Source organism: Salmonella sp. FC25216 (assembly GCF_057751355.1).
Map to the genome: position 1 here is coordinate 56,787 of NZ_JBDGON010000003.1, position 57,503 is coordinate 114,289.

Annotated in this window: 57 protein-coding genes and 1 CRISPR repeat array (2 of these 58 cut by a window edge); of the genes, 10 read left to right on the forward strand and 47 right to left on the reverse strand. The window is 51.7% G+C overall.

All coding sequences use genetic code 11. The features are described 5' to 3' along the window. The 16 genes from AC3G3F_RS06540 to invF all read right to left on the reverse strand — a co-directional run. Window positions 1-1,043, reverse strand: the 5' portion of a protein-coding gene (locus AC3G3F_RS06540) for an IpaC/SipC family type III secretion system needle tip complex protein (protein WP_023249336.1). It extends 187 nt beyond the left edge of the window; 1,043 of the gene's 1,230 nt are visible here — the first part of the coding sequence; its start codon is at window positions 1,041-1,043; its stop codon lies off the left edge, out of view. 27 nt (window positions 1,044-1,070) lie between these two features. Further along, window positions 1,071-2,852 carry an SPI-1 type III secretion system needle tip complex protein SipB gene (sipB, locus tag AC3G3F_RS06545; protein ID WP_079813749.1) on the reverse strand — a complete coding sequence of 594 codons (1,782 nt, stop codon included), beginning with the start codon at window positions 2,850-2,852 and terminating at the stop codon, window positions 1,071-1,073. Between the two features lie 2 nt (window positions 2,853-2,854). Further along, window positions 2,855-3,352 (reverse strand): SycD/LcrH family type III secretion system chaperone SicA, encoded by a 498-nt coding sequence (gene sicA / locus AC3G3F_RS06550; protein WP_000386309.1) that lies wholly within the window; start codon window positions 3,350-3,352, stop codon window positions 2,855-2,857. A 137-nt stretch (window positions 3,353-3,489) separates the two neighbouring features. Then, window positions 3,490-4,560, reverse strand: a complete 1,071-nt coding sequence (gene spaS, locus AC3G3F_RS06555; protein WP_023249334.1) for an SPI-1 type III secretion system export apparatus protein SpaS — start codon at window positions 4,558-4,560, stop codon at window positions 3,490-3,492. Continuing rightward, window positions 4,547-5,338, reverse strand: a complete 792-nt coding sequence (gene spaR, locus AC3G3F_RS06560) for an SPI-1 type III secretion system export apparatus protein SpaR (protein ID WP_000498971.1) — start codon at window positions 5,336-5,338, stop codon at window positions 4,547-4,549. Before spaR ends, spaS begins: the two co-directional genes overlap by 14 nt. A gap of 3 nt (window positions 5,339-5,341) precedes the next feature. Beyond that, complete coding sequence (spaQ, locus tag AC3G3F_RS06565) at window positions 5,342-5,602, reverse strand: SPI-1 type III secretion system export apparatus protein SpaQ (protein ID WP_000342503.1); 261 nt, start codon at window positions 5,600-5,602, stop codon at window positions 5,342-5,344. Between the two features lie 25 nt (window positions 5,603-5,627). Beyond that, window positions 5,628-6,302: an SPI-1 type III secretion system export apparatus protein SpaP gene (gene spaP, locus AC3G3F_RS06570; protein WP_000526016.1), complete on the reverse strand. Its 675-nt coding sequence runs from the start codon at window positions 6,300-6,302 to the stop codon at window positions 5,628-5,630. After that, window positions 6,292-7,203: an SPI-1 type III secretion system protein SpaO gene (gene spaO, locus AC3G3F_RS06575; protein WP_053509084.1), complete on the reverse strand. Its 912-nt coding sequence runs from the start codon at window positions 7,201-7,203 to the stop codon at window positions 6,292-6,294. The genes spaP and spaO overlap by 11 nt, the downstream gene beginning before the upstream one ends. Then, a complete protein-coding gene (spaN, locus tag AC3G3F_RS06580) occupies window positions 7,203-8,213 on the reverse strand; it encodes an SPI-1 type III secretion system protein SpaN (protein ID WP_023249331.1) in 1,011 nt (336 codons plus the stop codon). The genes spaO and spaN overlap by 1 nt, the downstream gene beginning before the upstream one ends. After that, window positions 8,213-8,656, reverse strand: a complete 444-nt coding sequence (spaM, locus tag AC3G3F_RS06585) for an SPI-1 type III secretion system protein SpaM (RefSeq protein WP_023249330.1) — start codon at window positions 8,654-8,656, stop codon at window positions 8,213-8,215. Before spaM ends, spaN begins: the two co-directional genes overlap by 1 nt. After that, a complete protein-coding gene (gene invC, locus AC3G3F_RS06590) occupies window positions 8,634-9,929 on the reverse strand; it encodes a SctN family type III secretion system ATPase InvC (protein WP_053529376.1) in 1,296 nt (431 codons plus the stop codon). Before invC ends, spaM begins: the two co-directional genes overlap by 23 nt. After that, window positions 9,926-10,333: an SPI-1 type III secretion system chaperone SpaK gene (gene spaK / locus AC3G3F_RS06595; RefSeq protein ID WP_023249328.1), complete on the reverse strand. Its 408-nt coding sequence runs from the start codon at window positions 10,331-10,333 to the stop codon at window positions 9,926-9,928. The genes invC and spaK overlap by 4 nt, the downstream gene beginning before the upstream one ends. 23 nt (window positions 10,334-10,356) lie before the next feature. Continuing rightward, window positions 10,357-12,414, reverse strand: a complete 2,058-nt coding sequence (gene invA / locus AC3G3F_RS06600) for a type III secretion system export apparatus protein InvA (RefSeq protein ID WP_053509087.1) — start codon at window positions 12,412-12,414, stop codon at window positions 10,357-10,359. Between the two features lie 24 nt (window positions 12,415-12,438). Then, window positions 12,439-13,557, reverse strand: a complete 1,119-nt coding sequence (invE, locus tag AC3G3F_RS06605) for a type III secretion system gatekeeper InvE (protein ID WP_023249326.1) — start codon at window positions 13,555-13,557, stop codon at window positions 12,439-12,441. Further along, window positions 13,554-15,245, reverse strand: a complete 1,692-nt coding sequence (gene invG, locus AC3G3F_RS06610) for a type III secretion system outer membrane ring protein InvG (RefSeq protein WP_023249325.1) — start codon at window positions 15,243-15,245, stop codon at window positions 13,554-13,556. The genes invE and invG overlap by 4 nt, the downstream gene beginning before the upstream one ends. Next, a complete protein-coding gene (invF, locus tag AC3G3F_RS06615) occupies window positions 15,242-15,892 on the reverse strand; it encodes an AraC family transcriptional regulator InvF (RefSeq protein ID WP_023249324.1) in 651 nt (216 codons plus the stop codon). Before invF ends, invG begins: the two co-directional genes overlap by 4 nt. Window positions 15,893-16,348: 456 nt before the next feature. Here invF and AC3G3F_RS06620 point away from each other — a divergent pair, with 456 nt between their 5' ends. Continuing rightward, window positions 16,349-16,792 (forward strand): invasion lipoprotein InvH, encoded by a 444-nt coding sequence (locus AC3G3F_RS06620; protein ID WP_488394691.1) that lies wholly within the window; start codon window positions 16,349-16,351, stop codon window positions 16,790-16,792. 591 nt (window positions 16,793-17,383) lie between these two features. Then, window positions 17,384-19,945 (forward strand): DNA mismatch repair protein MutS, encoded by a 2,562-nt coding sequence (gene mutS / locus AC3G3F_RS06625; protein ID WP_053529379.1) that lies wholly within the window; start codon window positions 17,384-17,386, stop codon window positions 19,943-19,945. 55 nt (window positions 19,946-20,000) lie between these two features. On the opposite strand, the gene AC3G3F_RS06630 is transcribed toward mutS, so the two are convergent. Both AC3G3F_RS06630 and AC3G3F_RS06635 read right to left on the reverse strand, forming a co-directional pair. Beyond that, on the reverse strand, window positions 20,001-20,381 hold the full coding sequence (locus AC3G3F_RS06630) for a DUF4440 domain-containing protein (protein ID WP_070801750.1): 381 nt from the start codon (window positions 20,379-20,381) through the stop codon (window positions 20,001-20,003). After that, window positions 20,378-21,586 carry an MFS transporter gene (locus AC3G3F_RS06635; RefSeq protein ID WP_063390763.1) on the reverse strand — a complete coding sequence of 403 codons (1,209 nt, stop codon included), beginning with the start codon at window positions 21,584-21,586 and terminating at the stop codon, window positions 20,378-20,380. The genes AC3G3F_RS06630 and AC3G3F_RS06635 overlap by 4 nt, the downstream gene beginning before the upstream one ends. A gap of 87 nt (window positions 21,587-21,673) precedes the next feature. On the opposite strand from AC3G3F_RS06635, the gene AC3G3F_RS06640 reads away from it, so the two are divergent. Then, window positions 21,674-22,606: a LysR family transcriptional regulator gene (locus AC3G3F_RS06640; protein WP_074177911.1), complete on the forward strand. Its 933-nt coding sequence runs from the start codon at window positions 21,674-21,676 to the stop codon at window positions 22,604-22,606. 41 nt (window positions 22,607-22,647) lie between these two features. Here the strand turns inward: AC3G3F_RS06640 and AC3G3F_RS06645 are convergent, their stop codons facing one another. From AC3G3F_RS06645 to ltnD, 6 genes are read right to left on the reverse strand one after another with little or no spacing between them, the layout of a single operon-like run. Continuing rightward, window positions 22,648-24,144: a GntP family permease gene (locus tag AC3G3F_RS06645; protein ID WP_000202719.1), complete on the reverse strand. Its 1,497-nt coding sequence runs from the start codon at window positions 24,142-24,144 to the stop codon at window positions 22,648-22,650. Continuing rightward, complete coding sequence (gene denD / locus AC3G3F_RS06650) at window positions 24,141-25,091, reverse strand: D-erythronate dehydrogenase (RefSeq protein WP_053509116.1); 951 nt, start codon at window positions 25,089-25,091, stop codon at window positions 24,141-24,143. The genes AC3G3F_RS06645 and denD overlap by 4 nt, the downstream gene beginning before the upstream one ends. 39 nt (window positions 25,092-25,130) lie before the next feature. Continuing rightward, window positions 25,131-25,907 carry an HPr family phosphocarrier protein gene (locus AC3G3F_RS06655; RefSeq protein ID WP_053529382.1) on the reverse strand — a complete coding sequence of 259 codons (777 nt, stop codon included), beginning with the start codon at window positions 25,905-25,907 and terminating at the stop codon, window positions 25,131-25,133. Window positions 25,908-25,911: 4 nt separating this feature from the next. Continuing rightward, window positions 25,912-26,550 (reverse strand): 3-oxo-tetronate 4-phosphate decarboxylase, encoded by a 639-nt coding sequence (gene otnC / locus AC3G3F_RS06660; RefSeq protein WP_023249315.1) that lies wholly within the window; start codon window positions 26,548-26,550, stop codon window positions 25,912-25,914. Then, the gene (gene otnK / locus AC3G3F_RS06665; RefSeq protein WP_079796119.1) at window positions 26,547-27,809 is read right to left on the reverse strand and encodes a 3-oxo-tetronate kinase; all 1,263 of its coding nucleotides are present in this window, start codon (window positions 27,807-27,809) and stop codon (window positions 26,547-26,549) included. The genes otnC and otnK overlap by 4 nt, the downstream gene beginning before the upstream one ends. After that, window positions 27,803-28,726, reverse strand: coding sequence for an L-threonate dehydrogenase (gene ltnD, locus AC3G3F_RS06670; RefSeq protein ID WP_023249313.1), 924 nt, complete (start codon window positions 28,724-28,726; stop codon window positions 27,803-27,805). The genes otnK and ltnD overlap by 7 nt, the downstream gene beginning before the upstream one ends. Before the next feature lie 196 nt (window positions 28,727-28,922). Here ltnD and ygbI point away from each other — a divergent pair, with 196 nt between their 5' ends. Beyond that, entirely contained in the window at window positions 28,923-29,687 is a 765-nt protein-coding gene (gene ygbI, locus AC3G3F_RS06675; RefSeq protein WP_023249312.1) for a DNA-binding transcriptional repressor YgbI, read from the forward strand. A gap of 18 nt (window positions 29,688-29,705) precedes the next feature. On the opposite strand, the gene AC3G3F_RS06680 is transcribed toward ygbI, so the two are convergent. Next, window positions 29,706-30,110 carry a MarR family winged helix-turn-helix transcriptional regulator gene (locus AC3G3F_RS06680; protein WP_023249311.1) on the reverse strand — a complete coding sequence of 135 codons (405 nt, stop codon included), beginning with the start codon at window positions 30,108-30,110 and terminating at the stop codon, window positions 29,706-29,708. Between the two features lie 169 nt (window positions 30,111-30,279). On the opposite strand from AC3G3F_RS06680, the gene AC3G3F_RS06685 reads away from it, so the two are divergent. The 3 genes from AC3G3F_RS06685 to AC3G3F_RS06695 are packed head-to-tail and all read left to right on the forward strand — an operon-like array spanning window position 30,280 to window position 32,547. Beyond that, window positions 30,280-30,873 carry a non-oxidative hydroxyarylic acid decarboxylases subunit B gene (locus AC3G3F_RS06685; RefSeq protein ID WP_053509126.1) on the forward strand — a complete coding sequence of 198 codons (594 nt, stop codon included), beginning with the start codon at window positions 30,280-30,282 and terminating at the stop codon, window positions 30,871-30,873. Further along, window positions 30,873-32,300 (forward strand): non-oxidative hydroxyarylic acid decarboxylases subunit C, encoded by a 1,428-nt coding sequence (locus tag AC3G3F_RS06690; protein ID WP_053509128.1) that lies wholly within the window; start codon window positions 30,873-30,875, stop codon window positions 32,298-32,300. Before AC3G3F_RS06685 ends, AC3G3F_RS06690 begins: the two co-directional genes overlap by 1 nt. 10 nt (window positions 32,301-32,310) lie before the next feature. Continuing rightward, window positions 32,311-32,547, forward strand: a complete 237-nt coding sequence (locus AC3G3F_RS06695) for a non-oxidative hydroxyarylic acid decarboxylases subunit D (RefSeq protein WP_000562967.1) — start codon at window positions 32,311-32,313, stop codon at window positions 32,545-32,547. Between the two features lie 46 nt (window positions 32,548-32,593). On the opposite strand, the gene rpoS is transcribed toward AC3G3F_RS06695, so the two are convergent. Beyond that, window positions 32,594-33,586, reverse strand: coding sequence for an RNA polymerase sigma factor RpoS (rpoS, locus tag AC3G3F_RS06700; RefSeq protein WP_000081498.1), 993 nt, complete (start codon window positions 33,584-33,586; stop codon window positions 32,594-32,596). A gap of 62 nt (window positions 33,587-33,648) precedes the next feature. After that, complete coding sequence (nlpD, locus tag AC3G3F_RS06705) at window positions 33,649-34,719, reverse strand: murein hydrolase activator NlpD (protein WP_230389275.1); 1,071 nt, start codon at window positions 34,717-34,719, stop codon at window positions 33,649-33,651. Here nlpD and AC3G3F_RS06710 point away from each other — a divergent pair. Then, entirely contained in the window at window positions 34,610-34,834 is a 225-nt protein-coding gene (locus AC3G3F_RS06710) for a peptidase (RefSeq protein ID WP_226995555.1), read from the forward strand. The two genes, nlpD and AC3G3F_RS06710, sit on opposite strands and share 110 nt — an antisense overlap. Window positions 34,835-34,944: 110 nt before the next feature. Here the strand turns inward: AC3G3F_RS06710 and AC3G3F_RS06715 are convergent, their stop codons facing one another. The 10 genes from AC3G3F_RS06715 to cysD form a co-directional block, all read right to left on the reverse strand. After that, complete coding sequence (locus AC3G3F_RS06715) at window positions 34,945-35,571, reverse strand: protein-L-isoaspartate(D-aspartate) O-methyltransferase (protein ID WP_000253545.1); 627 nt, start codon at window positions 35,569-35,571, stop codon at window positions 34,945-34,947. After that, on the reverse strand, window positions 35,565-36,326 hold the full coding sequence (gene surE, locus AC3G3F_RS06720; protein ID WP_023249307.1) for a 5'/3'-nucleotidase SurE: 762 nt from the start codon (window positions 36,324-36,326) through the stop codon (window positions 35,565-35,567). The genes AC3G3F_RS06715 and surE overlap by 7 nt, the downstream gene beginning before the upstream one ends. Next, window positions 36,307-37,356 (reverse strand): tRNA pseudouridine(13) synthase TruD, encoded by a 1,050-nt coding sequence (gene truD, locus AC3G3F_RS06725; protein ID WP_023249306.1) that lies wholly within the window; start codon window positions 37,354-37,356, stop codon window positions 36,307-36,309. Before truD ends, surE begins: the two co-directional genes overlap by 20 nt. After that, window positions 37,353-37,832 carry a 2-C-methyl-D-erythritol 2,4-cyclodiphosphate synthase gene (ispF, locus tag AC3G3F_RS06730; RefSeq protein WP_023249305.1) on the reverse strand — a complete coding sequence of 160 codons (480 nt, stop codon included), beginning with the start codon at window positions 37,830-37,832 and terminating at the stop codon, window positions 37,353-37,355. The genes truD and ispF overlap by 4 nt, the downstream gene beginning before the upstream one ends. After that, window positions 37,832-38,542, reverse strand: a complete 711-nt coding sequence (gene ispD, locus AC3G3F_RS06735) for a 2-C-methyl-D-erythritol 4-phosphate cytidylyltransferase (RefSeq protein ID WP_023249304.1) — start codon at window positions 38,540-38,542, stop codon at window positions 37,832-37,834. Before ispD ends, ispF begins: the two co-directional genes overlap by 1 nt. An 18-nt stretch (window positions 38,543-38,560) precedes the next feature. Next, on the reverse strand, window positions 38,561-38,872 hold the full coding sequence (gene ftsB / locus AC3G3F_RS06740) for a cell division protein FtsB (RefSeq protein WP_000517481.1): 312 nt from the start codon (window positions 38,870-38,872) through the stop codon (window positions 38,561-38,563). 190 nt (window positions 38,873-39,062) lie between these two features. Beyond that, window positions 39,063-39,386, reverse strand: coding sequence for a DUF3561 family protein (locus AC3G3F_RS06745; RefSeq protein ID WP_023184140.1), 324 nt, complete (start codon window positions 39,384-39,386; stop codon window positions 39,063-39,065). A 50-nt stretch (window positions 39,387-39,436) separates the two neighbouring features. Further along, window positions 39,437-40,042, reverse strand: coding sequence for an adenylyl-sulfate kinase (gene cysC, locus AC3G3F_RS06750; RefSeq protein WP_023249303.1), 606 nt, complete (start codon window positions 40,040-40,042; stop codon window positions 39,437-39,439). After that, window positions 40,029-41,468 carry a sulfate adenylyltransferase subunit CysN gene (cysN, locus tag AC3G3F_RS06755; protein ID WP_023249302.1) on the reverse strand — a complete coding sequence of 480 codons (1,440 nt, stop codon included), beginning with the start codon at window positions 41,466-41,468 and terminating at the stop codon, window positions 40,029-40,031. Before cysN ends, cysC begins: the two co-directional genes overlap by 14 nt. Window positions 41,469-41,477: 9 nt before the next feature. After that, window positions 41,478-42,386 (reverse strand): sulfate adenylyltransferase subunit CysD, encoded by a 909-nt coding sequence (cysD, locus tag AC3G3F_RS06760; protein ID WP_000372384.1) that lies wholly within the window; start codon window positions 42,384-42,386, stop codon window positions 41,478-41,480. Between the two features lie 250 nt (window positions 42,387-42,636). Between cysD and AC3G3F_RS06765 the strand changes: the two genes are divergently transcribed. Next, window positions 42,637-43,683 carry an aminopeptidase gene (locus AC3G3F_RS06765; RefSeq protein WP_023249301.1) on the forward strand — a complete coding sequence of 349 codons (1,047 nt, stop codon included), beginning with the start codon at window positions 42,637-42,639 and terminating at the stop codon, window positions 43,681-43,683. A 14-nt stretch (window positions 43,684-43,697) separates the two neighbouring features. Continuing rightward, window positions 43,698-45,862: a CRISPR direct-repeat array (repeat unit 29 nt; unit sequence CGGTTTATCCCCGCTGGCGCGGGGAACAC). A gap of 96 nt (window positions 45,863-45,958) precedes the next feature. Here the strand turns inward: AC3G3F_RS06765 and cas2e are convergent. Genes cas2e through cas3 form a run of 8 tightly spaced genes read right to left on the reverse strand, consistent with a single transcriptional unit; the run spans window position 45,959 to window position 54,391 of the window. After that, window positions 45,959-46,252, reverse strand: coding sequence for a type I-E CRISPR-associated endoribonuclease Cas2e (gene cas2e / locus AC3G3F_RS06770; protein WP_023249299.1), 294 nt, complete (start codon window positions 46,250-46,252; stop codon window positions 45,959-45,961). Continuing rightward, window positions 46,252-47,172, reverse strand: coding sequence for a type I-E CRISPR-associated endonuclease Cas1e (gene cas1e, locus AC3G3F_RS06775; RefSeq protein ID WP_053509139.1), 921 nt, complete (start codon window positions 47,170-47,172; stop codon window positions 46,252-46,254). Before cas1e ends, cas2e begins: the two co-directional genes overlap by 1 nt. After that, complete coding sequence (gene cas6e, locus AC3G3F_RS06780) at window positions 47,169-47,819, reverse strand: type I-E CRISPR-associated protein Cas6/Cse3/CasE (RefSeq protein ID WP_053509141.1); 651 nt, start codon at window positions 47,817-47,819, stop codon at window positions 47,169-47,171. The genes cas1e and cas6e overlap by 4 nt, the downstream gene beginning before the upstream one ends. After that, window positions 47,801-48,547: a type I-E CRISPR-associated protein Cas5/CasD gene (gene cas5e, locus AC3G3F_RS06785; RefSeq protein WP_488394699.1), complete on the reverse strand. Its 747-nt coding sequence runs from the start codon at window positions 48,545-48,547 to the stop codon at window positions 47,801-47,803. Before cas5e ends, cas6e begins: the two co-directional genes overlap by 19 nt. 10 nt (window positions 48,548-48,557) lie before the next feature. Beyond that, window positions 48,558-49,613 (reverse strand): type I-E CRISPR-associated protein Cas7/Cse4/CasC, encoded by a 1,056-nt coding sequence (gene cas7e, locus AC3G3F_RS06790; protein WP_023249295.1) that lies wholly within the window; start codon window positions 49,611-49,613, stop codon window positions 48,558-48,560. A gap of 13 nt (window positions 49,614-49,626) precedes the next feature. Continuing rightward, window positions 49,627-50,163, reverse strand: a complete 537-nt coding sequence (casB, locus tag AC3G3F_RS06795; RefSeq protein ID WP_070804677.1) for a type I-E CRISPR-associated protein Cse2/CasB — start codon at window positions 50,161-50,163, stop codon at window positions 49,627-49,629. Next, window positions 50,160-51,716 carry a type I-E CRISPR-associated protein Cse1/CasA gene (casA, locus tag AC3G3F_RS06800; protein ID WP_111763961.1) on the reverse strand — a complete coding sequence of 519 codons (1,557 nt, stop codon included), beginning with the start codon at window positions 51,714-51,716 and terminating at the stop codon, window positions 50,160-50,162. Before casA ends, casB begins: the two co-directional genes overlap by 4 nt. Window positions 51,717-51,727: 11 nt before the next feature. Continuing rightward, on the reverse strand, window positions 51,728-54,391 hold the full coding sequence (cas3, locus tag AC3G3F_RS06805) for a CRISPR-associated helicase Cas3' (protein WP_409528907.1): 2,664 nt from the start codon (window positions 54,389-54,391) through the stop codon (window positions 51,728-51,730). 441 nt (window positions 54,392-54,832) lie between these two features. Between cas3 and sopD the strand changes: the two genes are divergently transcribed. Continuing rightward, a complete protein-coding gene (gene sopD, locus AC3G3F_RS06810; protein WP_023249291.1) occupies window positions 54,833-55,786 on the forward strand; it encodes an SPI-1 type III secretion system effector SopD in 954 nt (317 codons plus the stop codon). Window positions 55,787-55,873: 87 nt separating this feature from the next. Here the strand turns inward: sopD and cysH are convergent, their stop codons facing one another. Next, window positions 55,874-56,608, reverse strand: coding sequence for a phosphoadenosine phosphosulfate reductase (gene cysH / locus AC3G3F_RS06815; RefSeq protein WP_023249290.1), 735 nt, complete (start codon window positions 56,606-56,608; stop codon window positions 55,874-55,876). A 108-nt stretch (window positions 56,609-56,716) separates the two neighbouring features. Continuing rightward, on the reverse strand, window positions 56,717-57,503 hold the end of the coding sequence (gene cysI / locus AC3G3F_RS06820; RefSeq protein ID WP_079813661.1) for an assimilatory sulfite reductase (NADPH) hemoprotein subunit. 926 nt of this gene lie beyond the right edge of the window; 787 of the gene's 1,713 nt are visible here — the last part of the coding sequence; its start codon lies off the right edge, out of view; it ends in the stop codon at window positions 56,717-56,719.

Consider the following 57,503-nt stretch of genomic DNA (forward strand, 5'->3'; position numbering starts at 1 on the left):
ATAGCAGCGTACTGCCCCGCCGATCCTGCGATCCCGCCGACAGTGACCGAATTCTTCATAATCAAATCGCCGGTCATCTGCATCTTACGCGCGTCAATCCGGGTCATATCCATGGTATTCTGCTCAAGACGAATACTGGATTCGACAGACTCAAGACGTTTCGACAGAATGGCCTGATGTTCAGGGGAAATTTGTTTATTACTGTCTTTAATGCCCAGGCTTTCCGTGGCGCCTGTTCCGGCATTAGATTTAAGCGTCACGTCATTAAGGTTTTTCGTCGCATCAACGCCGGTTTTCTTCATATTTAACGATTTCAGAGAATCGACGCCTTCAGCACCGAGTTTGACGCTATTCTGCCCGTTCAGCACATTTTTAATACTGTGGCTTTCAGTGGTCAGTTTATCGATCTTCGCGGCATTATGTTTAAGCGCGCCTCTTTCATTCTGCAGCCCTTTATGTTCCAGTTTTGCGCCCACGGCAGTGATCCCCAACTGAAGCGCGCTTTGAGAAATACTACCGGACAGCGCATTCATCCCTTCACGCATCATGGAACTTGCCGTCGTTTTTGCAGCGTCAAAACTGACGAGTGACAATTTGCCGGACAGTTTGGTGTCAGCCTGGTTCAACGTCAGCATTAAAACATTCGCGGCAGCCAACAGCGCAACGGCATTGGAAGACATACCGCTAATATCAAAAAATTTTCCGACTTCAGCCTGTTGCTCCCGCAGATGGGTTTGAACCATGTCGTTCGCTTTGTTGCTAAAATTATTAGCCAGGGCGTTCAGATCCTGATTAATATCACTATTCTGAATGCTGGTTCTCAAAAAGGACGTTACCGTTCCTGTGGTTTGCGTTAATACACCAGGCGCAGGGGCTGTCAGCGTAGGACTCAACCCCAGTTCACTGACTTTGCTACCAGTAATGCCAATGCTGCTCAGAATATCTTTAACGCTAACGGATTGCGAACCAGGCTGTGGAGTATTCTCAACAGAATGATGATTTAAATAAGTAGCAGGATTAATCCCCGCATTATTAATTAACATATTTCTCTCCCTTTATTTTGGCGAGTTTTATGCGCGACTCTGGCGCAGAATAAAACGTGAAGCATCCGCATTTTGCTGTACCGCAGAGGACATGACTTTTTGTAATTCCGCAGTCACTTTCTGGTTTTCACCAAATATCTCTACAGACTGTTTAAGCCACTGCTGAATTTGGTCCATGGCAAAACGTGCGAGAGTAAAATCAGCAAGCGCTTCGCTGGCGTTTTTGATAAATACGCCTTCAGCAACGCCGCCGGCTGATTGGGCTGCGGTATTAGTGACTTCCATGCCCAACGCAACTTTATTTAGGGTATTACCTACCAGCTCTTTACTTAAGGCATTCGTTTGCAGGCCCATCTTGCTACCCACATTACCCAGGCCGCTAGTAATACGTTGCATCCCCTGGGTAAAGAGTTTGCTGCCATTTTGCGCCAACTGTTTCAGCACATTAGGTACCAGCTTCTTAATCGTTTCGCCCATCATTTTACTCAGCGCGTTACCCAGTTTCGCCGCGGCGCCTTTCCCGACTACCGCCACTACGACAATTACCACCACCATCGCAATGGCTGCGACAATCGCGCCAACAATACTACCGGCCATCTCTGCGGTTTTCTTATCGACGCCTAATCCTTCCAACGCTTTGGTAATCGCTTTGCCAATCAGTTCCATTAACGGCTTCAGAACGTGTTCCATAATCGGGTTCAGCGCCTGCTGAATAAACGACACCCCCGTCGTCGCCTTCACAATTTCATCGGCAACCATTACCGCAAGCCCCACCGCAGCCAGCGCCAGACTCGCCCCACCGGTAAAAATAGCGGCCACAACGCTGACGATTGTTAGCAGCGCGCCGAGGATTTTCCCGATACACCCCATAATGCGGTTGGTTTCTTCGGCTTTGCGCGTCTCTTCCTGAAATTCAGCCGATTTCTTTTCCATCTCCGCCTGACGGCCTTCCTGCAAAGCGCCGAACAGCGCAAGATCGTTTTGCAGGCTTTCTTCGGTATTTTTGCCTACAATCTCAATGAACATGGCCATCAACATGGTGAGACGAGCCACATTTGACAGGTTATCCTTTTCACCCTGGGCAACCTGACTCTGAGAGGCAGCATTCGTCGTGCCCTGGAATTTGGTCAGAATGTTATCTGCTTTCTCGGCTTTAGCTTTTGCGTCTGTGCCCGCTTTGGTCGCCACATCCGTGGCTTTATCTAACTTATCCTTCGCCTCCGTCGCTTCTTTTCCAGCCTGCTCTACCGCGGATTCAGCCTGCGCATAGCCTGGATCGGACGGGTCCAGCGATTGCAATTTGTTTTGCGCCTGCGTCAGTTTTTTGGCCGCCGCGTCATAGACGCCCTTGGCGGTATCCGTTTTTTTAATACTTTCTTCATAGAGATCCGTCGCGTCCTGCGCCTCTCCCAGCGCCGCCTGAAACTCCTTCGATACCTGGATTCCCATCGCTTTTTGTGACTCAATCATTGCCTGCCATACGGCCAGACGAGATTCCAGTTGAGACAGCGAAACATCCCCCAATAAGGTCATTAATTTGCCAAGCAGTAACGTCAGTTGCCCTTCGCTGGAGAGTTTTTCCCGGGCGGCGTCCGTAGGCGGCGTCAGACCCACCGTATTAATAGTGCTCTCACCGGACTTTGTTCCGGCTTTAAGGTCGCCCGCTTTCGTTGCCACTACATCTTTAAAAGCTTTATCCGCCGCTTTTAAAAAGTCCGTGTTCTTACGAACGCCTTCAAAAGCCGCCTCAGCGAGGCGCGGATTTTGGGTATATCCGCCACGGCTAATGCTACTTGCGTCATTTACCATAATTATTCCTTTTCTTGTTCACTGTGCTGCTCTGTCTCCGCCGTTTTTAGCGCTTCCAGATAGACCAACGCTTTTGCCCGCAGAGACTCATCTTCAGTACGTTCATTGACAAGTTCAAAACACTGCCTGGCTTTTGCCGCCTTACGCATTAATAATTGACACTGCCCGGTAAAAAAAACGGGGCGGTAATCATTTTTAAGTAACGTAAAGGCCACTGCATAAAGGTCACATGCTTTCTGAAATTGTTTTTTCAGTTGGCATACCGCCGCCAGTCCCATGGTGTAATCGGGATTGTAAAAATCATAAATGCATAAAAAACGAAAGAATGTCTCAGCTTCATCCAATCGCCCCTGGTTATAGAACTCATAAGCATGAGCATATAAACCATCCATCATATCTTGAGGGATCCCGTGAACGTCTTTTAGCGTGGCGCCTTCGCTAACGGCATCCCAAATCATTTCCGCAACACGTTCTTCGCTGACATTATTTTGATAATCCATTACTTACTCCTGTTATCTGTCACCGACTTTGTAGAACTTAACTACTGCGATTATCTGATGCAGTTATTAAACCCCGACGGTGGTTAGTGAACATTCAAAAAACGCCCAATGAATAAATCGCTACTGCTTCACGCGGATCAATGCCGTTCCTCGTTTTCTTGTGGCTGAATAACGTCTTTGCCCGCGTTTTCTACCTCTTCCAGCCAAACCAGAAGACGTAAAACCTCATCAATTTCTTCCAGACTCACCAAATCATAACGGCGATGGGTTTTGAAAAGACTGCGCGCCAGTTTGATATCGACGATAACCGGTACGCCAACCTTCTCCGCATAAGCGCGGACAGCCAGTGCGCGCTGATTAGTTTCATACACCGAGATCATCGGAATCGGCATCAGTTCAGGTTTAAAATAAATACCGATCGTAATATGCGTTGGGTTGGCAACAATCAGGCGTGAGTTTTCAATATCGGATTTCACCTGTTCAGACAGAATCTCCATATGAACTTCACGTCTTTTAGATTTAACCTCTGGATTCCCTTCCTGCTCCTTCATTTCACGCTTCACTTCTTCCTTATCCATTTTCATATCTTTCATGGTCAGGAAATATTCAGCGATAGCATCCAATAATAAGACAATCAATGCGCAGGCAAGGCAAGTTAATACCAACGCGAGAAGAAGCTCACGCCAAATAACGGCAATACCCACGACATTGCCATTTAACTGAGAAAAGATTTCAACCTTATATTTTTTCCAGCAAATGATAGCGGCCACCACAAAGGATGAGAGATATAATAAGGTTTTGACCGTATCTTTTACCGTTCGCATGCTGAAAAGTTTTTTTGCCCCTTCTACCGGGTTTAGCGCCGACAAATTAGGTTTTAATGCCTCTGTCGCCAGCACAAAACCAGCTTGTAATAACGCCGGTAATGCGGAGCATACTAAGCAGAGCAGCATAAATGGGATCAGATATTTTAACCCTAACCCCAAAACGGCCAGACTGTAGTCAGTCATGCTCTGCTCAAAATTATCCGCAATAATGATCTTAATAATCCCCATAAACTCATTAAATGAGCCATACGACACCAGATAAGCAATTCCTCCCAGCGTCAGGCAGGCGATAATAAGATCTTTACTTTTAAACGACTGGCCTTTTTTAGCGGAATCTTCCAGCCGTTTTTTAGTCGGTTTTTCTGTTTTATTCGAGGACATGCGTCGCCCCTCGTTCGTAAAACCAGCTACTTAATCCTGTGGCCTGGAAAGAGAGTCGCAACACATTGTCCGGTAGTACCGGCGAGAAATAAAGCAGCATAATTAAAACGGCAATGCCGCTTTTTACCGTCAGTGAAATCGCAAAGGCGTTCATTTGCGGAGCAAAGCGCGACAATAACCCCAGGAACACTTCTGACAGCAACAGCACTAATACCACAGGGCTGGCCAGAACCAACGCGTTTTGAGCCACCTGATTAATAAACGTTAATAGCGGCGGTAATGAAGGCGTGCACTCGTTCATCGGATCGCATAGCTGATAGCTTTTATTTAACACGTCAACCATCGTGACCAGACCGCCGTTTTGTAAATAAACGACAGCGGCAAACATATTCAGGAAGTTAGCCATTTCCGAGGTATCAATGCCATTTGCCGGATCGATACTGCTACTTAGCGTTGCCCCTCGCTGGTTATCGATAATACAACCCAGCGCATGCATAACCCAAAAAGGCCATGACAGCAGACAGCCCAGCATGACGCCTACCGCCGCTTCTTGCAGAACTAACGGGATCATCGCCACCGATAAAAATGGCGGTGCCTCACTCAATTCATGCGGCCATACTCCCAATGCCACCAGGACGATAATGGCATTTCTCGGCGCGCCGCTTAATACCCCGCTATTCAAAAACGGCAGGAAGAAAAAAATCGGCGCCACACGAGCAAACCCCATTGCCGCAGACGCAACCAGGTTATGAATTTCAAAGTACAACGCATAAAACATTTTTTACCCCTTAGCCAACGCCAGGAATATCACCTGGCGCCCGTAAGAGAGTAAAACTTCGCCATACCAGCCAGACAGTAAAAACAGGCACAAGCACACGCCAAGTAATTTAATACCAAAAGGTAGCGTCTGTTCCTGTAATTGCGTTACCGTCTGGAATAACCCTACCAGGAGGCCGATAATCGTTGCGACAATCGTCGGCCATCCTGAAAGGATTAGAACAAGATAGAGCGCTTTATTACCTGCAAACACTAAATCATCCATTTAACTATCCCGTCTCGTAATGATGTCATGTTGCAATATCCATATACTGTAATATCAAACCCTTAGACAATAAGGTCCAACCATCAAGCGCAACAAAAAGAACCAGCTTAATGGGAGTAGATATTGTTACCGGACTCATCATCATCATCCCCAGCGCCAGTAGCACGCTGGATACCACCAGGTCGACGACAACAAATGGCAAATAGAGATAAAAACCAATTTTAAACGCGCTTTTTATTTCACTCAGCGCATAGGCAGGTAATAACGCAAATATTGAAGGTTTTTCAATTTCATCTTTATCACGCTTTACCGTCTCGGTCTCCTCTCCATACTGACGCTTCAGTTGCGCATTTTCAAAAAACTGAACTAACTCTCGATCTGAATATTTGATCAGATAATCACGGTAGCCATCCAGACCTTCATCAACATGTTTACTTAATGACGAAATGTCATTAAACGTGACATCTTCGTCCTCAAAATAGACGTAGGCATCGTGCATTATTGGCCACATAACAAACATAGAAAGCAGCAATGCGACGCCGTTAAGCGTCATATTTGAAGGTATCTGCTGCAAACCCAGGGCGTTACGCACCATGACAAATACAATAGAAAATTTAACGAAACAGGTTCCTGATGCAATAATAAATGGCAACAGAGTGGAAAATGCCAGTAAGGCAATTAATGAGATATCATTCCCCATTACCAGACTCACTCAGCCATTCATGAATCTCAACGCCCAGGGTGTCATTCATCTGTACCAATTCACCATTACCAAGCAAAACGCCATTCGCCATAATCTCAACGTTAAGTTCAGCATTTGTCGGCAGAGATAATAGCTGTTGCTGCCCTATTGCTTCGAGTTCGGCGAGGGTAACATTCTTACGATACAAGACAAATTCCAGTTTGACGGGTAATTGGTTCAGGCCAGGCAGAATTTCTGCAGTTTCTGTTTCATTTTTTTCTTCTTCGATATGCTGAATATCTAATGTTTCCACAATAATTCCCCCTTCAACACGGTTGAAATGACCTAACTTTTTCGCATAGCAATAAACGTCCGCACTGGAAGTTCGAATCAGGAGTACATCTCCGATCCCGATACGGCCCAGCAACGCCCGCTGCGTGTCACTGCTACCGATCACAAAGTGCAACGGCCAACGCAGCATTTTCGGCCTGCCGCCCCCGGTCGCGGGCAGTTCAGGAAGATACTCAAACCACAGGCCGCCCCGATCGCTCATAATGTGCAACAATTTCCCTTCCGGCAGCGCGCTTCCTGGCACGGGGTCCTCTACACATAAATGCCGACAGGACAAATGCGGCACGGGCAATTCAAAGGGACGCTCTGTCGCCGCAAGCCAGGGAACGATCAGGTGCTCAGCGCCAGCAGAAACTGCCGCCCCCGCCAGAGCGGGAGAGACATGCTCAAGCCAGTCCCCGGGTTTAATCCAGGCTGACCAACGTTTTTCTGAATCACTCAGCCGAACCCACATTCCCTGTCGCGTCGGATATTCCAGCGTAGCTTCCTGGCCATTGCGCTGGCATTCTGCCGCGGTTTGCGCCAATAGCCATTCGCGGCGATCAATCTGTCTCACACGCAATGACATCAGGCGTCATCCTCCTCACCAGCTTGCTGTCTGTGCTGTTGCTGCTGCGGATTTTGCTGATCGTCTCGCGTCAGGTGCCAGCGCTGGGGGTTACCGTTTTGCCATTGATCATGCAAACGATGCTCAACCTGCGTATTTGACGGTATTAACGAAAACTCCCCTACCTGGCGCGCCTGAATATTGACTGAATAGTCATTTCCCCAGCGCTGAAAACGGTAAGTCAGCGAGCTATCCTCTCCTTTCACGCCATCGGTGGTCGGAAAAATAGTCATCATCGGCTTTGATTGCGCCGCTAAAGGCATTTTTTCATCGCCGCCGGATAATTGGCTAAGATCGGAGATAGTTGTTGGTTGCAGGGGAAGCTGAGAAGCTTCTTTGATCTTTTTATGTTCTTTATCATCAGACTTATTGGTATTGGTTGCAGCCATTCGGGAAGGTACGACATCTCGCGGCAGCGGCGCGCCCTCTTTACGAACGCCTTCGCCCGCGATGACTTTATTATCCCCAGGCAATACCTTGTTATTATCGTCAGAGATTCCCGTGGCGTTATCCGCTAATTCACTGACGGCTTCCACGCCTTTTAAATCAGCAGATAATTTTTTACCGCTTACGCCCTCTAACTGCCCATTTTTAGACGATAGCAGTACTGCCGATTTATCTACTTTGCTCTCCGCAGAGACCAAACCGACGGATTTTTCAGCAGTGACTTTCAACAGTTTTTCAGCAATCCTAAGCTCGCCTTTCACGTGATGATGCAGACCAGATACGCGGCTATTGTGATGTTCTGATTTCGCTGGTGCGCCATGTCGCATTGCCGCCAGTAAAACCGGTAATGCCGTTTCCTTATGCATCACGAAAGTATCGCCATACTCGCGATCTTTTTTATCATCGGAATATTCTGTCTTATGTTTTTCCACCGCTTTTCTTAATGCCTCTGATAAACCGCCGACCTCGTCTTGCTGCGGCAGTAAAATATTTCCAGATGAACTGACAACTGACACATCGCCCATTAAATTATCTCCTCTGACTCGGCCTCTTCCTGCTGTATCTCTCGCTGAATATAGAGTCTTTTCTGACGAATTATCCAGCGTTGATAGTTCCCTTCTTTGCGCAACCAATATTTACTTTTTTCCTGAAACTCTTCCCTTTTCTTTTCCAGTTCGTCCCGTTGTTCCTGAATTTGTGTAATCTGAAGTTCTAAATCTTTTATCTGTCGGCGAACAATAGACTGCTTACGTAATAACGCATAAATTTCCTCACGACTGAGCTGTCTGTTTTCTGCACGCAGCGTATCTAATAGCAATTTCAGACCCGCGATTTGTTCAACGATCGCCTCCTCCTCCGCCTGCAGCCTGCGATCTTCATCCTGATAGCGAAGTAATATCGACTCACACTGCGAATGAAATACCGTACAGCGCCGCTGTAGTACTTTAATCCTGGTCAGCGAATGCATTCATACCGCTCAACGTGTCATCAAAGGATGAATATTGCGCTACCGACTGGCATAACCAGGCTTTCAGGCTATCCCGCATCTGCATCGCCCGATCGTTATCGATATTTTCGCCAGGACGATATTCTCCTAAGTCAATGAAAAGCTGGAGCTCTTCCAGACGCGTCATTAATTTACGCACGGAAGACGCCTGCTCAGCATGTGTCGGCGTCGTGACTTGTCCAAAAACACGGCTTACGCTTTTCAGTACATCGATTGCCGGGTAATGCCCCTGCCCGGCCAGCTTTCTACTCAGATACAGGTGGCCGTCAAGAATAGAGCGAATTTCATCCGCCATCGGGTCAGCCTCTTCCTCACTTTCCAGCAACACCGTATAAAAGGCAGTGATGCTTCCATCTCTGGTCGCCCCAGGGCGCTCCAGCAAACGGGGCAAATTATCAAATACGGAGGCCGGATAACCGCGACGGGCCGGGCGCTCCCCTGACGCCAGAGCCACGTCTCGCAAAGCGCGCGCATAACGGGTCATAGAGTCGATAAAAAGCACGACCCGTTTTCCCTGGTCGCGAAAATATTCCGCTACGGTTGTTGCCAGTTGCGCCGCATTGCAGCGATCCACCGAGGGAAAATCGGAGGTAGCAAAAACCAGCACGCATTTTTCTTTCTTATGCGAGGCGCGCAACATATCCACGAATTCAGTGACCTCACGGCCTCGTTCACCGATAAGACCGATAACAAAGACATCCGCCTCCGTTTGCTCGATCAGCATATGCATCAGCATGGTCTTACCGCATCCTGCGGAGGCAAAAATGCCCATCCGCTGACCTACGCCACAGGTCAATAACCCGTCAATCGCGCGCACGCCGGTAATCAGCGGTTCATGGACGCCAACGCGCGAAGCGTAAGAAGGCGGTGCGACATCAATAACGCGTTCTTCACTAATCGGCGCCACTTCAGAGGTAAAACGCTCAACGATTTTCCCCGTCGGGTCCAACACCGCGCCTAATACCGAATATCCCACCCACGCCGATAACGCGCGTCCAGTGGGATAAAGCACGACATCACGGGTCAGTCCCTGCGCGTTGCCGATAAGGCTCAGCACGGTGCGTTCCCGCTGTAAGCCAACCACCTGCGCACGCGCGACGACCTGTTTTTGATGCCAGCCACGGCGTATTTCACACAGCTCGCCAATGGCCACATCGCGCAATTCCGCCTCAATGATTGGGCCCGTTATTTTTTGTGGGTAGGCCAGATATTGCAGTAAACGAGGTGTTTTCATCTCATTAGCGACCGACTAAAAACTTCCAGATGGTTGTAAAATCCATTCAAGGCATTAGAGAACTTTTCACCGTCAGATAAAAAATCCGGATGCACTAAGGCCTTAAGCGTTAGTTCCCCATTCTGTTCCCCTAATAGCAATTGCCCGCCGCGGACAAACTGGCATCCTTCCATTATGGTCATTAAGATTTCATAGGCCCGCTGTTGTAATACCACCATGCTATCAGCACCCAATTGCGCCCAGATCCATACATCTTCGTCCTTGACGCTGATACAGATACTGGGCAAGGCAAATAAATCCAGAACAATTGTCGAATGACTATCTATTCCTCCAATTAGCGAAGGATCGCAACCACTTACTTCCAGTGCAGAACGAACTAATTCAGCGATATCCAAATGTTGCATAGATCTTTTCCTTAATTAAACCCTTATATTGTTTTTATAACATTCACTGACTTGCTATCTGCTATCTCACCGAAAGATAAAACTTCCAGATCCGGAAAACGACCTTCAATCATTTTCTTAATAAATCGACGGACATCGACAGACGTAAGGAGGACAAGGTCTTTATGTGCAATCAATAAATCATCCAGCTTAAGTGTAATGAGATCCATCAAATTAGCGGAGGCTTCCGGGTCAAGGCTGAGGAAGGTACTGCCAGAGGTCTGACGGATCCCTTTGCGAATAACATCCTCAACTTCAGCAGATACCATTACTGCTCGTAATTCACCGCCATTGGCGAATTTATGGCAGATATAACGCGCCATTGCTCCACGAATATGTTCCACAAGGTTAATGACGTCTTTTTCTCTTGGTGCCCACAATGCGAGCGCTTCCATAATTAATTTCATATTACGCACGGAAACACGTTCGCTTAGCAAACGCTGCAAAACTTCAGATATACGTTGCACCGTGGCATGTCTGAGCACTTCTTTAAGTAAATCAGGAAATTTCGCCTCCAACTGATCCAGCATATATTTTGTTTCCTGAATACCGAAATATTCATTGACGTTGCGCGCCAGCATCACCGCCAGACAATGGTAAAGCTCGTCAAGCGCGTTCCGCAGCACATACCCAAGCTCCCGGAGTTTCTCCCCTTCCTCATGCGTTACCCAGAAGTACTGACTACTCCCTTGCTGATGGGTTGTTGGATTAATGCCAAAGGAAGCGACTTCATCGGAATAATTTACCACTCGCATCAAATCAAAATAGACCGTAAATTGTTCAACACGGATCTCATTAATCAACAATACGATGTTGTTATCGTCCAGGCCCTCACCATCGCGTAACAATACTTCCGGCAGGCGCACGCCATAATCAATAAAGAACTGACTACGTAGACGATCCGCAAGCTGAGCTTTTTCCAAATCTTCACGTCGGCTCTTCGGCACAAGTAATATCAACGGTACGGTCTCTGTAGAGACTTTATCGAGATCGCCAATCAGTCCTAACGACGTCCCTTCTTTTTCCTCAATACTGAGCGGCTGCTCGCCTTTGCTGGTTTTAGGCTTGACTGCGCTACGTTTTGCTTCACGGAATTTAAAATAGAAGAGTACGCTTAAAACTACCGACAAAATAACAAAAACCGGCAGCGGGAATCCCGGCAGAGTCCCCATTGAAATGGTCAGAATAGCCGTAACAACCAATACAAATGGGTTGTTCAACAGCTGCGTCATAATATTCCGCCCCATATTATCGCTATCGCCATTTACGCGAGTAACGATAAAACCGGCACTAATCGCAATTAACAGTGCAGGGATCTGGGCGACAAGACCATCACCGATGGTCAGCATAGTATAAGTAGACAGCGCGGAGGATAAATCCATACCATGGCGGGTCATCCCCACCGAAATACCGCCAATAAAGTTCACAAAGATGATAATGATGCCGGCAATGGCGTCACCTTTGATAAACTTCATCGCACCGTCAAAGGAACCGTAAAGCTGGCTTTCCCTTTCCAGTACGCTTCGCCGTTCGCGCGCGGCATCCGCATCAATAATACCGGCCTTCAAATCGGCATCGATACTCATCTGCTTACCGGGCATACCATCCAGAGAAAAACGAGCTGCGACTTCCGCAACGCGTTCTGAACCTTTGGTAATAACGATAAACTGGACCACGGTGACAATAGAGAAAACAACAAAACCCACTGCCAGGCTATCGCCAATAACGAATTGCCCGAACGTGGCAATAATTTCCCCAGCATCGGCTTCAATCAAGATAAGACGGCTGGTACTGATTGATAATGCCAGACGAAAGAGCGTGGTAATTAACAGTACCGCAGGGAACGTTGAAAAACTGAGGATTCTGTCAATGTAGAACGACCCCATAAACACCAATATCGCCAGTACGATATTCAGCGCGATCAGGAAATCAACCAGATAGGTAGGTAATGGAATGACGAACATAGAAATGATCATCACCATTAGTACCAGAATCAGTAATTCAGGTCGTAAACGAGCACTGTTAAGTAGAGAAAGCAGCACTATAGGTATCCTGTTAATATTAAATTAAGACGGCTTTTCAATAGTACGACGCTGCTCTGCCATTTCATGCTTGTAGGCAATATCAGTCATACTACGTAACGCCATTAACAATTCTTCCTGCCAATATTCTTCATAAAAGAGTGAAGAAGGTATGGCTTTACATACTTGATAAAATATCTGCAAAAAGGATGCATGTTCTTTATGACTAAGCAGTAACGCATTCAAACCTATAATATCGGCTAACAGCGAATCCACTTCATGTGGCTGTTGCAATAGCGAAAGCATCAGTAGTAACCACGACGACTCCTCTGCATTAAACGCTTTGGTAAACGAATACGACAACAATGTACTCACAAACAGTAGATCAGCGGAGCGCAACATTTTAAGTTGCGTCAGGCGTCGTAAAAGCTGGCCAAACTCCAGGCGTGAACAACTGGCGTCATTAGCGTCAATATCGGTTAATAGCGAACCCTCAATAAAATCCAGTACCACCAGTCGACGTTGGTAGCCATAACTGGCTATCCAGTCAGCGTAAATCTCCACTTCATGTGATTCACTCTGGATAAATTGCCGATAGCTGGCGCGTAATAAGCCTGGTTTTAGCGATAATGTTTTCCCAAAAAGCCGGGCTTTCAACGCACAATTAATCCCTGCCTTGAGGGTCTTCGGATCGGTTTGCTCTTCAACGTGCTTGAGTAACGACTCCAGTTTTTTCCGCACGATCTCTTCCAGGTCTTTACGACGAAGCAATTCGCGTAACACAAGGACTAAATCACTGGGATCAGGAAATAAGCTACGCGCCTGACGTAAAAAATCCTCTAACGCGCCGCCATGTACGCTAATTAGCTTTAATATTTGCTTCGCCTTCGGTAAAGCCTCATCCTCCAGCACGCGTTCAAAACTGTTAGATAAATTACTGGATTTTTTTTCATAATCGCGACGGTTACGAAATTGCGCCAGCGCCGCTGACATTTCATCCGTCGACTGGACAAATTTCTGTACTTCCGCCCCTGGAGACGATTCCTCTGCAGCCTGTTGTATTTCCGCCTGTTGCGCATCAGTATGTTGGGTCGCATCCTGATGAGATGTCTGCCTGGACAATATTCTGGAAAATGAAATACCGGAGGTTGAACCAGGAATCATTTAATTGCCTCCTGGCCTCTATCCAGATAAACACGAACCCATTTTTGTAACTTATCATCCCCACTCCAGATACCGCTTTGTTTCAGAATATTGTTTACCGATTCACTGGCGTCCGGCGTTAACGGGTCGACAATTTCTTTTGGTTCAATCATGAATACTCGAACAACATTACTTTTATTCTTACTGGAATAACGGAACAGACCACCAATAAACGGTATTTTTCCTAAGAACGGAATACTTTGGACAGTATCGGTATTCGCATCCCGTGTATAACCACCGACCAGCAAACTTTTTCCATGCGGAACTCTCGCAATAGTGCTAATTAACGTTCGTCCGACTTCGGGTAACGCATCTACAGAGGTGGTGGTATCGGTTTGCGGCGTCTTATCGTTACCATCTTCAATGTCCAGCGACATTTCTATCTGGCCATCTGCGGAAAAACGGGGTAGCACCCTAATCATTGTTCCGTATGTAACATGCTCAAGCGCAACATTACGCTCCCCAATCAGCTTGGTATAAAACGTTCTGTTGTTATCAAAAATAGCGGGAACATTTTCCTGAGTCAGTAATACCGGGCGCGAAACTACCGTCGCCTGCTTCTTCTCTTCTAACGCATTTACCGCAGCGATGAACCGACTGCCATCCAGAGTACTAATTGAAGACTGGTTTAATGACACGCCAAGTTTGTCCCCGATAGTAATACTACCGCTCCATGAAGTACCCAGACGCTCCAGATCGCTTTTATTAAGATCGACAATCCACAGGGATAATTCTACGTGACGCTTGGCGACATCCAGTGCTTTAACCAGCATTTCGATAAAATGCACCTGCTCAGCCGTTCCTTTTACTAACAAACTATTGGTATCCGGATAGGCCACGATTTTAATATCGCCCGCCGCGGCATTTTGCTTTAAAGCCTCCTGGAGACTCATGCCACCGGCATAATTTGATGTTTTACCTTTCTCTCCATTCGCTGAAAACGCTGGCATCGCCGGGACAGGTTCGCTACTGGCAATATTGCCTAAGGGTTGCTCTTCTCCCTGCAATAACCTTTCAATGGCCGTGGCAATACCGGGGATAACCATTTTCTGATCGCGCAAATTGTAGGTACGATCGCCCACGAAGGTATTGTTCAGACGCATCACCCCTATTTTCTGGCGCCCCAGTTCAATACCATCGTTTTGCTTGTCCATCATGGTGGCGGCGTTAACCACCATATCAACATAGACAGGCGGCCCTGAAACATAGAATGTTCCTTTACGGTTATCGCCACGTAGCGGGTAATTCTTGTTATATAAACCTGAGCGTTTTAGAAAGTTGTTGAATTCATTGAGCGAAACGTTCCGTAAAGAAACGACGGCATTGCGCATTTCACTGGCGTCATAAATATAGATAGCCTGCCCATCGAAATACCAGATCAGCCCTAATTGTAGGGAAAGCTTCTCCAGTAATACGTTAGGATCGTTAAACTCAAAGTTGCCCGTAATTTTTTTTCGTGCCGCCATTTTGCTAACAATGACAGGCTCCTTTAGCTGTAGCGCCATAGCATCGAAAAATGTTCGCAGGCTATCGTCTTTCGCAACAAACCCACTTCCCGTTACAGGTATTTTTTCACTTGAATAACCAGGTGCTACCAGAACAAGCGCGGCACATGCCAGCACTCTGGCCAAAAGAATATGCGTCTTCATTTGTCTGCCAATTGAATAATATTTGATAATTTCCGCGGCGAAACGCCGATCAGCTCTTTGATTTCATTAGAAAAATGTGAAGGCGATGAGTAACCATTATTGACAGCTAATTGGGTGATATTCTCGTGTCCTTCTACGCTATCCAGCAGTGATTGCGCCATACGCCAGTTTCGTAATTCACTCTTCGCTTTTCCGCCTAACGCCCTGCTGCACAAACGACGAAAATGGGTATAAGAAACACCATAGTCTTCTCCTAACATTCTCATCGTGCTGCCGCTTGTTGACTGGGCGAGTAAATAACCGACCAACCAGTAACTCTCACTTTTTCGTAAAAGCGTTAATACCTTGCTGAAAGCCGGAGAGGGCGTAATAATTTGCTGCAAAAACCAGTACTCGCAGCGTTTACGATCTTGCCAAATAGCGCGAAACTCAGGACTCAGCAAAACCCATTTATCGGGTTCAGCGTATGTCGTATCCATCAGTCCTGCGCCATCAATAAACGCCAGTAATTTGCTGAGTACTTCAATTTTTAACGGTCGAAAAATCAGATCTCCTGATACTGGTGCGACAACCGCCTGCTCGATAAAAAGCAGCGCGCCTTCCTGAACCAGGCAGCTTTCATTGTGTTGGCCTTCAGAAAATGACATATGCAGCCTTTGCGCAGAACACGTCTGCATAAACCATGCTTCCGGGCTGCGGATTCTCCGCTTCTCTCCTTCTTTGAGTACTTCCTGTGTATTTAGCATAGTTGTCAGCACCAGTTGAAAATCATTTTAGTATGTAAACAATACCGGGAGCGAGTGACAAAATCCTGATGCAATCATTATGAATCTGATGCCACCCGCTAATTAAATTGACCAGCTCGTACGACACCTTATTATTTAAAATAGAAAATCAGCTCAGAGTATATAAATTCTGGCCTATTATTTCATAGCAGTAAAAAATCAGATAATGTCACCGGCATAGAGAATTAACTGTTTATATCAAGAATTTTTTTTGCTAGCATTCCTGAAAGGCATATTCCCCTTATAACTGTTGTCAGATAACGTTCTGACAGTTGTATTAAAACATTAAGCATCATTCTTCTGTAGCAGGAGTATAATATGAACAAAATTTATAGTTGTCTTCCTATCTTTTTACTGATCGGCTGTGCCCAGATACCTCTCCCTATCTCCGGGAGTAAACCTGTACAACAGACTGGCGCTCAAAAGGAGCAACAGGCCAGTGCAAATAGTATTGATGAGTGTCTGTCTCTTCCGTATGTACCGTCAGACCTTGCGAAGAATAAAACATTATCAAATCAGAACGCTGATAATTCCGCATCAAAAAATAACACAATCAGCTCAAGCGTTTTTTGCGAAAAATATAAACAAACCAAAGAGCAGGCGTTCACCTTCTTCCAGGAACATCCACAATATATGCGTTCGAAAGAAGATGAAGAGCAACTGATGACCGAATTTAAAAAAGTTCTGCTCGAACCCGGGAATAAGAATTTAAGCATATATCAAACGTTACTTGTTGCCCATGAAAGGCTGCAAGCCTTATAATGTCATACGACCTTTGGCTGAACTCATCATGACATAATTAAGACTACATTTTGCATTGCCACCTAATATCAATATAACTATTATAGTTGTGGTCACTTTTACGGTTGGCCACTTGTCTCTTACGTTGCATTTATCAAACTGTTTTTTGATACAGCAGCGCCTCGCTGCTGCTTTTTTATTTGTGATAAAGAACTGCTTTCCCAAACCCGGGAAAATAGCCGAAACTTATACTGACAATCTATTGTCTGGTATATCGCGGTAAACTGACATCCCCCTCTTTCCCCGCATGTTCGCATTCTTGCGATACCCCATCCACTTTTTGCGGATAACGTTCTTTTTACCTGTGACAGCGTATTGGCTACTAGGCTAGTATAGCGGCAGAAACGTCTCGATGCCTGAAGCGCCCGATAAATCCCATTTTAGCTGATGATATGGTTGCCTTAATTTGTGGGGTTTATCCTTTTGCCAACGTCAAAGGTCCAGGCCGTGTCGGCAAGTCTGACCCGCCCCTCCTTTTATGCAATATATGAGACATAAAGCCAGAATGAATAAAATTTGTTTAAAATTCAAATGATTAATAAGCATACGTCTATGACTGACATTAAAAACCTGGATTTACACACGCCGATGATGCAGCAGTATCTCAAACTGAAAGCCCAGCACCCGGAGATTCTGCTGTTTTATCGTATGGGCGACTTTTACGAACTGTTTTATGACGACGCAAAGCGTGCGTCGCAGTTGCTTGATATTTCGCTGACCAAACGCGGCGCATCGGCTGGCGAACCTATCCCTATGGCGGGTATCCCGCACCACGCCGTAGAAAACTACCTCGCAAAACTGGTCAATCAGGGCGAATCCGTCGCTATTTGCGAACAGATTGGCGACCCGGCCACCAGCAAAGGTCCCGTTGAACGTAAGGTCGTGCGTATCGTTACGCCTGGCACCATCAGTGATGAAGCCCTGCTACAGGAGCGTCAGGATAACCTGCTGGCGGCTATCTGGCAGGATGGTAAAGGCTACGGTTACGCCACGCTGGATATCAGCTCCGGGCGCTTTCGTCTGAGCGAACCCGCCGACCGTGAAACGATGGCCGCAGAGCTGCAGCGCACCAATCCCGCCGAACTATTGTATGCCGAAGATTTTGCTGAAATGGCGTTAATAGAGGGACGCCGGGGTCTGCGCCGTCGCCCGTTGTGGGAGTTTGAGATTGATACCGCCCGCCAGCAGTTAAATCTGCAATTCGGTACGCGGGATCTGGTCGGTTTCGGCGTCGAAAATGCCTCGCGTGGATTATGTGCGGCAGGCTGCCTGTTACAGTACGTAAAAGATACCCAGCGCACCTCCCTGCCGCATATTCGCTCCATTACGATGGAACGCCAGCAGGACAGCATCATTATGGATGCCGCGACCCGCCGCAATCTGGAAATTACCCAGAACCTGGCCGGCGGTGTCGAAAATACCCTCGCCGCGGTGCTTGACTGTACCGTGACGCCAATGGGTAGCCGAATGCTTAAACGCTGGCTGCATATGCCGGTACGAAATACCGACATATTGCGTGAACGCCAACAGACCATCGGCGCCTTGCAGGACACCGTCAGCGAACTGCAACCGGTGCTGCGTCAGGTCGGCGATCTGGAGCGTATCCTTGCGCGTTTGGCACTGCGCACCGCGCGTCCGCGCGATCTCGCCCGAATGCGTCATGCCTTCCAGCAACTGCCGGAATTGCACGCTCAGCTTGAAACCGTTGACAGCGCGCCGGTGCAGGCATTGCGTAAAAAAATGGGCGATTTTGCCGAGCTGCGCGATCTTCTGGAACGCGCCATTATTGACGCGCCGCCAGTACTGGTCCGCGACGGCGGCGTTATTGCGCCCGGCTATCACGAAGAGCTGGACGAATGGCGCGCGCTGGCGGACGGCGCCACCGATTATCTCGATCGTCTGGAAATTCGCGAGCGTGAGCGTACCGGGCTGGATACGTTGAAAGTCGGCTATAACGCTGTGCATGGTTATTACATTCAGATTAGCCGTGGTCAAAGCCATCTGGCGCCCATCAATTACGTGCGTCGCCAGACGCTGAAAAATGCCGAACGCTACATTATTCCTGAGCTAAAAGAGTACGAAGATAAGGTTCTGACCTCGAAAGGCAAAGCGCTGGCGCTGGAAAAACAGCTATACGACGAATTGTTTGATCTGCTGTTACCGCATCTGGCGGATTTACAGCAGAGCGCCAACGCGCTGGCGGAACTGGATGTACTGGTTAACCTGGCCGAACGTGCCTGGACGCTGAATTACACCTGTCCGACGTTTACCGACAAACCTGGTATTCGTATCGCCGAAGGTCGCCACCCGGTGGTAGAGCAGGTACTGAATGAGCCGTTTATCGCTAACCCGCTCAATCTGTCGCCGCAGCGCCGGATGTTGATTATCACCGGGCCGAATATGGGCGGTAAAAGTACCTATATGCGACAAACGGCATTGATCGCCCTGCTGGCTTATATTGGCAGTTACGTGCCAGCGCAAAACGTGGAAATCGGCCCAATCGACCGTATTTTTACCCGTGTCGGCGCAGCAGACGACCTGGCCTCCGGGCGTTCGACCTTTATGGTGGAGATGACCGAAACCGCGAACATTCTGCATAATGCGACGGAAAACAGTCTGGTATTGATGGATGAAATCGGACGCGGTACCTCCACGTATGACGGGCTGTCGCTGGCCTGGGCCTGCGCGGAGAACCTCGCGAATAAGATTAAAGCGTTAACGCTGTTCGCTACCCACTACTTCGAGCTGACCCAATTACCGGAGAAAATGGAAGGCGTAGCGAACGTCCACCTGGATGCGCTGGAACACGGCGATACTATCGCGTTTATGCACAGCGTGCAGGACGGCGCGGCAAGTAAGAGCTATGGTCTGGCGGTCGCGGCGCTTGCCGGCGTCCCTAAAGAGGTAATCAAACGCGCGCGGCAAAAACTCCGCGAGCTGGAGAGCATCTCGCCCACTGCGGCGGCAACGCAGGTGGACGGCACGCAAATGTCGTTGCTTGCCGCTCCGGAAGAGACATCGCCCGCCGTTGAAGCGCTGGAGAATCTCGATCCGGACTCCCTGACGCCACGCCAGGCGCTGGAGTGGATCTATCGGCTGAAAAGTCTGGTGTAAACGTGTCAGGCCCGATAGCGCCGCGCTATCGGGTCCGCGCGCCGGAACAGGCTTTTCAGGCTGTGACTGTCGTTTCGTGTAAATGGCGCCAGACTATCCGTCCTCTTTCCCTTTTTAAAATGACCGTCGACCAGCGTACCGTCTCTGCCTGGCCCGGCAGTTGCTGCCGCTCACGATAATGAAGCGCGGCGCCTTCCGGCCACTCCGCCACAAGGTCAATGTGCTCAACCACGATAACCAGCCCCGGGCGACACGCGCGCTGCGCCTGGAAAAAAGCGCCAAGCGCCGGATAATCCAGACAAACACCGCCTGGCGTTATCAGCGTAAAATCAGCAGCGAAACGCGGTATCAACGCCTCCAGGCTGCCCATACCCTTGCTAAGCCAGTTCTCAATCGCCTCATGGGCGTGAATAATCTCTTCTTTATATGGATTCATGGTCTTTCCTTTTTCAGGCACAGAAGCGCTTTTCTATTGTTTAGACAGACAGCGTAAATAAGGGGCAGCAGGGTGATACCGGCTGCGGCAATAAAGGTCCAGCGATAAGCAACCTCAAGCGACATAACGCGCTGGAGTGCGTTTAACAGCAGCGTCAACAGCGTCGCGCCAATGAAAAAGCTGAGCTGACGATTAAGATTCCATAGCGCGCTGGCGTCAGGCATGTCCCGGCGAGCAATAGTCAGGAAAGCGCCACTCTGCGCGGTACTGCTGCACAAACTGCCGCCAGCGCCCATTAACGCGAATATCATCATCAGTACACGATGAGATGTCGCAGGCGTAACGTTAGTTAAAAGTAGTATCCCTGCGGCCTGAAGAAGACAGCCGACGATAATCAGCGGACGCGGCCCAAGCTGATTGAAGTAACGTCCGGTAAGCATAATGGCGACAAATGAAGCGATCGACCAGGGGAGCATCAGCGACCCCGCCACCGCAGGCGATAGCTGCGCGACGTTCTGTAGATAAAACATCCCGACCACGCTGATACCAATGAACATACCCGGCACACACAGATAGACGATCATGGCAAAACGCAGCAGCCTGTCCGTCAACAACGGCAGATGGAGCAATCTTGCTGACGCCATTGTCGTCGAAGCGACGTTCAGCCAACGATAAGCGAGCAATAAAGTGAGAACGGCCACCGGCAGCGTAGCAAAGAATATCCAGCGCCAGCCGCACGTTTCCACCAGCAGCCCGCCAATCGCAGGCGAACATGCCGGCGCCAGTAGCGCCACCATCATGACAACCGATGACACGCCAGCGCGTTCATGCGGTTTAAACTGTTGCCAGGTTAACGCCTGACCAACCGGGATCAATAAACCACCGCCCGCCCCCTGCACAATACGCCAGAAAACAAGGCTGTGTAAGGAATCGGCAAAACCTGCGGCAGCGGCGGCAACGCTAAACAGAATGAGCGAAAACATGATCAGCCGTCGTGCGCCGAGATAACGCGAAAGAAACGCGCTAAACGGAACGATCAGCGTTAATCCTGCAATATAACCGTTACTCACCCATGCCAGCGCCGATATGGACGTATGCAGATCCACGGACATCGCGGGAAAAGCCACGCTGGCGATAAACAGATTAATCAGATCAAGAAAGAAGCCAAGCAGGTAAACCACCGCCACTTTACTGCGATACGTCATTATGCATCCTCCGCCAGAGGCACTAATGTAGCCGTCCGGAGAAAACCAGATAAGTCCGCGCTTCAACGATATACTGTCAAAATAATTTTGACAGTAAAGGAACTCGCCATGCTCAATTTGCAGCGTATGTCGCTGTTTGTCGCCGTGGTAGATAGCGGCAGCTTCACGGCCGCCGCCGCCGCATCGGGCCAAACAAAAGCGGTAGTGAGCTTTAATATTCGGCAGCTTGAAAAAGAGCTCGGCGTAACGTTACTGCTACGTTCCACCCGACAACTGACGCTCACAGACGCCGGCGTCCTCTTTTACCAAAAAGGCGTGAATTTACTCAACGCAGCGAAAAATTTGCAGGATGAAGTGCGCGCCAGCCATAGTGGGCTGGGCGGCGAGTTACGTATTACCACCACACCCGAGTTTGGCGAACAGGTGGTCATTCCGGTATTGGCGCAGTTTAGTCAACGCCATCCCGATCTCCGTATTCGGCATATGTCCTCATCACATCATGCCGATTTAATTGCTGAGCGCTTTGATGTGGCGATTCGGCTTGGCTCGCTGGCGGACTCCCGCTATCGCGCCGCGCTGATATCCCGCTTTACCATTCTACCGGTCGCCGCGCCGCAGTGGCTCGCCCACTACCCTGTTTCGTCGCTGGAATCATTGGCCCAGGCAGAATGGATTATTCATGAGCGATTACCTACGCCGCTACGATGGACAATAACGAATAATCATGGCCAACACTCGCGCCTGGAGATAAGTAAAGCCGGCAGAATTTCTGTCAACAGCGCCCGCTCGCTGATGGCCTTCGCTCTCGCGGGAAGCGGCGTCGCATTATTGCCGCGATGGTTAGTCAAAACCGCACTGGAGGATGGAACGTTAATTCACGTGTTACCCGACTATCATTTTCCCCGCCAGGGCATTTATGCCGTTTATCCGGACGCCCGCCATGTATCGACAAAAGTACGCGCATTTATTGATTTTTTACGTTCGCAATGGGATTGCGGGGAGCACGCCCCATCATCGTAGCCAGTCCGGGAGCATTGCGCTCCCGGACGGATAATATCGTCTTAATCCTTAACCACCAGCTTGTCTTTGATCCCCTGCGCCTGCCAGCGCACCCACAGCATAATTGCCGCCAGAACGACAATCGGCAATAACGGATCGAGCCAACTGCCGCCGGAACCGAACAGCAGGTTAATCAGCGCCACGCCGGTGCCGCCAATCGCCCAGGCAATGGTCGTCGGTACAGACCAAACCACCATCTGCTGTTTGACATCAGAGACGCCCATCATGCGGTTAACCACCCAGAACAGGCTGTCGTTAAAGTAGCCGAAGAACAGCGACCCCATCGTTGCGGCCTGAGCGGCAAGCAACATATTGATGCCGGGGATCTGCGCCAGGATCGGCGCGGAAATCGAGGCGGCAGTGATCATCGCCACCGTCCCCGATCCCTGAATCAGGCGTACCAGCGTCGCCACGATAAATGGGATCAGGATCGGCGAGATCGGCAGGTTGGCAACCTGCTCCGCCAGCTGTTGACCCGCGCCGCTGTCGCGCAGGATCGCGCCTAACGCGCCGCCAGCACCCGTGACCAGTAAGATAATCCCGGCGCTTTGCAAACCCTCTTCCAGACGCTCTGCGGTGGTATGTTTATCCATGCGCGGCACCAGCGTATACACCGCCAGCAGAACGCTGATTGCCAACGCGATCACTGGACTTCCCACAAAGTTGATTGCCTGTACCACCGGATGCGTCGCCAGACCGGACCATCCTTCTATGGTGGCGAGGGTGGAACAGATAGCCTTCAGGAAGATCAGAACGATCGGTACCACAATAGGCAGCAGTGAGAGCGTCAGGCTCGGCAGATCCTTTTGCTCTTTCTCTTTGTTGTACTGCTCCAGCGCGGCATTTACTTCATCGGCGTTCAGCGTGCGCGGCACGAAATCAGGGTAGCGTTTATCCAGCCACTGCGCATAGAACACAATGCCGATCACACAGGGCACCGCCAGCGCCATCCCGGTCAATAACATTGCGCCGATGTCGACGTTAAAAATCCCGGCTACCCCCAGCGGGCCGGGCGTCGGGGGCACCGTATGGTGAGTGACCACCAGCCCGCCCGCCAGCGCGACGCCCAGCGTCAGCAGCGAACGTTTACCGCTTTTCGCCAGCGCTTTCGCTACCGGATAAAGAATCACAAAAGCGGAATCGACGAAAATCGGGATACTGACAATATAACCCGTGATCGCCAGCGCCCACTCTTCACGACGTTTCCCCAGCCATTTGATAAAGCTCCAGGCGATACGCTCCGCCGCGCCGGAGACCTCCAGCAAGCGTCCCATCATTACGCCGAGACCAATCACCAGGCCAATGCTGCCCAGCGTCGTGCCGAATCCACTGGTGATGACAGAGAGCGTTTTATCAATGCCCATTCCCCCCAACAAACCGGCAATACAGGCCGCCGCCAGCATCGCGATCAGCGCATGAACGCGGGTGCGTAACACCAGCCATACCAGAACGAAAACGGCAACGATCAGGCCGATAATCGGTGTCGGTAAACTTGTCATGACCTCGTCTCCATATCATCTTGTCGAAAGCGTTCGATAATGTCATCGAAACGCTTGTCGGCGACAAAACCTAACGCCAGCGCACGCTGGTTATCGATACGTCCCGGCCAGGAGGCGACGATTTTCTCGACGCCTTCGTCGCGCTGATGCGTAACCCGATCGCGCGCCGCCTGACCGCCCGTCTGACGCAACGTTTCCAGCATCTCGCCCACGGTTACGCTGATCCCGGGCAAGTTGATACTGCTCGCCTCACCAGGCGAGGGTAACGTTGCGGCCAGCGACAGGTTATGGATCACCGCCGCCGGGCTGGAAATCCACAAACGCAAACTTTCCGATACCGGGCAGATGGTCGTCTCGCCCTGCAACGGTTCACGAATAATCGCGCTGACAAAAGAAGAAGCGGCGCGGTTTGGTTTACCCGGGCGAACACAGATCGTCGGCAAACGCAGCGCCAGCCCATCCACATAGCCTTTGCGGGTATAATCGTTGACCAACAGTTCACAGGCGGCCTTCTGCGCGCCATAAGACGAGCGCGGCGTGAGCGCGGTGGTATCGGTGACGCATTCCGGCAGCGTACCGCCATAAACGGCAAGCGAGCTGGAGAAGACAAAACGAATTTTCTGCGGTTGCCGACGACACGCCTCAAGTAACTGGCGGGTAAGATCCAGATTAACTTTCCATCCCAGATCGAAATCGTCTTCCGCATGACTGCTGACAATCGCAGCGAGATGATAAACAACAGAGGTATTAGCGGTAATCACATTCTCCAGCACGCCCGGCTGGGTTAAGTCAGCTTCCAGGCAGCGTAAACGAGGGGAGTCTGATAACCGTGCAGGCATTTTTAAATCAACAAGAAGCAGTTCGTTAAACGCCAGCGATGAATTTAATAAGGCGCTTGCGAGTTTCTGGCCTAAAAAGCCGCCCCCGCCGGTAATGATAATCTGCATCCGGATGTCCTCTTTATTGTTGTGTAGGGTAGTTCAGGATTAGCGCCAGGCGTTAAACCAGCCAAGCCCGTCCTGAGTGGTATTCCGTGGTTGGTATTCGCAGCCTATCCAGCCGCGATAACCCACGTCATCGAACAACCGGAACAGCCACGGGTAGTTGATCTCGCCATCATCCGGTTCATGTCTGTCCGGTAGCGAGGCGATTTGCACATGGGCATAGCGGCCCGCGTACTCGCGAATCAGGTGACTCAAATTGCCATCCACTTTTTGCGCGTGGAAAGTGTCGAGCTGGATGAACACATTCGGGCGGTCAACCTCTTCTGCGATGCCCAGCGCCTGATATTGGCTGGAAAAGAGGTAGCCGGGTTTAACGCCGGGACTCAGCGCTTCGATCAAAATACGTTTATCGTGGGCGGCAAACCGGTCGGCGGCATAACGCAAATTATCGATAAACGTGGCGCGATAACGTGCGCCATCAGCGCCATCCGGCACTACGCCCGCCATGATATGAACCTGCTCGCATTCCAGCGCAAGAGCGTATTCCAGCGCCAGATCGATATCGGCTCGCGCGTCGTGTTCGCGCCCCGGCAGCGCGGCACGCCCCCACTCGCCCGCTGCGATATCGCCCGCCGAAGTATTAAACAGCGCCAGCGTCAGATCATGACGCAATAGCTGGGCTTTAATCTCGCTGGCGGCAAAGTCGTAGGGGAACAGAAACTCAACGGCCTGAAAACCGGCTGCGGCAGCGGCGGCAAAACGCTCGATAAACGGCGCTTCGGTAAACATCATCGACAAATTGGCGGCAAAACGCGGCATCGGGTTATCTCCTTAACTGCGCAATTTCTTCGGTGGTTAAATAACGAATCGGGCGTTCGCCAAGGATAAAAATCAGCTTTGCCGTCTCTTCCAGCTCCTCGGTATTATTAGCGGCTTCCTGCAAATTCTCCCCGCACACTACCGGCCCATGATTGGCCAGTAAAAAGGCCTGATGCTGGCCCGCCAGCGCGGCCAGATCGCGGGCAATTCGGTCATCCCCCGGGCGATAGTAAGGAACCAGCGGAATGTCCCCCATCCGCATCACCACATACGGGGTAAACGGGCGAATCACATTTTGCGGGTCCAGTCCTTCGAGACAGGAAAGCGCCGTTGACCAGGTGCTGTGCAGATGTACCACGGCCTTGCAGCAAGGGTTATTGCGATACAACGCCAGATGAAAACGCACCTCTTTAGACGGTTTATCGCCGCTGAGCCATTCGCCCTGCGGGTCCACTTTGGATAGCCGCTGCGGGTCGAGATTACCCAGACACGAACCGGTGGGCGTTGCCAGAATATTGCCGTCCGGCAGTAACAGCGAGAGGTTGCCTGCCGAGCCGGTAGCATAGCCACGCTGGAAAAACGAGGCAGCTATCCTGACCATCTCGTCTCGCAAAGCGTGCTCTTCTTTTGCCAGAGTCGTCATACCTGAAACTCCCTTTGAGCGCGTATGAAAAAGGATTCATCGCCAAAATTACCTGACTTCAGCGCCAGCGAGACTGGCGCATGGAGCGCGTTGACCCACGGCACGCCGGGTGAAATGCACGGTCCGATGTGAAAACCGGTAATACCGAGGCTTTGCGTCACCACGCCCGACGTTTCGCCGCCCGCCACGATAAACCGGGTGATACCGCCTTCGGCTAAGCGAGCGGCCAGCAGTGAAAAGAGCGTCTCTACCGCATGGCTGGCTTCGGCAGCGCCGTATTGCTGCTGGATGGCAGCCAGCGCCTGCGTGGAGGCGGTGGCGCTAATCATTGGCGCCAGTTCGCTATCCTGACTGAGCACCCACTGCGCCAGCGCTTCGGCGTAGGCCTCGCGCGTCTCGGATGACAGGCAGCACGCCACGTCAACGTCGCGTGTGGGAGCATGTTGTCGATAACAGGCCACCTGCTGGTTCGTCATCTGCGAACAGGAACCGGAAAGCACCACCGCGCGGCCGCTCAGCGGATAGCCTGCGGAGCGGGCCTGAGAAGCGCCACTCTTCGCCCACTGACGCGCCAGCCCCATTGCCAGCCCGGAACCGCCAGTTACCAGAGGGGCATCACGCAAAACCTCGCCCTGCATTTCCAGATGTCGCTCATTGAGCGCGTCAAGTACCGCGTAGCGGTATCCTTCCTGCTGTAAACGCGACAGCGCCGCACGGGTCGCTGCAACGCCTTCATCAAGCGTCTGGGCCGGAATAACGCCGCAGCGCCCTTGCGCCTGTGCTTCCATCAGACGCGGCAGGTAACTGTCGGTCATCGGATTGATAGGGTGGTGGCGCATACCGGACTCCGCCAGCAATTGGTTCATGACAAACAGATAACCCTGATAGACCGTGCGTCCGTTAACCGGCAGCGCGGGAGAAATCACGGTAAATGAGGTATCCAGCGCCACCATCAACGCGTCGGTGACCGGGCCGATATTGCCTTCAGCGGTACTATCGAAAGTCGAGCAATATTTGAAATAGACCTGCTGGCAGCCCTGTTTTTTCAGCCATGCCAGCGCCGCCAGCGATTGTTTTATCGCCTCTTGCGCCGGGCATGAGCGGATTTTCAGGCTGATAACCAGCGCGTCACACCCTTCCGGTTGCGTCCCGGTTGGGACATCATTGATCTGCACTGTCGGCATCCCGTTTTCGACCAGAAAACTGGCGATGTCGGTCGCGCCGGTGAAATCATCGGCAATGACGCCAATTTTTAACATGACGGCTCCTCAGGCGTGACGCCAGGCAGAGTAATCCCCGAGAAAATTTTGATCACTGCGCTGTCATCCTGTTTGCCATAACCGGCATTACTGGCGCTGGTGAACATATTTAATGCCGTAGAAGCGAGAGGTAAGGGGAAGCGTAGCGCTTTCGCCGTGTCGGCAACCAACCCCAAATCTTTGACAAAAATGTCGACTGCCGAACGTGGGGTATAGTCGCCGTCAACGACATGCTGCATACGGTTTTCGAACATCCAGGAGTTTCCGGCGGCATGGGTCACGACGTCATACATCACGTCCAGAGGAATACCGGCCCGCGCGGCCAGCGCCATCGCTTCGGCCGCCGCCGCAATATGCACTCCAGCCAGCAGTTGATGAATGATTTTGACGGTTGAGCCTGCGCCCGGCGTATCGCTGATGCGATAAACGTTGCTGGCAACGGCGTCCAGCACAGGCTTCAGGCGGGTAAACGCCGCCTCGCTCCCGGAGGCCATCACCGTCATTTCGCCCTGCGCCGCTTTTACCGCGCCGCCGGAAACCGGCGCATCCAGCATGTTAAGATTCAATGCCGTCAACGCCGCGGCGATCTCTTGCGCGTCGGCGCTTGAAATCGTGGACGAAACCATTACCGCGCTGCCGGGTTTCATCAGATGGGCAACGCCATCCTCACCGAATAGAACCTGTCTGACCTGGGCGGCATTGACGACCAGAATAACTAACGCATCCACGACTCCGGCGAACTCCCTGGCGCTGGCGGCAGTCCCACAAGCCCCTTCAGCGAGCAGATTCGCGCACGCTTGCGGGTTAAGATCGGCCCCCCATGTGGAAAGCCCGGCACGCAGGCATGAACGAGCAGCGCCCATTCCCATTGAGCCAAGCCCCACAATGCCGACATGAAAATCAGTTCCTGTTGTCATTATCACTCCATGTTAATTTACGTGATATTATGTTTTGTTATGTGAATATAGGCGTTTTTGTAAACAATTGCGGTGAGTTGATTCACAAAAAATAACAAAATATGTTATTTTTTGTGAAGACAATCCCCATAGAACTTCACACGCTGTGGCGAGAAATCGCGTAAAATCGCGACAGGACTAAAGAAAGGAGCAGACGTTGATACCTACTGAGCGTCGACAAATAATTCTTGATATGGTGGCGGAGAAAGGCATCGTCAGTATCGCTGAACTGACCGAGCGCATGCATGTATCCCATATGACCATCCGCCGTGATTTACAAAAACTGGAGCAGCAAGGCGCGGTAATCCAGGTCTCTGGCGGAGTGCAGTCATCGACTCGCGTGGCGCACGAACCCTCGCATCAGATCAAAAGCGAACTGGCGACGCCGCAGAAAGCGGCGATTGGCAAACTGGCCGCCAGCCTGGTACAGCCAGAAAGCTGTATCTACCTTGACGCCGGTACTACCACGCTGGCGATTGCCAGACAGCTTGTTACGATGAATAAACTTACGGTGGTGACTAATGATTTCGTTATCGCCGATTACCTGATGGACAATAGCGGTTGCACAATTATTCACACTGGCGGGGCAGTATGTCGGGAAAACCGGTCGTGCGTCGGCGAAGCCGCGGCGACGCTTTTGCGTGGGTTGATGATTGACCAGGCCTTTATTTCCGCCTCTTCCTGGAGCGTGCGCGGTATTTCAACGCCAGCGGAAGATAAAGTTGCGGTGAAACGGGCCGTCGCCAGCGCCAGCCGACAAAAAATTCTGGTGTGCGACGCGACCAAATACGGCCAGGTCGCCACATGGCTGGCGTTACCGTTGGCGGAATTCAACCAAATCGTCACCGATGACGGCCTGCCGGAAAGCGCTATTCGGGCGCTGGCCAAAGTGGATATCTCACTGCTGATGGCAAAAAAATAGCGAAGCGGTGCAAGCCGCTTACGTCATCATTTTGCGTACCAGTTGCGTAAACTGTTCGCGTTCTTCATCGCTCAGTCGTCCCAAAAACTCATCGTCCACGCGATCCCCCTGTGGTATCGCGGCGGCGAGCAACGTTTGGCCCTGAACGGTGAGATAGACAAAACGCCGACGCTTATCCAGCGGATCGTTTTCTCGCTTTACCAGCCCACGATTTTCCATCCGGCTTAACATCTCCGCCAGCGTCGCTTTAGTGCTGACCGCCGCTTCGGTCAGATCGACCTGTTCAATACCCGGATGCTCAGCAATAACGCGCATCACCGCATATTGAGGTTTGGTCAGTTCCGGTAATTCATGTTGCCAGCGTGCGGTATGTTGCTGAAAAAGTTGGCGTAACAGATGAAACGCGGTGTTTCGTAACTCCATGAGCACTCCGGATAAATTAACTTTTTCTATCATAACGACTTATGCCGGGTTTTTTAATGACGAATGCTTTAGCTAAACGTGCGCAGGCGTCGGGAGGCTCTTGCCGGGAGGGCCGTGTGGGCGTATTTTGATCAAAACGTTCGTATACGAACAATAATTGAGGTAAGAAATGAGATTGATTGTGGGGATGACCGGCGCGACCGGCGCGCCGCTTGGCGTCGCGCTACTCCAGGCATTGCGGGCGCTACCTGATGTTGAAACGCATCTGGTGATGTCAAAGTGGGCGAAAACCACTATCGAACTGGAGACGCCCTACACGCCCGCTGAGGTAACCGCCCTGGCAGATTATTGTCATAGCCCGGCCGATCAGGCGGCGCCCCTTTCCTCCGGCTCATTTCGTACCGACGGCATGATTATTATCCCCTGCAGTATGAAAACACTGGCTGGGGTTCGCGCCGGCTATGCCGAAGGGCTGGTGGGACGCGCTGCCGATGTCGTGTTGAAAGAGGGTCGCAAGCTGGTGTTGGTGCCGCGGGAAATGCCGCTCAGCACGATTCATCTGGAAAACATGCTTGCGCTTTCTCGTATGGGGGTGGCGATAGTGCCGCCCATGCCCGCATTCTACAACCTGCCGCAAACCGTTGACGATATTATCCAGCACATCGTGGCGCGCGTTCTCGACCAGTTTGGTCTGGAGCATATGCGCGCGCGCCGCTGGCAAGGACTGCGACAGGCAGCAAATTTTTCACAGGAGAATGGATAATGGCATTTGATGATTTGCGCAGTTTTTTACATGCGCTGGATCAGCAGGGACAACTGCTGAAAATCAGCGAGGAAGTGAATGCGGAGCCGGATTTAGCCGCCGCAGCCAACGCAACGGGACGAATCGGTGATGGCGCGCCCGCGCTGTGGTTTGACAATATTCGTGGTTTTACCGACGCCCGCGTGGCAATGAATACTATCGGTTCCTGGCAGAACCATGCCATCTCGCTGGGCTTGCCGCCTAACACGCCGGTTAAAAAACAGATCGATGAATTTATCCGCCGCTGGGACAATTTTCCGGTGGCGCCGGAACGCCGGGCGAATCCGGGATGGGCGGAAAATACCGTCGACGGCGACGCAATCAACCTGTTTGATATCCTGCCACTGTTTCGTCTGAACGACGGCGACGGTGGATTCTATCTGGATAAAGCCTGTGTGGTATCACGCGATCCGCTCGATCCCGAGAATTTCGGCAAGCAGAACGTCGGTATCTACCGTATGGAAGTTAAAGGCAAGCGTAAGCTGGGTCTGCAACCGGTACCGATGCATGATATCGCATTGCACCTGCACAAAGCGGAAGAGCGTGGCGAAGATCTGCCGATTGCGATCACGCTGGGTAACGATCCGATCATTACCCTGATGGGCGCAACGCCGCTGAAATACGATCAGTCAGAGTATGAAATGGCGGGCGCGTTACGTGAAAGCCCCTATCCTATCGCTACCGCGCCGCTGACCGGTTTTGATGTACCGTGGGGATCTGAAGTCATTCTCGAAGGGGTCATCGAAAGCCGTAAACGCGAAATTGAAGGACCGTTCGGCGAATTTACCGGCCACTATTCCGGCGGTCGCAACATGACCGTGGTGCGTATCGATAAGGTCTCTTACCGCAGCAAACCCATTTTTGAATCGCTCTATTTAGGTATGCCGTGGACGGAAATCGACTACCTGATGGGACCGGCGACCTGCGTGCCGCTGTATCAACAGTTAAAGGCCGAATTTCCGGAAGTGCAGGCGGTAAACGCCATGTACACCCACGGCCTGCTGGCCATCATCTCGACCAAAAAACGCTATGGCGGCTTCGCCCGCGCGGTGGGTCTGCGGGCGATGACGACGCCACACGGTTTAGGATATGTGAAGATGGTGATTATGGTCGATGAAGATGTCGATCCGTTTAATCTGCCGCAGGTGATGTGGGCATTGTCGTCGAAAGTGAACCCGGCAGGCGATCTGGTACAGCTACCAAATATGTCCGTCCTGGAACTGGACCCGGGTTCAAGCCCGGCGGGGATTACCGACAAGCTGATCATTGACGCCACCACGCCGGTTGCGCCAGATAACCGTGGTCACTATAGCCAGCCGGTTGTTGATTTACCGGAAACTAACGCCTGGGCTGAAAAGCTGACCGCCATGCTGGCCAACCGTAAATAAGGAGTAACCGATGATTTGTCCACGCTGTGCCGATGCACATATTGAACTCATGGCGACTTCGCCGGTAAAAGGAGTCTGGACGGTATATCAGTGTCAGCATTGCCTGTATACCTGGCGCGATACCGAACCGTTACGCCGTACCAGCCGCGAACACTATCCACAAGCGTTTCGCATGACGCAAAAAGATATTGATAACGCGCCAATGGTGCCGAGTATCCCGCCGCTGCTGGCAGAAGATAAACGGTAAAGAAAAAGGCCAGTCTGTCGACTGGCCTTTTTTTGACGAAAGGTACTTACTCGCGGAACAGCGCTTCGATATTCAGCCCCTGCGTCTGCAGAATTTCGCGCAGACGACGCAGGCCTTCAACCTGAATCTGACGAACACGTTCACGCGTAAGACCGATTTCACGGCCTACATCTTCCAGTGTCGCAGCTTCATATCCCAGCAGACCGAAACGGCGCGCCAGCACTTCACGCTGTTTGGCGTTCAGTTCGAACAGCCATTTGACGATGCTCTGTTTCATATCGTCATCTTGCGTGGTGTCTTCCGGACCGTTCTCTTTTTCATCGGCCAGAATGTCCAGCAACGCTTTTTCGGAATCACCGCCCAGCGGGGTGTCTACCGAAGTAATGCGCTCATTGAGACGAAGCATACGGCTGACGTCATCAACCGGTTTATCCAGTTGCTCTGCAATTTCTTCCGCACTCGGTTCGTGGTCCAGTTTATGCGACAACTCACGCGCGGTACGCAGGTATACGTTCAGCTCTTTAACAATGTGAATCGGCAAGCGAATCGTACGGGTTTGGTTCATAATCGCCCGTTCGATTGTCTGGCGAATCCACCAGGTTGCGTATGTTGAGAAGCGGAACCCGCGTTCCGGGTCAAACTTCTCGACTGCACGGATAAGCCCCAGATTGCCCTCTTCAATCAGGTCCAGCAACGCCAGTCCACGATTGCCATAACGACGGGCAATTTTTACCACCAGACGCAGGTTACTCTCAATCATGCGACGGCGAGAAGCGACATCTCCACGCAGTGCGCGACGCGCAAAATAGACTTCTTCTTCGGCTGTTAACAGTGGTGAATACCCAATCTCACCAAGGTAAAGCTGAGTCGCGTCCAACACACGTTGTGTGGCCCCTTGCGATAACAGCTCTTCTTCAGCCAGGTCGTTATCACTGGGTTCCTCTTCACTCAAGGCTTTTTCGTCAAAAGCCTCTACTCCGTTCTCATCAAATTCCGCGTCTTCATTTAAATCATGAACTTTCAGCGTATTCTGACTCATAAGGTGGCTCCTACCCGTGATCCCTTGACGGAACTAGCAAGTCAAAGCCTGGTTCCGCCGCTTTATCGCTGCGGTAAATAACGCAGCGGGTTTACGGATTTCCCCTTGTAACGAATTTCAAAATGCAAGCGTGTAGAGCTGGTGCCGGTGCTACCCATAGTAGCGATTTTTTGCCCCGCCTTAACTTCCTGTTGTTCCCGGACCAGCATCGTATCATTATGGGCGTAGGCGCTCAGGTAATCATCGTTATGTTTGATGATAATAAGATTACCGTAACCACGCAGTGCGTTACCGGCATATACGACGCGCCCATCTGCGGTTGCGACGATAGCCTGTCCCTTACTGCCTGCAATGTCGATCCCTTTATTGCCCCCTTCGGAAGCGCCAAAGTTTTCGATCACTTTGCCATCCGTCGGCCAGCGCCATGCGGAAATTGGCGCGCTGGTTGACGTACTGCTTGCATTTGGTTCGGTCGTGCTTACCGTTGGTGCCGTTACAGGCGCTGTGACAACCGTCCCAGCAGGCTTGTTGTTTGGCAACATTTTGTTAGCACTTTGTTCACCTGAGCCCTCAGAATACGTAATTGTTGGTTGAGACGCAACTGCAACGGTGGAATTTTGTGCAGGCCTGGTCACAACTCCTTGCTGTGCTGCATCCGCCTGAGTGATCGCATTTCCGCCAGTAATTGGCGTACCGGATGCGTTGCCAACTTGCAAAGTTTGCCCCACATTCAGGCTATACGGGGCAGGAATACTGTTTCGCTGGGCCAGATCGCGGAAATCGTTCCCGGTAATCCAGGCGATGTAAAAAAGCGTATCACCCTTTTTCACGGTGTAAGTACTGCCACCGGCGTAGCTACCTTTCGGAATATTCCCATACTGGCGATTGTATACAATTCGCCCATTTTCCATCTGTACGGGCTGTTCCGCGACAGGTTGAGTTTGCAAGGGCTGCGTAACAGGACGCTGAACGGGTTGAATTTGCGGCGCTTGTTGCGTCGTCGCGCCCATTTTTGGCGGCGGTGTGATCAACATCCCGGAATTGGTATTTGATGACGAACCACCGTCCACAGATGTGACCGGCGCCGGAGGGTTTGACGAACTGGTACAACCGGCCAGCCATAGTGAAACCAGTGACAGTGCCGCAATGCGACTAACGGTGAATTTTGGGCTTCCCGCGCTCATTTATCCCCCAGGAAAAATTTGGTTAACAACCAGTGACGTAAGAACCGTGCAACGCATTAAGTGAACACGGGAAAATGTGTTCACGATACGCTTAACCCACCGGGAATAACCAGGAAAACTCCAGGTATTCGTGCCGGCTTCATCAGGCGTAATAGTGGGTGTTTGCAGGGCAAACTAGGCCAGCTCTCCCTTGACTAACGGGACGAAGCGAACGGCCTCCACGGTATCAATAATAAATTCGCCGCCCCGGCGACGCACGCGTTTCAAAAACTGCTGCTCATCGCCCACGGGCAGAACAAGAATGCCGCCTTCATCCAACTGTGCCATGAGCGCGGTAGGAATTTCCGGCGGCGCGGCCGTCACAATGATAGCGTCAAACGGCGCACGCGCCTGCCAGCCTTGCCAGCCATCGCCATGACGGGTAGAAACATTATGTAAATCGAGCTGCTTCAGGCGGCGGCGCGCCTGCCATTGCAGCCCCTTAATCCGCTCAACGGAGCAAACGTGATGTACCAGATGCGCCAGAATCGCCGTTTGATAGCCGGAACCGGTGCCAATTTCCAGCACCCTGGATTGCGGCGTCAGTTCGAGCAGTTCCGTCATTCGCGCCACCATATAGGGCTGCGAAATCGTCTGACCCTGGCCTATCGGCAAGGCGATATTTTCCCAGGCCTTATGTTCAAACGCTTCATCAATAAATTTCTCGCGCGGCACTGCGGCAAGTGCATTAAGCACCTGCTCATCTCTGATGCCCTGCGCGCGCAATTGTTCAAGAAGAGCCTGTACACGTCCACTTACCATTGCGTGCCAACTCCCACGCTGTCTAACCAGTCTGAAACCACATCATGCGCGCTGTGCGCGGTTAAATCTACATGCAACGGCGTGACGGAGACGTAGCCTTCATCCACCGCCGCGAAATCGGTATCCGGCCCGGCGTCGCATTTATCGCCCGGCGGCCCAATCCAGTACAGCGTATTGCCGCGCGGATCTTCCTGCGGGATTACTTTATCCGCCGGATGGCGGCTACCGCAGCGAGTCACGCGGATACCTTTAATCTGCGCTAACGGCAGATCCGGGACATTCACGTTGAGAATACGCCCGGTACGCAACGGCTCCCGGCTTAACCCTCGCAAAAGCGCGCAAGTCACGGCCGCCGCCGTATCGTAATGCTGATAGCCGTTAAGGGAGACCGCTAATGCCGGAAAGCCGAGATGACGACCTTCCATCGCCGCGGCGACAGTACCGGAATAGATCACATCATCGCCCAGATTCGGACCCGCGTTAATACCAGAAACGACAATATCCGGACGCGGACGCATTAAGGCATTAACGCCCAGATAGACGCAATCGGTCGGCGTTCCCATCTGTACGGCGATATCGCCATTATCAAAGGTAAAAGTACGAAGCGAAGATTCCAGCGTCAGGGAATTAGACGCGCCGCTGCGGTTACGATCCGGGGCTACGACCTGTACATCAGCAAACTCACGCAGCGCTTTCGCCAGCGTTTGTATACCGGGCGCGTGAACCCCGTCATCGTTACTCAGCAATATGCGCATAATCACCCATTGTGTTGATCAATTCCCTTACTACGCTGGTGGCAAAACTGCCTGCGGGCAGCCAGAAACGTAACTCGACGGTAACGTCATCCCACCAGTTCCAGCTTAATTGTTGCGGGTAAAGCAGCATCGCTCTGCGCGACGCCTCTACTTTTTCGCGCAGCAGCAGCGATTGCAACACCATTTCCTGGGCAATGGCGTCTTGCTCAAACGCCAGCGCCTCCCGCTGTGTTCCCCACTCTCCGCTGCCCGGCAACGACGCTGTAATCATCAGCTCTTTTTCGTCTACCCGGCGCTGCAATTCAGGCAGTTCTTCAGATGTCGCGACGAACCAGCTTCCACGACCCGTTAATTGTAGCGCATCGCCATCAACAACTTGATTAAAGTCTGGTTTCTTCAGCCGCTGGTGAACAATTTGATTAAACAACGCGCTACGCGCCGCCGACAACCAAAAACTGCGTTTATTGCGATCGCGCACCGGCGCATCACTTTGCGCCCAGCGCAGCGCGCCCTGCAAGTTGCTGCCGCCAATACCAAATCGCTGCGCGCCAAAATAGTTCGGCACGCCGCTATCGCGAATCGCCTGCAATCGTGTTTCGACATCGCGTCGATCGCTTATTTCACGCAACACCAGCGTAAATGCATTGCCTTTCAGCGCGCCTAAACGCAGCTTACGCTTGTGACGCGCGTATTCCAGCACCTTACAACCTTCCAGTTGAAACGCGCTAAAATCGGGCATCTCTTTACCCGGTACGCGCGCGCACAGCCACTGCTCGGTAACGGCGTGTTTATCTTTTTGCCCGGCAAAGCTAACTTCGCGAACGTGAATTTTCAGGAATTTCGCCAGCGCGTCAGCGACAAAACGGGTATTGCAGCCGTTTTTCAAAATACGCAGCAGAATATGCTCGCCTTCGCCATCCGGCGTAAAGCCTAAATCTTCAATCACCACAAAATCTTCCGGATTCGCTTTCAGCAATCCGCTACTTTGTGGTTTTCCGTGCAACCAGATGAGATTGTCAAACTCTGTCATTTCGCTGTCTTCATCAGCAGCGCGACCGCTTCGCAGGCAATCCCTTCGCCGCGCCCGGTAAATCCGAGTTTTTCTGTCGTCGTCGCCTTCACGTTAACATCATCCATATGGCAGCCGAGATCTTCGGCGATAAATACGCGCATTTGCGGAATATGCGGCAGCATTTTCGGCGCCTGCGCAATAATGGTGACATCCACGTTACCGAGAGTGTATCCCTTCGCCTGAATACGGCGCCAGGCTTCACGCAGCAGTTCGCGGCTATCCGCCCCCTTAAATGCCGGATCGGTATCCGGGAAGAGCTTGCCGATATCGCCGAGCGCCGCAGCACCCAGCAGCGCATCGGTCAGCGCATGTAACGCCACATCGCCATCAGAATGCGCCAATAGCCCTTTTTCATACGGGATACGTACGCCGCAAATGGTAATCGGGCCTTCTCCGCCAAACGCGTGTACGTCAAAACCGTGTCCAATTCGCATTATATTGTCTCCTGGTGGATAGTTCGGGTCAGATAAAATTCCGCCAGTGCCAGATCTTCCGGGCGGGTAACCTTGATGTTATCCGCGCGACCTTCAACCAGCGCCGGATGAAAACCGCAGTACTCCAGCGCTGACGCCTCGTCGGTGATGGTCGCACCTTCATTCAGCGCACGCGTCAGACAATCGTGCAAGAGTTCGCGGGGGAAAAACTGCGGCGTGAGCGCGTGCCATAAATCGGCGCGCTCTACGGTATGGGCAATAGCGGTTTTCCCCGGTTCGCCGCGTTTCATGGTATCGCGTACCGGACTGGCGAGGATACCGCCGACCCGGCTGTTTTCGCTGATGGCCAGCAACCGCGCCAGGTCATCCTGATGCAAACAGGGTCTTGCCGCGTCATGCACCAGCACCCACTGCGCCTCTGCAACGGCCTGCAACCCGGCCAGAACAGAATCAGCGCGTTCGTTGCCGCCATCCACGACTGTGATTTGCGGATGATTCGCCAGCGGAAGTTGGGCAAAGCGATAATCACCAGGGCTGATAGCAATAACGACGCGGGTCACCCGAGGATGCGCCAGCAGCGCATGAACTGAGTGCTCCAGAATGGTTTTATTACCGATTGAGAGATACTGCTTAGGACATTCTGTTTGCATTCGGCGGCCAAATCCGGCAGCCGGCACCACGGCGCAAACGTCCAATAAAGTGGCTGCCATGTTAAATCCCTGGATGGTTTATCGATTAGTCTGCCCCGCCGTTGCCGCGCGTTTTGAGGCGTCAGGCACCAGACGATAGAAGGTTTCGCCCGGTTTGGTCATGCTAAGTTCGTTGCGCGCGCGCTCCTCAATCGCTTCCTGTCCGCCATTGAGATCGTCAATTTCGGCAAAAAGCTGATCGTTACGCGCTTTAAGTTTGGCGTTTGTCGCCTGCTGCGCGACCACATCATCGTTGACGCGGCTATAGTCATGTATGCCGTTCTTACCGAACCACAGCGAATACTGTAGCCAGACCAGTAAAGCCAGCAACAGCAGCGTTAGTTTACCCATCCTGCCCCCTGAAAAACGGCATCATCATCCCATAACGACCTCTGTGACTCCACATTAAGGACGGGATTGCCGCGACAACGCCGGCAAATGTACCACATTTGCCGGGTGTTACGTATACCCGAGTAAGGAGAACATAATCTCATTGTTGGTTACGGTTTGAATTATGACCGGAGGCGCAGTGATAACCCATCTACCCTAGTAACCATATAAATAACACGCCAAACAGCGCGCCTACCGCCAGTAGAGTAAACATAATGCTAAAAAGTATCTTGCCCTTTACCAGCAGATGCAACGCAATGCCGATAATCACCGATACTGGCATTAACGCGAGGAAAAAGGGCCAGGTATAGAGAAAGAAAAACAGCGTGTTAGGGCCATAAAGCAGAAAAGGTATCCCCAACGCCAGCAGCCACGACACAAAGCCGACCACCGCCCCCGGTAATGAACTGGTGGTGTCATCGTCGACAATGAAGGCGTCTGACCTTGTGAAAGTAATGTTATGGCTATTACGCATATCAAATCCTGTAACCTTGACCATACCAGGCATACAAGCCCGGTGGTGCCCTAGGATCTGATAATATCGCGCCGTCTTAGTAGGTCTAATAATTGGGAAACCAAATTTGTTACTAATTGTTCACCATTAAGATGAATCTGTGGCGATTCAGGCGCTTCGTAAATGGCGTCGATGCCGGTAAAGTTACGTAACTCGCCCGCGCGCGCTTTTTTATACAACCCTTTAGGATCACGCTGTTCACAGATAGCCAGCGGCGTATCGACATAAATTTCAATAAAACGATCGTGGCCGACGCGCTCTTGCACCAGTTGCCGCTCGGCGCGGTGCGGAGAAATAAATGCCGTCAAAACAATCAGACCGGCGTCCGCCATCAGACTGGCCACTTCGCCTACCCGCCGGATATTCTCCTGGCGATCGGCATCGCTAAAGCCTAAATCACGACACAAACCGTGGCGCACATTATCGCCATCCAACAGGTAGGTACTGACGCCACGGTGATGTAACGCCTCTTCCAGCGCGCCGGCTACCGTTGATTTTCCCGAACCGGAGAGTCCGGTAAACCACAGCACCACGCCACGGTGGCCGTGGAGCTGTTCGCGGGCGGCGACGGTGACGGGATGAGAGTGCCAGACCACGTTCTCATCATGCAGCGCCATGTTTATCTCCCAGCAAATCACGGGCGTCCCAGTGCGGGAAATGACGGCGTACCAGCGCATTCAGCTCCAGCTCAAACGCGCTGTATTCCACGGGTGGTGTCACTCCGCGTTCGACCGGCTCCCGCACCATGCCTGCGCCCACGGTGACGTTAGAAAGTCGGTCGATAAAAATCAGCCCGCCCGTCACCGGATTTTGCTGATAAATATCCAGCGCGAGCGGCTCATCGAATGTCATCTCCACCAGACCAATGCCGTTTAACGGCAGGCTCTCGACGTCTCGTTGGGTCAGATTGTTGATATCAATTTGATAGCGGATAGTCTCGATACGCGCACGGGTTTTCTTACCCGCGAGTTTAACGTCGTAGCTTTGGCCCGGCGCCAGCGGCTGTTCCGCCATCCATACCACATCGATCGCGGCGTGCCGCGCAGGTGCCAGCGTCTCGTTTGCCGCCAGCAGCAGATCGCCGCGGCTAATATCAATATCGTCGTTGAGTACCAGGGTAATGGCTTCGCCCGCATATGCTACTTCTTTGTCGCCGTCAAAAGTGACGATACGCGCCACGCTGGATTCCACGCCGGACGGCAGCACTTTAATACGCTCTCCGACTTTGACGCTACCAGACGCCAGGGTGCCGGCATATCCCCGAAAATCGAGATTCGGGCGATTGACGTATTGTACCGGAAAGCGCATCGGCTGACGGTCTACCGCACGCTGTATGTCTACCGTTTCCAGGACTTCCAGCAGCGTCGGACCGCTGTACCAGCGCATATTCGCGCTCTGCGCGGCGACATTATCCCCTTCCAGCGCAGAAAGCGGGACAAAGCGAATGTCCAGATCGCCCGGCAACTGTTCAGCAAAGGTCAGATAATCTTCGCGAATACGGGCGAAGGTCTCTTCGCGGTAGTCAACGAGATCCATTTTGTTGATTGCCACTACCAGGTGTTTGATCCCCAACAGAGTGGAGATAAAGCTATGGCGACGCGTCTGATCCAGCACGCCTTTACGCGCGTCGATCAGCAGGATCGCCAGATCGCAGGTGGACGCCCCGGTCGCCATATTACGGGTATATTGTTCATGCCCTGGCGTGTCGGCGATAATAAATTTTCGTTTTTCAGTGGAGAAATAGCGGTACGCGACGTCAATAGTAATGCCCTGTTCACGCTCAGCCTGCAGCCCATCGACCAGCAGCGCCAGATCGAGTTTTTCTCCCTGCGTACCATGACGTTTACTGTCATTATGCAGGGAAGAGATCTGATCCTCATAAATTTGGCGGGTATCGTGCAGCAAACGACCTATCAGCGTACTTTTACCGTCATCAACGCTGCCACAGGTTAAAAAACGCAGCAGGCTTTTGTGTTGTTGGGCAATCATCCAGGCTTCGACGCCGCCTTCATTGGCGATTTGTTGTGCAAGTATGGTGTTCATGGCGGCTCCTTAGAAATACCCCTGACGTTTTTTAAGCTCCATCGACCCCGCCTGATCGCGGTCAATCATCCTCCCCTGGCGCTCGCTGGTGGTGGAAACCAGCATCTCTTCGATAATTTCCGGCAGCGTTTGCGCATGGGATTCCACCGCACCGGTGAGCGGCCAGCAGCCGAGCGTACGAAAGCGTACCATCCTTTTTTTGATGACTTCGCCAGGCTGGAGATCGATACGATCGTCATCCACCATCATCAACATGCCGTCACGTTCCAGGACCGGACGTTCAGCAGCCAAATACAGCGGCACGATGTCGATGTTTTCCAGCCAGATGTATTGCCAGATATCCTGCTCTGTCCAGTTGGAGAGCGGGAAGACGCGAATACTTTCACCTTTATTAATCTGACCGTTATAGTTGCGCCATAACTCCGGCCGCTGGTTTTTCGGGTCCCAGCGATGGAAACGGTCGCGAAAGGAGTAAATACGTTCTTTCGCGCGGGATTTTTCCTCATCGCGCCTTGCGCCGCCGAACGCGGCATCAAAACCGTACTTATTCAGCGCCTGCTTTAACCCTTCGGTTTTCATAATGTCGGTGTGTTTAGCGCTACCGTGAACGAACGGATTGATGCCCATCGCCACGCCTTCCGGATTTTTATGTACCAGCAATTCGCAGCCGTATGCGTTGGCGGTACGATCGCGAAAGGCGTACATCTCACGGAATTTCCAACCGGTATCAACGTGCAATAGCGGGAACGGTAACGTACCCGGATAAAACGCCTTACGCGCCAGATGCAGCATGACGCTGGAGTCTTTACCAATGGAGTACAGCATGACCGGATTAGCGAATTCCGCTGCCACTTCACGGATAATGTGGATACTTTCCGCCTCCAGTTGCCGCAGGTGGGTGAGTCGTTTTTGATCCATAACCGTTCCTTTGCAATACCGTTTTTTGCTAAACATTTCGATTACACGACTATAGGGAGCGCAGGAGAGTGAATGAAATGACGAATTGGAATGAGTAGTTCCTCAAAGGAATAACGCGGCCCAAAAACCAATATCAAAAAATGCTTAACGTACCGGATTGCCGGCATTTAGGAGCAAATGAAATTGTGTTAACACGATCGCAGTTTCATACTAACCGGGTAAAATTTTGTTCTGTATTTAAGGACTCATTATGTTTTCCGCAACGCGCCGTTTTACCGTCATTCTGGCGCTCGGCGTAGGCTTTATCCTTCCTGCACAAGCAGCATCACCAGGGCCTGGTGAAATAGCGAATACTCAGGCACGACATATCGCCACCTTTTTTCCCGGGAGAATGACTGGCTCCCCCGCCGAGATGTTATCTGCCGATTATTTACGCCAACAATTTACCCAGATGGGATACCAAAGCGATATTCGAACGTTTAATAGCCGATTTATTTATACCACGAAGGATAATCGCAAAAACTGGCATAACGTGACGGGCAGTACGGTCATTGCCGCCCATGAAGGGCGCGTGCCGCAACAGATCATCATCATGGCGCATCTGGATACCTACGCTCCGCAGAGCGATGCCGATGTTGATGCCAATCTGGGCGGTTTAACGTTACAGGGAATGGATGATAATGCCGCGGGATTAGGCGTTATGCTGGAACTGGCGGCGCGTCTGAAAGATATACCGACCCATTATGGGATTCGTTTTATCGCCACCAGCGGGGAAGAAGAGGGAAAGCCAGGCGCGGAAAATTTACTCAAACGAATGAGTGACGCTGAGAAGAAAAATACGCTGCTGGTCATTAATTTCGATAATCTGATTGTTGGCGACAAGCTCTATTTTAATAGCGGGAAAAATACGCCGGAAGCGGTGCGTACACTGACCCGCGATCGAGCATTAGCGATTGCGCGCCGTTATGGTATCGCCGCCAGCACCAATCCGGGGCTCAATCCGTCCTACCCCAAAGGAACGGGTTGCTGTAATGATGCGGAGGTTTTCGATAAAGCGGGAATTTCTGTGCTTTCCGTTGAGGCGACAAACTGGAATCTGGGTAAAAAAGACGGATACCAGCAACGCGCGAAAAATGCTTCCTTCCCGAACGGCAATAGCTGGCACGACGTACGGCTTGATAATCAACAGCATATTGACAAGGCGCTGCCAGGACGAATTGAGCGCCGTAGTCGCGACGTAGTACGGATAATGCTGCCGCTAGTAAAAGAGCTGGCGAAGACGGAAAAGACATCCTGATCTGCTGGTAAAAATAGCTTATCCCCGCTGACGCGGGGAACACGACCACAGTAACTTCAGCAGCCTGACCGGCAGCGGTTTATCCCCGCTGACGCGGGGAACACGCGTAGAAGCTGTTGACGTCAGCGAGCGCAAACGGTTTATCCCCGCTAGCGCGGGGAACACGTATTATAGCGGGTAATTGAGGAGAAAATCATCGGTTTATCCCCGCTGGCGCGGGGAACACCACTTCTAATGCAACTACAAACAAGCGACCAACGGTTTATCCCCGCTGGCGCGGGGAACACACATTAAGCCTGGTTGATAAGCTGACGAAGCCCGGTTTATCCCCGCTGGCGCGGGGAACACGGATTATATGTCACAGACAACAATTACACTGGCGGTTTATCCCCGCTGGCGCGGGGAACACACCAATACCCAGAACAATACCTATCAACGCGCCGGTTTATCCCCGCTGGCGCGGGGAACACTCTTCATCGGTAAACCAGATATTTTCCTGCTCCGGTTTATCCCCGCTGGCGCGGGGAACACCCGTGAATCTCCTCCGCCGCCTGACGCTGGTCCGGTTTATCCCCGCTGGCGCGGGGAACACTGCTCTTTTCGGGAAATTTTGACGTCAGTAGCCGGTTTATCCCCGCTGGCGCGGGGAACACTGAAGCTGCCTTTCTAAGGAAGTTTTTTGATTCGGTTTATCCCCGCTGGCGCGGGGAACACCATATCGGTAGCGAGGGCGTAAATACGCTCACCGGTTTATCCCCGCTGGCGCGGGGAACACGCTGTAATTGCGTCTCTATTGTTTAGAGAATTCCGGTTTATCCCCGCTGGCGCGGGGAACACGATGCCGTGACGGGCGTAATCGTAGTACGGGTCGGTTTATCCCCGCTGGCGCGGGGAACACATAGAAAGGATGCAGTAAAAAAGATTGGGAATCGGTTTATCCCCGCTGGCGCGGGGAACACTGGATACGGGATATCCGATCCGCCGTGAGACTCGGTTTATCCCCGCTGGCGCGGGGAACACTTGCTCCTCCGTTAGCGGCTCTCCGGAGATTGCGGTTTATCCCCGCTGGCGCGGGGAACACCCCCTTAACCTTGATGCCAGCGGCGTCTCTTGCGGTTTATCCCCGCTGGCGCGGGGAACACGATGTTGACCCTATCACACGCTATCCACTATTCGGTTTATCCCCGCTGGCGCGGGGAACACGCACGAATGCAGGCGTTATCAGATGAGCAGCGACGGTTTATCCCCGCTGGCGCGGGGAACACATAGACGTACAGCGTACCCCCGTTGGCAACGGCGGTTTATCCCCGCTGGCGCGGGGAACACTGGGCGCAAAAATGACGCCGTCAGTGTGGAAGCGGTTTATCCCCGCTGGCGCGGGGAACACCAACAGGTAGATAACAACAACCGTAAAAACGACGGTTTATCCCCGCTGGCGCGGGGAACACCTGGCCCGCTCCCGTGCTGCAATGTACAAGGCCGGTTTATCCCCGCTGGCGCGGGGAACACTTAACCGGGCTGTCAAGAGCAACGATTTATAACGGTTTATCCCCGCTGGCGCGGGGAACACCTGCTGAAGTTCATTGATTACAACGTTGCCGACGGTTTATCCCCGCTGGCGCGGGGAACACGTCATATTCTTTGCGCTGCGGTTCTGCCACTGCGGTTTATCCCCGCTGGCGCGGGGAACACCCTGCCTGTTGCTTTTTGGTTGTCTATGTAGTCGGTTTATCCCCGCTGGCGCGGGGAACACAGTGACGACGTACCACAATTTACGGCGCTTCCCGGTTTATCCCCGCTGGCGCGGGGAACACCGCGCCGCCTGATCTCCAGTGATTAAAATTTCCGGTTTATCCCCGCTGGCGCGGGGAACACCTGATTGACAGGCCGAGGTCTGCGCGGATTGACGGTTTATCCCCGCTGGCGCGGGGAACACACGCCGCAAGGATGATGGGTTGAGTAAAAAATCGGTTTATCCCCGCTGGCGCGGGGAACACCTGCCCGTTTGAACCTGCGTTTGCCGATACGCCGGTTTATCCCCGCTGGCGCGGGGAACACTCGTTCGTCACCCAGCGACAGGCTACGGTTGCCGGTTTATCCCCGCTGGCGCGGGGAACACTGTGGGAGTGATGGTAAGTACAACGCTAACCCGGTTTATCCCCGCTGGCGCGGGGAACACACTAAATCTATATATTTGTTCCAGAAAGCCTTTTTTGCCACCCAACAATCCACCAACATTAAGATAACAATTTCTTATTATTAAAGAACATTCAACTCATTGATTTTCAACGGGAAGAAAAGAAACTAATCTGAGTCCATCCAAATCTACCGGAATACGGCGGTTCTCCCCCCAGGTCTGGAACTCAAAACCTGACTCCGTATTTGTTGCCCAGGCCATTACTACGTTTCCGACTCCACCCAGTTGTGTAATCTGTTGCCAGATCATCTCCCGAATGCGTTTTGATGTATCGCCAACATAAACCCCCGCACGAATCTCCAGTAACCATATGGCAAGCCGCCCTCGCAGGCGCGGCGGTACGTTTTCAGTCACCACCACCACCATGCTCATTAACCATGCCCCCGATGTCCGCTGTCACCCAGAGATTCCGGCTCAGGTATTGCTGGCGGCAACATATCCGGCGCAGGCTGAGGTGGTTCAATTTCACCGGCAGCGAGCACCTCTTCGATCAGTGGGATCAATTTTCCGGTCAGCTTCGAACTGCGAAAAATATCACGGCAGGCCAGGCGCACTTCTTTATCAGGTTCCGCCGGATGACGAGCGGCGATCTCAAATGCCTTTGGCACGACAGATTCAAATTTAATAATGTCAGCAATGTCATAAACAAAAGACAGCGGTTTTCCGCTATGAATAAAACCGATTGCAGGCGCATAACCCGCCGCCAGCACCGCCGCCTCGGAAATCCCATACAAACATGATGTCGCTGCGCTGATGCATCGATTTACCACATCGCCTTTTTCCCAGTCTTTAGGATCGTAGTTACGGCCATTCCACTTAACGCCGTATTGCTTTGCAAGCAACGCGTAGGTCGCCCGCACACGGCTACCTTCAATACCACGCAACTGCTCAATAGAGCGGCGGGCTGGCGGCGGTTCGCGAAAGCGCAACTCGTACATTTTACGCACTACCTTCAGACGCAAATCGTCATCCAGCGCCAGTTTTGCCTGGTAGAGTAATTTATCTGCTCTCGCTCCGCCTGGCTGCCCGGAAGAATAAACCCGCACGCCAGCTTCTCCCACCCATACCAACAGGGTGCCGACCGTTGACGCCAGATGTACTGCGGCATGTGAAACTCGCGTTCCCGGTTCAAGCATGATGCAGGCGACCGACCCCACCGGGATATGCGTACGAATCCCGGTTTTATCGATTAATACAAATGCCCCATCCAGTACGTCAATCTGCCCGTACTGGAGGAAGATCATTGAGGTTCGATCTTTTAACGGGATCGGATTGAGCGGTACGAACGTCACTCACTGTCTCCGGGTTTGATCAACATCATCCCGCAGCCAAATGCCCGGCTTTTACCGTATCCCTGCACCAGCCGTTGCAGAAACAGCACAGGGTTATTCACCACCAGCACACCTGCATAGTCCACACTGCTAAACTGAATCATCTGCCGGGATTTTTCGCGTCGTATCTGCTGTTGCCGATAAGCATCGACACTTGCCTCGCGCAGAGAGAATCCATTTTGTTCACCCTGGCGCGATAACCACTCCAGCGCTGCCTGCTGCTGATAAGTCCAGATATCCCGACTATCAGGCTGCGTTTTTACCTGACGCTTCGCCTCCATCAACAGATCGTGGCGCTTACCCGCTTTACAAATGGTTGGATTTGCGCGCAGGGTAAAACGTAGTATCTGACCAACACTTAGCTCAGGGGCAAATGGGCGACACTGTACGTCGAAAATCGCGCTCTCCGCTGGCCGTTCCTGTGACAGAACAAAAAAGCGAAACGCCCCCTGTAGCTCTTCACGACGATAGAGAAACTGCCGTTCCTTGCCGCCGGGAAAGAGCTCCCATAGCCACTGGTGCATCACGTACTCGCCGCGCTCCACAAGGTGAAGTAGCTGCGAGGGAACAAGCTGAGCAGTATGTAAAGTTATTCTTGAGAGATACACGCGTCCTCCTTGCGAAGCCACTGCCCCTGATTCACGCTACGTTCACCGAACAGCCATTGCTGGCGGCTCAACGGCATGTCGCGACGACGTAATATTTTGTTTGCCGTTAAGCCCTCGTGTTCACCTTCCCACCAGCATTCGTTCTGTAATCTGGGGAGAGTCAGTTTCAGCGCATTGAATTTATCCTGATACTGACGATACGCTTCGCGTAACACATCCGCCGCACTCCCTTCCAGCAGTTGCGGCGCAAGCGGCAACGCCAGAGGGTGACTTTTGCGCCCCAGATAAAGCGGGAACACAGGATGTTGTAACGACGCCTGAAGCTGCGCCAACGTGTAAGGTGCGTCCGGCGTCGCGCTGACAGCGATCATCCACCAGGCGTCGGTGTAGTAGTCGCGTCGGGAAATCAGCGCGCTCAGTAACTCAGGATCCTGCAACTCTTCACAGCGGCTGAAGTAACGTGACTTACGTACCTCTTTCGGCATCTGGACGGTGTGATAATCCCTCGCCCAGCGAGGGTTGCGGCTGGCGCACAGCAAAAAGGAATAGTGACGATTAAACGCACTTAGCCGTTCCTCTTCATCACGCCGAATACCCAGCGCCGCCGCCAGCAGCCCCAGCAACGCCGAGCGCGAGGGCAGATCATGGCTGTGGCGCACTTCGCCTGGCGCATCCACGCCCCAGGACGCCATCGGCCCGTGAAGCTGAAAAACCAGATATTGGCTCATAAGCCGCCCCTTACGCGCAGATGAAATCAAGCATGTCTTTCATGCTTCCCTGCTGATTCATAACGTTAAAGTCTTTGAACGCAGTCTCCTGTGCATAGACCGCATTCATATTTTCACGCAGCGCGGTAATACGCTTAACCGCAACGTTCAATTGGTCTGTACCGTTGATCGGTTCATAAAACGCGGCCGCCAGTGAACGTGGTTGGTCGGTGCCTTTTTCGGCCAGCGCCCACGAGGCATAGGCACGGCTGGCAAAGCTGTTCTGCTTGCCGGTCGGCGAAACTTTCAGCGCCGCTTCAGTAAAGGCCCGCAGCGTTTTGTTTGCCAGCTCTTCATTGCCGTTAAGGTTTTTTACCAGCAGATCTTTGTCGATGCAGATATAGGTGTAAAACAGCGCGGAGCCAAAGCCGGTTTCGCCGAGATGGCCTGCGCCTGCATCATCGGAGGCGGCGCGCAGATCGTCAACGGCGGTAAAGAAATCATCTTCGACGATAGTTTCGCTGACGCCAAACGCGTGCGCAACCTGGCAGGCGGCTTCAACGTTAAAATCGGGTTTATTGGCCAGCATACGACCAAACATCGCAATATCGACGGCCATACGATCGTGACGCAACAGTGCAGCCTCTTCTTCCGTCGCCGGACGTTTTTCTTCCGCCAGACGGTGTGCCAGCGCTTTTACCGCCTCAAACTCAGCAGGGCTGATATGCACCAGTTGCTCGGTGTCCGCGTTCGTTAATGGATCTTTCGCTTTCTTGTCTGCCTTTATTTTACCAAAACAGTTGGCGATTTTTTCTACATATTCAACCGCTTTTTTGGCGTCAATACCGCTATCAATCAGGATTTGCGCCGCTTCACGTGCGATGCGCCCGCTGCGAATACCGATATTCCCGGCCAGCGCCTGTTCAAACAATTCAGAGGTGCGCCATGCGCGTTTCAGGCTTTGCGAAGAGATGCGCAAACGCGTTGCGCCACCAAGCACTACCGTTTTTGGCGCGCCGGTGTCGTCACGGTTGAGGTTGGCGGCAGGATAAGCGGTTAATAAATGGAGTTGAATAAACGTTGTCATTTGAGAGTCCCTGTTAATCTTTTTCGTTATCGTCATCGCCGGCCTGGTAGTATTCCAGCGCCCAGCGGATACGGATAAATTCGGTTGGCCGCTGTTGGCGGCGATGGTGGTTCAGCAACTCATTATTTTCCTGGCACCAGTGGAAAATATCCTCCGCCAGCGAAATCAGGTTGGCTGTGCCATTTAACAACTTCACCGCGCGTCGGAGCTGGCGCAGCAGTTCATCGGGGGTTTTTACCGCGCAAAGTCGGAAAAATCGTAGCTCCGACATGACGTTATTTAGCTGTGCGGCGAATTTTTGCCGCTCATCTATCGATTTGATATGGGCCGCTACTGCCGCCGTCAACGCCAGCGCGGTAAAGCGCCACTCCTGCCCTTCGATTTTCCATAGCGTATGGGTCTGCATCAGCAGGGAGCGGAATCCTTCCGACAAGCAAACGTCGTTCACCGTTACGCTGCGTCGCAGACTGGCCCGCGCGCCGCGCTGTTCCTGTAACTCTTCATGCCACTGGCGCAGCGTGGCATTATGATCGTCCTTCACGATACTCATTCAGCAGCCTCCTGCTTTTTTGCTTTGGCGGCTTTTGCGCTTTGTTTTTCCGCCGATGTCGTAAAATATTTTTTTCGTGCCGTCATAATGCGTTTCAGATCGCTACTCTCATAGGGGCTGGTAAAGACATGGTCGTCAAAGTAGCGCCGGGTAAACAGCCAAAGTTCGCGTTGCCATTTAGTCAGCCTTTCGTCCGGCTTGTGTCCGTTTTCAAGATCGTGGATCAGATTGAGAAAACGTCCCTGCGTCAGGTTCCAGAAATCGATATCAATAAAACTGAAATCACCCCGCGTATCCTTCGCACTGGCGAACCACGCTTCTTTTAGCGCACTACGCAGCAGACTAAGGAGACGGGCGGCGGTTTGTGCTGCTTTACGTAAATCAGGGATCAGACCTTCCGTCATCAGTAACGGAAAGTGATGCTCATACCAGCAGCGAATTTTCATATTGTCGAAATCCGCGCCAAAACCCCATAGCCCCGCTTTGACATCCCTGAGACGACGCGCGTTAAACACTTTCACAACCAGCGCCGGATATTCTTTATTCGCTTCTGTATGGTTTTCCTGACTTAATCCCAGCCAGTCGCGCCAGATAAGCCCGCCAGGCTGAGGTTTAACCGAGAAGAATCCACTCCCCTCTTTCACCGGCAGACGATAGGGCGTCAGCGGATGGCGCCAGCCATCATAATTAACGCCATAGTTCTTAACTGTCATAACGCTCAGCAGCTCATCACTGTCAGCACCGCAGATATTGCAGGCGCCTGGCTGTGTGGTCGTAAAATCAAGACGGATACGGCGCGGCATTCCCCAGTATGCCTGTAGCTTATTAACCTGCTCTGGCGTCGTCACCGCGCTCGCCTGTTCACTGGTTCGTGTTGCGGCAAGCCACGGGAAAACCGACGCGTCACAAGTCGCAGGTAACGGCAGATCCGCAGCATCCTGCGGCATTACGTTCAGCCACAGCTTTCTCCACAACGGCGTTTGCCGCTCGCTCTGATACGCCTGCAATTCTATTAGCGTGGTCATCGGCCCGCCGCCGCGTAGCCCGGTACGGTAGCCTTTGCCGCCAGAAGGGGCGTTAAGCTGTAACGAGAACAGTGCCAGCGCGGCGCAGTGCGGGCAAAATCGTTCCGTTACGCCACGTTTGACAAAATGATCTTTATTAAATTTGGTCGTTTGCGCGCCAGGCGTTTCCGGAAGCAGCGAGGCAACGGTCACTTTTTCACCGGTTAACGGTTCAAAATCCTGCATAAAAGACGGCGTTTCCGCGCCAAACTGAAAGGCATGCTCTAACGGCGCTAATGCTTCACGCAGCATTTGCTCTGTTAGCCCATCCAACCAAATATCCTCCCAGCGGGCGCTATTCTTCGGCGCGATGCTGCATTGCAGCAACCCCAGCAGAAACTGCCAGGCCGCTCCCTGTAAATCGGCTCGCGTTGCGGCGATGTCCACCACGTTTTCATCCGCCAGATCGACGGGGGCCAGCTTACCCGTCGAGCCGTCGTTGAAACGGACGGGAAGCCAGGGCTTTGTTAAAAGTGAAAAATTGTCCATATCTGTATTCGTTATTCCCCCATCATGCCAATCAATCCCTCATTCGCCGAATAACCACAAGCGGCAAAGTCCGTCACCACAATCACCGTGGCAAAATCCTTATCCTGATGCTGTTGTGCACACCATTTGCGTAGCGGTTCACCATCTAACCGTTCAAACTCGTCTTTATGTTTATCCCACCAGCTCTGACGTACCCGCAGCACGCTCATCTCCCAGGCGTGTTCACCGCTGGCATAAGGGGTTACGACGCCATCCACGATTTTCGCCAGCCACAGCGTGACAGACTCTTCCGCCAGCCGCGTTGACATTTTCTCCGGTAGAGAATCGCTAATTTCAGCACAATAGCCCGGCGCAAAGTTAAGCAGCATCTGGCTGGCAAATGCCCGGTCGCAATAAAATTTGCCTTCCTGCAATTGCTCGGTTTTTGCAAATCCAACCGGCATGTCGACATCTTCGCCGTAAACTGACTCGATTAACAATCGGGCAGATTGCGGCATCCGAATGGCCCCCTGCTCACGTAATATGCGCTGCGTCAGCCACATGCGCCCATGATCGGGATAGACATAGGCACTGTTGCGCATGGCACTGGATAACCAGTTCTCCCGCGGCGCGTCATCCCACTCCGGAGCAAGAATGCGCAGCACTGGCGCCTCGCGCTCATCCTGCCCACTCTTTTTCACCAGACCGTTACGGTCACGAATATGGCGCTGTAGCCGGCCGGCCCGCTGAATTAATAAATCCACCGGCGCTAAATCAGAGATCATTTCATCGCAGTCAATATCCAGACTTTGTTCGATTACCTGCGTGGCGATAATGACCTTACCGGCACGTTGCGCCCCGCTCTGTTTGCCAAAGAGATTCAGCGTCTGGGTCTCAATCCGCTGACGATCGTGAAAAGCAAAGCGACTATGGAAGAGTAAGAGGTTTTCCGCAGCGACAACCTTACTCAGTTGAAGCTGGCGATAGATACGAATCGCATCATCAACGGAGTTACGTATCCAGGCGATACAGTTTCCTTTTTCCACTGCTTCGCCTATACGTTCAAGACACAACGCTTCGCTGTGTAGCCAGCCAATGTTTACGCTACGCTCAACCTCCTTACGTGTATCAACCCGCTGAGAAATCAGCTCTGTTTGTGTGACCTGAGTCAGCCAGGGATAATCGTCATGGCCCAGCAACGGCGCTTGCACATTACGCCTCACCCCACGGGAAAACGCCGTCACCAGCTTATCTCGCTGCTGCTGCGATAGCGTCGCGGATAACAGAATCGTGGCATTGCCATTACTGGCCTGCCGTTCAATCAAGCCTTCGAGTATTCGGGACATCCAGGCATCGCAGGCATGGATCTCATCCGCCAGTAAAATCTTATTGCTGAGTCCCAGTAACCGCAGGTTGTTATGTTTAAATGGCATTACCGCCATCATCGCCTGATCCAACGTGCCTACGCCAACCTCCGCCAACAACGCTTTTTTATTGCTGTCGGCAAACCAGGCGGCGCATCCCTGACTATAAGGCTGTACGTCATCGGCTTCTTCGGTACCAGAAAGAGTGACCGACCATATTGACTGATTGAAACGATCCATTAAGCGACGCGCGCTATGCGCCAGAATCAGGCTGGGACGAGAATCCGGCTGATACAACGCCAGCCAGCTATTCGCCATGCGTTCAAACATCGCGTTAGCCGTCGCCATTGTTGGCAGCCCAAAATAAAGTCCCTGCGCTTTACCTGCCGCCATCAGCCGATGAGCCAGTATGAGCGCCGCCTCTGTTTTTCCGGCCCCGGTGACATCTTCCAGAATAAAGAGTTGCGCGCCATCCACGTTGATATCCAGTTCAAGCGCTTTTTGTTGTAACGGTGTGGGATGCTGAATAAAAGGGAAAAGCGTCTCTATGCCCGTAAAGGTAGACACATTCGCCACTGGCGGAAATAGCGTAATAGCAGTTTGTGCTTTAACGAGCGCTTGCTGCCAGTAGGTATCAACAGGCATTTTTTCCGCGGTACGCGGAAAATAACGGCTGGCAGAACCTGTCCAGTCCGCCAGTACAACCGCAGCGGAAATAAACCAGGAAAGTTGCTGAAATTGGGCGATACCTTCATCTTCATCCCAGGCTTCAGGCAGAGTAATTAAAGGAAAGAGCGCTTTTATGCTGAGAAGGAAATCTCTCGCCGCGTCTTTATCCTGCTGGCGAAACTGATCCAGTTCCTGGATTGCCTCTGGAGGGCGTCCATGATGGCCTGTAGTGACTGGCATCCAAAGCGTCATAACGCGCTGACTTTTACGAACTGAAAGCGAGGAAGGAGGAAACAATTCAGGGCATTCACTTAGCCAGGAGTTCCACAACTCGTATCCCAGCGTGGTATGCGCGATTTTTTCATAATGCCGTGTAGGCTCATTAAAGGCATTTAAAGCCTCATGACGGTATAGTTGCTGGAAGGAGTGAGCAAATTTCCCAATATCATGCCAGCATAAAATCCAGGCAAAAAATTGCGCTGCCTGCTCCTTATCCTGAAGGCCTAATTTTTTTAGATAGTGGTCAATAAAATAAATATTATTTATCACCATCCAGTAACCCACAGCCGCAACATCTAAAGAATGCCAGCAAAGCAAATGATAATCATCGCCGCCGTCAGGCTCCCCCTGCCGGGACTTTCCCCAGTAATGATATATCGACACGTAAACTCCCGTATGATAATAATAAAATAATCTACGCCTTTTTAATGATCTTTTTTTTTGATACACCTCACGAAATTGCACTTCTTAATATTATATTTAAATATTCCCTCTCAACTTTATATTTTTTGCCAAAGCATTTATTTCACGAATAATTATTATAAAATTCCCCGCCATTTCTTCTGGAAAAGGCATTCGAAGAGACCTCTTTCAATGCCTCCGGCATAAGCCAAACTTTAAAAAAACGAACATCCTCAACGAATTATCTACCTTTTGTCTGAAATCTCTTCACTCCAAAGTAGCGCCAACAATAAATCTGCTATATTTACAGTGCTGTTCAGATTATCTCCTGCGATCAACTCTGGCTGTTTTAATAAAAGAATAGTGAACTGAACGGCATATTTTACCCCCGAAGTTGAATAATATAAATTTGAAGGAAAAATTATGCCAGTCACTCTAAATTTCGGTAACCATCAAAATTATACGCTTAATGAAACTCGGCTTGCTCATCTGCTAAGTGCAGATAAAGAAAAAGCAACCCATATGGGGAACTGGGATAAAGTCCGGGACCACTTTAGATCGGAAAAAAAGGACCATGCGCTGGAAGTATTATACGCCATTATTCACGGGCGGGGTCCTGGGGAACCTGGAGAAATGGAAGTCAACGTAGAGGATATGAGTAAAATTTACGCGTTTAAACGGTTACAACATTTAGCCTGTCCCGCTCACCAGGATCTGTTTAAGATTGAGATGGATGCCTCTCAGACACAACTTTTATTTATGGTCGGCGACACGGTGATCAGCCAAAGCAAGATTCAGGATATCCTCAATACCTCAGATAATGTAGTAGTAGAATCTATGAGTAGAGAGGAGAGACAGCTATTTTTACAAATATGCGAGGTGATTGGCGCGACGATTACCTGGCACCCAGAGTTACTTCAGGGATCGGTATCGACCCTACGAAAAGAAGTCACTGGCAATGCACAAATCAAAGAGGCGGTTTATGGGATGATGCGTCCCGCAGAAGCGCCCGACCACCAGCTTGTTGAATGGCAGGACTCACTTACTGAAAATGAAAAGTCGATGCTGACCTGTATTAATGCAGGTAACTTTGAGCCTACAACTCAGTTTTGCAAAATAGGTTATCAGGAAGTAGAAGGTGAAGTCGCTTTTAGCATGATGCATCCATGCATCTCCTATTTGCTACATACCTATACGCCGCTTGTAGATTTTAAAGGAACAAATGCAGGTTTTTTAAATGAACTTAATCAGGATTATAACGGCTATCATAAAAATAAAATGTTTATTGATGTAATTCTTGAAAGAATATATCTAGCGCATGAACATTCTTTGCATATTGGTAAAAATGAGTGCAGTCGCAATATATTACTGACATAATGATATTGAGTAAAATAACCGATTTAAAATCCGGCAGCCTGCCGGATTTTTCATAGTGGCAAGTATAATCATACCGCGTAAGGACAATTACCCTTCATGTAGCCCGCACTCACGTTTCAGTCCGAAGAAGCGCGTCTCTTCTTCCGCCATGCCCGGTTCCCACTTGCGGGTAGTATGCGTATCGCCCACCGACAGGTAGCCTTGTTCCCACAGCGGGTGGTATTTCAGACCCTGTTTTTGCAGATACTGATATACCGTGCGGTTATCCCAGTCGATAATCGGTAGCACTTTAAAAATGCCGCGTTGAATAGCGAGAACAGATAAATGCGCGCGGCTGCCGGACTGCTCGCGGCGCAGGCCCGCAAACCATGTCTGCGCGTTTAATTCTTGCAGCGCCCGGTTCATCGGCTCGACTTTGTTGATCTCATTGTATTTCTCAATACCTTCTACGCCCTGCTCCCACAGCTTGCCGTAGCGCGCCTCCTGCCAGGCCGGACTTTCGCCCGCGCGGTAAACTTTCAGGTTGAGTTTGAGTTTATCCGTTAACTCATCAATAAACTGATAGGTTTCCGGGAACAAATAGCCGGTATCGGTAAGAATCACCGGGATTTCCGGACGGATTTGGTTTATCAGATGGAGACTCACCGCCGCCTGTATGCCAAAGCTTGAAGAAAGCACATATTCGCCGGGCAGATTTTCCAGCGCCCACGCCACGCGTTCTTCGGCAGTCAGCGTCTCCAGTTCGGCGTTAGTTTCTGCCAGAGCCAGAATGCGATCTACTTTTGGCAGGTTATTCAAAGCGTTGAGATCGAGTTGGGACATAAGTTCCTCACTGTTTGCCTTGCCTGATGGCGCTGCGCTTATCAGGCCTACAAAACGACATGACGGTAGGCCGGATAAGGCATTTATGCCGCCATCCGGCAATGCGCGTTACTCCCAGAAATCACGCGCAGGATCGAGTACCGGACGAATGATGCCCGCACGCACCGTAAAGTCGCCGAAGCCTTCACCCGCTTCACGCGCTTTCGCCCAACGCCCAATCAGTTCATCCAGCGAGGCCAGAATATCCGGCTCGGTGATATTTTCTTTATACATCCGTGGGATACGACTCCCGATGCGGTTACCGCCAAGATGCAAATTATAACGGCCGGGCGCTTTCCCTACTAAGCCAATTTCCGCCAGCATCGCGCGGCCACAGCCGTTCGGGCAGCCGGTTACGCGCAGAACGATATGTTCATCTCCCACGCCGTGTTTGGCCATCATCGCTTCCACCTTATCGATAAACGACGGCAGGAAGCGTTCAGCTTCGGCCATCGCCAACGGGCAAGTCGGAAAAGAGACGCAGGCCATCGAGTTTTCACGCTGCGGCGTCACGGCGTTCATCAGACCGTGGCCACGCGCCAGCTTCTCTATCTTCGCTTTCTGGCTTTCCGGCACGCTGGCAACGATCAGGTTCTGGTTAGCGGTAATACGGAACTCGCCCTGATGAATTTTCGCGATCTCCAGCAGGCCGGTTTTCAGTGGACGACCCGGATAATCCAGAATACGGCCATTCTCGATAAACAGCGTCAGGTGCCATTTATCATCAATGCCTTTCACCCAACCAATCCTGTCGCCACGCCCGGTAAATTCATACGGACGAATGGGTTCAAATGTGATCCCCGCGCGCCGCTCGACTTCCGCTTTAAACGTCTCCAGTCCCACGCGCTCAAGGGTG

Excerpts from the sequence above, each read along its gene's own strand:
- sipB (WP_079813749.1), bottom strand. The coding sequence starts at position 2,852 with ATGGTAAATGACGCAAGTAGCATTAGCCGTGGCGGATATACCCAAAAT.
- sicA (WP_000386309.1), bottom strand. The coding sequence starts at position 3,352 with ATGGATTATCAAAATAATGTCAGCGAAGAACGTGTTGCGGAAATGATT.
- spaS (WP_023249334.1), bottom strand. The coding sequence starts at position 4,560 with ATGTCCTCGAATAAAACAGAAAAACCGACTAAAAAACGGCTGGAAGAT.
- spaR (WP_000498971.1), bottom strand. The coding sequence starts at position 5,338 with ATGTTTTATGCGTTGTACTTTGAAATTCATAACCTGGTTGCGTCTGCG.
- spaQ (WP_000342503.1), bottom strand. The coding sequence starts at position 5,602 with ATGGATGATTTAGTGTTTGCAGGTAATAAAGCGCTCTATCTTGTTCTA.
- spaP (WP_000526016.1), bottom strand. The coding sequence starts at position 6,302 with ATGGGGAATGATATCTCATTAATTGCCTTACTGGCATTTTCCACTCTG.
- spaO (WP_053509084.1), bottom strand. The coding sequence starts at position 7,203 with ATGTCATTGCGTGTGAGACAGATTGATCGCCGCGAATGGCTATTGGCG.
- spaN (WP_023249331.1), bottom strand. The coding sequence starts at position 8,213 with ATGGGCGATGTGTCAGTTGTCAGTTCATCTGGAAATATTTTACTGCCG.
- spaM (WP_023249330.1), bottom strand. The coding sequence starts at position 8,656 with ATGCATTCGCTGACCAGGATTAAAGTACTACAGCGGCGCTGTACGGTA.
- invC (WP_053529376.1), bottom strand. The coding sequence starts at position 9,929 with ATGAAAACACCTCGTTTACTGCAATATCTGGCCTACCCACAAAAAATA.
- spaK (WP_023249328.1), bottom strand. The coding sequence starts at position 10,333 with ATGCAACATTTGGATATCGCTGAATTAGTTCGTTCTGCACTGGAAGTA.
- invE (WP_023249326.1), bottom strand. The coding sequence starts at position 13,557 with ATGATTCCTGGTTCAACCTCCGGTATTTCATTTTCCAGAATATTGTCC.
- invG (WP_023249325.1), bottom strand. The coding sequence starts at position 15,245 with ATGAAGACGCATATTCTTTTGGCCAGAGTGCTGGCATGTGCCGCGCTT.
- invF (WP_023249324.1), bottom strand. The coding sequence starts at position 15,892 with ATGTCATTTTCTGAAGGCCAACACAATGAAAGCTGCCTGGTTCAGGAA.
- AC3G3F_RS06620 (WP_488394691.1), top strand. The coding sequence starts at position 16,349 with ATGAACAAAATTTATAGTTGTCTTCCTATCTTTTTACTGATCGGCTGT.
- mutS (WP_053529379.1), top strand. The coding sequence starts at position 17,384 with ATGACTGACATTAAAAACCTGGATTTACACACGCCGATGATGCAGCAG.
- AC3G3F_RS06630 (WP_070801750.1), bottom strand. The coding sequence starts at position 20,381 with ATGAATCCATATAAAGAAGAGATTATTCACGCCCATGAGGCGATTGAG.
- AC3G3F_RS06635 (WP_063390763.1), bottom strand. The coding sequence starts at position 21,586 with ATGACGTATCGCAGTAAAGTGGCGGTGGTTTACCTGCTTGGCTTCTTT.
- AC3G3F_RS06645 (WP_000202719.1), bottom strand. The coding sequence starts at position 24,144 with ATGACAAGTTTACCGACACCGATTATCGGCCTGATCGTTGCCGTTTTC.
- denD (WP_053509116.1), bottom strand. The coding sequence starts at position 25,091 with ATGCAGATTATCATTACCGGCGGGGGCGGCTTTTTAGGCCAGAAACTC.
- AC3G3F_RS06655 (WP_053529382.1), bottom strand. The coding sequence starts at position 25,907 with ATGCCGCGTTTTGCCGCCAATTTGTCGATGATGTTTACCGAAGCGCCG.
- otnC (WP_023249315.1), bottom strand. The coding sequence starts at position 26,550 with ATGACGACTCTGGCAAAAGAAGAGCACGCTTTGCGAGACGAGATGGTC.
- otnK (WP_079796119.1), bottom strand. The coding sequence starts at position 27,809 with ATGTTAAAAATTGGCGTCATTGCCGATGATTTCACCGGCGCGACCGAC.
- ltnD (WP_023249313.1), bottom strand. The coding sequence starts at position 28,726 with ATGACAACAGGAACTGATTTTCATGTCGGCATTGTGGGGCTTGGCTCA.
- AC3G3F_RS06680 (WP_023249311.1), bottom strand. The coding sequence starts at position 30,110 with ATGGAGTTACGAAACACCGCGTTTCATCTGTTACGCCAACTTTTTCAG.
- AC3G3F_RS06685 (WP_053509126.1), top strand. The coding sequence starts at position 30,280 with ATGAGATTGATTGTGGGGATGACCGGCGCGACCGGCGCGCCGCTTGGC.
- AC3G3F_RS06690 (WP_053509128.1), top strand. The coding sequence starts at position 30,873 with ATGGCATTTGATGATTTGCGCAGTTTTTTACATGCGCTGGATCAGCAG.
- AC3G3F_RS06695 (WP_000562967.1), top strand. The coding sequence starts at position 32,311 with ATGATTTGTCCACGCTGTGCCGATGCACATATTGAACTCATGGCGACT.
- rpoS (WP_000081498.1), bottom strand. The coding sequence starts at position 33,586 with ATGAGTCAGAATACGCTGAAAGTTCATGATTTAAATGAAGACGCGGAA.
- AC3G3F_RS06715 (WP_000253545.1), bottom strand. The coding sequence starts at position 35,571 with ATGGTAAGTGGACGTGTACAGGCTCTTCTTGAACAATTGCGCGCGCAG.
- surE (WP_023249307.1), bottom strand. The coding sequence starts at position 36,326 with ATGCGCATATTGCTGAGTAACGATGACGGGGTTCACGCGCCCGGTATA.
- truD (WP_023249306.1), bottom strand. The coding sequence starts at position 37,356 with ATGACAGAGTTTGACAATCTCATCTGGTTGCACGGAAAACCACAAAGT.
- ispF (WP_023249305.1), bottom strand. The coding sequence starts at position 37,832 with ATGCGAATTGGACACGGTTTTGACGTACACGCGTTTGGCGGAGAAGGC.
- ispD (WP_023249304.1), bottom strand. The coding sequence starts at position 38,542 with ATGGCAGCCACTTTATTGGACGTTTGCGCCGTGGTGCCGGCTGCCGGA.
- ftsB (WP_000517481.1), bottom strand. The coding sequence starts at position 38,872 with ATGGGTAAACTAACGCTGCTGTTGCTGGCTTTACTGGTCTGGCTACAG.
- AC3G3F_RS06745 (WP_023184140.1), bottom strand. The coding sequence starts at position 39,386 with ATGCGTAATAGCCATAACATTACTTTCACAAGGTCAGACGCCTTCATT.
- cysC (WP_023249303.1), bottom strand. The coding sequence starts at position 40,042 with ATGGCGCTGCATGATGAGAACGTGGTCTGGCACTCTCATCCCGTCACC.
- cysN (WP_023249302.1), bottom strand. The coding sequence starts at position 41,468 with ATGAACACCATACTTGCACAACAAATCGCCAATGAAGGCGGCGTCGAA.
- cysD (WP_000372384.1), bottom strand. The coding sequence starts at position 42,386 with ATGGATCAAAAACGACTCACCCACCTGCGGCAACTGGAGGCGGAAAGT.
- AC3G3F_RS06765 (WP_023249301.1), top strand. The coding sequence starts at position 42,637 with ATGTTTTCCGCAACGCGCCGTTTTACCGTCATTCTGGCGCTCGGCGTA.
- cas2e (WP_023249299.1), bottom strand. The coding sequence starts at position 46,252 with ATGAGCATGGTGGTGGTGGTGACTGAAAACGTACCGCCGCGCCTGCGA.
- cas5e (WP_488394699.1), bottom strand. The coding sequence starts at position 48,547 with ATGAGCCAATATCTGGTTTTTCAGCTTCACGGGCCGATGGCGTCCTGG.
- cas7e (WP_023249295.1), bottom strand. The coding sequence starts at position 49,613 with ATGACAACGTTTATTCAACTCCATTTATTAACCGCTTATCCTGCCGCC.
- casB (WP_070804677.1), bottom strand. The coding sequence starts at position 50,163 with ATGAGTATCGTGAAGGACGATCATAATGCCACGCTGCGCCAGTGGCAT.
- casA (WP_111763961.1), bottom strand. The coding sequence starts at position 51,716 with ATGGACAATTTTTCACTTTTAACAAAGCCCTGGCTTCCCGTCCGTTTC.
- sopD (WP_023249291.1), top strand. The coding sequence starts at position 54,833 with ATGCCAGTCACTCTAAATTTCGGTAACCATCAAAATTATACGCTTAAT.
- cysH (WP_023249290.1), bottom strand. The coding sequence starts at position 56,608 with ATGTCCCAACTCGATCTCAACGCTTTGAATAACCTGCCAAAAGTAGAT.